This is a genomic window from Bacillus sp. ME78, assembly GCF_903970865.1.
In the GTDB taxonomy this organism is placed as follows: Bacteria; Bacillota; Bacilli; order Bacillales; family Bacillaceae_G; genus Bacillus_A; species Bacillus_A cereus.
Window position 1 is genome coordinate 57672 of record NZ_CAJCKK010000002.1, and the last position, 56006, is coordinate 113677.

Genomic DNA, 56006 nt, shown 5'->3' on the forward strand with positions numbered 1-56006 from the left:
AGAACTAGATCGTATTTATGATGAGCTTGTTAAAGTGAGAACGAAAATCGCAAAATCTTTAGGTTTCAAAACCTTTGTTGAACTTGGATATGCAAGAATGTACCGTACAGATTATAATGCGGAGATGGTGGCTAATTACCGTCAGCAAGTGCTGGATTATATCGTTCCCGTTACAACGGAATTAAGAAAGCGACAACAAGCACGTATCGGTGTAGAGAAGTTAGCTTATTACGACGAAAACTTTGAGTTTGCTACAGGTAACCCAACTCCAAAAGGAGATGCGGATTGGATTGTTGATCATGGAAAGACCATGTATAAAGAGTTATCGGCTGAAACAGATGAATTTTTCAATTTCATGCTAGATAACGATTTATTAGATTTAGTTGCGAAAAAAGGAAAAGCTGGTGGCGGATATTGTACATATATTGAGAATTATAAAGCGCCATTTATTTTCTCAAACTTCAATGGAACATCTGGTGACATTGATGTATTAACACATGAAGCAGGTCATGCTTTCCAAGTATATGAAAGTCGTAAATTTGAAATTCCAGAATATAATTGGCCAACATATGAGGCATGTGAAATCCACTCTATGAGTATGGAATTCTTTACATGGCCATGGATGAAGCTATTCTTTGAAGAAGATGCAGATAAATATTACTTCTCTCACTTAAGTTCAGCACTTCTGTTTTTACCTTATGGTGTATCTGTTGATGAATATCAACATTATGTATATGAAAATCCTGAAGCATCACCTGAAGAGCGTAAGACAGCATGGCGTAACATAGAGAAGAAATATTTACCGCATCGTGATTATGAGGATAATGATTATTTAGAGCGCGGTGGTTTTTGGCAACGTCAAGGGCATATTTATAGCTCACCTTTCTATTATATTGATTACACGCTTGCTCAAATTTGTGCGCTACAATTTTGGAAACGTGCAAGAGATAATAGACAAGAGGCATGGGAAGATTATGTGAATCTGTGCCAACAAGGTGGAAGTAAATCGTTCTTAGAATTAGTAGAAGTTGCAAATTTAACATCACCATTTGCTGAAGGCTGTGTGAAAAGTGTTATTACAGAAATTGAAGCATGGTTACATGCGATTGACGACACAAAATTGTAAAAAACATGCGCTTTTTTTCACATGTTTAACATCGACATAATGGGAAAATGATGAGATAATAAAAGAAAATTCAGAATACTAAAGAGGTGTTTCTAATAAGGAGCACCTCTTTTCACCAACAAAAAGGGGGAAAGAAGTATGCTTCAATCTAATATGGATGTGAGTTTAGAAAGTTTAGTAAGCTCATTACAGTCTACTCGAAGCACGCTATTATCAGAAATTGAAATGTTAAATGATACAGAAGTGAATGTAAAGCCACGCCGTGATAAATGGAGTATTATTCAAATTTTACACCACTTGCATTTAGTTGAACAATCTGTCACGTCTGCCCTTGTATATGCTTTACAAAAAAATGAAAGAAACATGACTCCATTTAAAGACCTCCAACTTACGCTTGATCGCACACATAAACGAGAAGCTCCTCAGCAAATGCAACCAACAGAAACTTTAATGAAAAAACAGCAAGGAATTCAATTACTAGAACATTCACGACAAGAACTATTACATGCGCTTCATAGTGTTATAGATGAAAAAGATCTATTTGAAAATGGATTAAAGCATCCTGTTTTTAATGATCTGAATTTGTATCAATGGGTTCAATTTCTTGATTTGCATGAACAAAGACATCTTACGCAATTAAAAGAGGCGAAACATGCAATTTTGCAGCGCTAAAGTGGAAGAAGTGGGAAACCACTTCTTTTTTGATACGTGCATAGTTTTCTTTCTTATTTTGGAATACTACATGGAGAAAGAAAAGAAGGAGTTGAAAAAATATGTCTAAGAAGAAGCGAGAAGAAGAGCGCGCCTGGAAAGCGCGTAAAGAAAATCAACAACCGCACGGAAAAGTGAAAGCTTTTGCTGAATTAGTTGAAGGAACAGAAAAAACGTGATGATTATTTCATCACGTTTTTTGTATGAGTGGAAAAGTTAATAAAAAGGTTGTACCGATTCCTTTTTCACTTATAATATCAATTTTTCCATTCATAGCTTGAACAACACTGAATACGACCATCATTCCAAGTCCAGTGCCTTTTTCTTTCGTTGAATAGAAAGGCGAGCCAAGACGTTTTACTTGTTCTGAATCCATACCGACTCCTGTATCTTTTATATATAACTGAATATGCTTATGATCAGGAACTAATGTGAAATAAAGATCACCGCCTTTTGGCATAGCCTCAATGCAATTTTTTAAAATATTTAATAAACATTGATTTAGTTTTTGCTTTTCTCCAGCGATAAAAAAAGAAGTGCTTTGCTTTATATAATGAGTACGTACATTTGTTAAATTAGCAAGCGGTGTAATTAACGACAATGCATGTAGTAATTCTTCTTCTAACTGTAATGTTTGTTCTTTTTCAATGCTTGGTTTAGCAAAGGTTAAATAATCTGTAAGAACATGATTTGCTTGTTCAATGCCGTTAATGGCAATGTCGATATATAATTTTCGTTCCTGCTCAGTGCATGTATCTGATTGTAACAGTTGTAAAAACCCTTTTGTTGAAGTTAATGGATTGCGAATTTCATGAGAGATAGACGCTGCCATTTCACCAATTAAATGAAATTTTTCAGCATTTATAAGTTCGTTTTGGAGACGAACTTGAGTTTGTAATATGTGTAGTAAATATAAAATTAGAATCGTACCAAGCATTGAACATAACTCATACACAATAATATGCGGTATATAATCAGTCTTATTTGTAACCTTTGAAAGGAAGAAGGGTATCCAACTAAATCCGTATGTGAGACTGTAGATAATAGCAAGTGTTATTTTTATACGATTAGAAGTTCGATTGAAAAATTTATATGTTAATAGTAGAACAATAAATAGAAGAACAGAACCGATAAGAGATGGGAAAACACCGATCCCACCTAATAATAAGCGATATATGTTTAATACAACTAAGATAGAACCACCAGCAATAGGCCCTCCCGTTAATGTACCGACAATTAATACAATATGGCGCATATCAAATTGAAAACCATTATTTGTTTTTGCTGCAAATGTAATACAGAGTACGGTAGCGAGGCAACAGAGTACAATGAATATAGCTGAATTTAATTTAGGAGAGCGTTTCCCTTTTTGATTCCAAAATAAATGATATACGAGCATTGTAATCAGGATGAATAATATATTTAAAAAGAGATAAATAATAAAGGATTTCAGTGGGATGCCTCCTCTCTTCTTATATTAAATTAATCATACTATAAAATGAAAGAAATGAAATGATAAATAGCGGAAAAATCAGAAATTTTTACGCTAGTATACAATATGTTACAATAAGCTGTGTCAATGAAAGAAGAAATTCCGTGCACCGCGCGGGAGAGGTTCGCGAACTCCCTCTATAAAAAACTATGGAAACAACAATATCCTTAGGTATTGTTTTGTTTTTTTATTGTGACAGTTCAAGAACGTTCTTTCTTCTTATTTATAGTAGAGAAGGAGAATGAGTGAAATGAAAAAAGAAAAAGCAGTTGTTGTTTTTAGTGGAGGACAAGATAGTACGACATGTTTATTTTGGGCAATAGAGCAGTTTGCAGAGGTAGAAGCTGTAACATTTAATTACAATCAACGTCATAAGCTAGAAATTGATTGTGCAGCGGAAATTGCAAAAGAGCTAGGAATAAAGCATACGGTACTAGATATGAGTCTATTAAATCAACTTGCTCCAAATGCGTTAACGAGAACGGATATGGAGATTACACATGAAGAAGGTGAATTGCCATCGACATTTGTAGATGGACGAAATTTACTCTTCCTATCATTTGCTGCTGTATTAGCAAAACAAGTTGGAGCACGTCATATTGTAACAGGTGTATGTGAAACTGATTTCAGTGGTTATCCAGACTGCCGTGACGTGTTTGTGAAATCGTTAAACGTTACTTTAAATTTATCTATGGATTACCCGTTTGTCATTCACACGCCACTTATGTGGATTGATAAAGCTGAAACATGGAAATTATCAGATGAACTTGGAGCATTTGAGTTTGTTCGGGAAAAAACATTAACATGTTATAACGGAATCATTGGTGATGGTTGCGGTGAATGTCCAGCATGTCAACTTCGTAAAGCAGGATTAGATACGTACCTACAGGAACGCGAAGGAGCGAACAACTAATGGATAACTTTTTTGGATTTCGCATCGTAGAGAATTTGCAAAAAATGGACAAGGATATTCAGCGTAAACAACTCAAATACCATAATAAAAGAGTAATGGTCAGCAAGGAATTTACATTTGATGCAGCACACCATTTACACTGTTATGAAGGGAAATGTAAAAACTTACATGGTCACACATATAAAGTTGTATTTGGAATTAGTGGATATGTAAATGAAATAGGTCTTGCAATTGACTTTGGAGATATAAAAGAAATTTGGAAGAATGAAATCGAAATTTATTTAGATCATCGTTATTTAAACGAAACGTTACCTGCAATGAATACGACTGCTGAAAATATGGTCGTTTGGATTTATGAAAAGATGGCAGAAGCACTAACAAAAGAGAATCGAGTGAACGAATATAAAGGAGCTCGCGTTGAATTTGTTCGTCTATTTGAGACGCCGACTAGTTATGCGGAAGTAAGACGGGAGTGGATGCTTGATGAGTAAAATCCCTGTCTTAGAAATATTCGGTCCGACTATTCAAGGTGAAGGAATGGTTGTAGGGCAAAAGACAATGTTTATCCGTACAGCTGGTTGTGATTATAGCTGTGCTTGGTGTGATTCTGCTTTTACGTGGGATGGATCAGCTAAAGATCAAATTAGACAGATGACACCAGAAGATATTTGGGATGAGCTTGTTGCAATTGGAGGAGAAAATTTTTCTCATGTTACGATTTCAGGTGGAAATCCGGCATTACTGAAAAATATTGAGTTTCTTCTTTCAATATTAAAAGAAAATGGAATGCGAACGGCAATTGAAACGCAAGGGAGTAAATGGCAAGATTGGTTACTTCAAATTGATGAGGTAACAATTTCTCCAAAACCACCAAGTTCGACGATGAAAACAGATTTTCAGAAGTTAGATGCTATTATTCAGAAACTAGCAGGAAAAGATATTAGTTTAAAAGTAGTAGTATTCGATGAGCATGATTTTGAATATGCAGTTAAGATGCACGAACGTTATCCAGGTGTACCATTTTTCCTGCAAGTAGGAAACGATGATACAAAAACAGTGGATGATGCGATGCTTATTAAAAAATTATTAGATAAGTATGAGTGGCTGATTGATAAAGCTGTAAATTGTAAAGAGATGAATGATGCAAAAGTATTGCCTCAGCTTCATGCGTTAGTATGGGGAAATAAACGCGGCGTATAACGAGAAGGGATGTTTAAAATGACTGGAAGATTAGATGAAGATTTAAAAGATGTAACATTATTAGGAAATCAAAATACAAAATATTTATTTGAATATAGCCCAGAAATATTAGAGATATTTGATAATAATCATCCAAACCGTGATTATTTTGTAAAATTCAATTGTCCTGAATTTACAAGTTTATGTCCGAAAACAGGACAACCAGATTTTGCAACAATTTATATTAGCTATATTCCAGAGCAAAAAATGGTAGAGAGTAAATCTTTAAAGTTGTATTTATTTAGTTTCCGCAATCATGGTGATTTCCACGAAGATTGCATGAACGTTATTATGAACGATTTAATTAAATTAATGGATCCACGTTACATTGAGGTATGGGGGAAATTCACACCACGTGGTGGCATTTCAATTGATCCATACTGCAACTACGGTCGCCCAGGGACGAAGTATGAACAAATGGCTGACTACCGCATGATGAACCACGATCTATATCCGGAAACAATTGATAATCGTTAATAGAAAGAAAGGGCCTGTATACTATACAGGCCCTTTCTTTCTATTATATTATGCATTTTGATTAATGACAGTATAGTTTTTATGACTTACAACTGTAAGAGGTTCCATATCTAGTTCTCTAAAATTCTTCATAATTGTTATATCAACAATAACAGAGTTTTGATTTACTTTTTGAACACGGCCTTGCATTCCACCTTTAAATTCGATGATATCTCCAGTTTCTGCGATCTGCATAAGCAACTCTCCTTGTTACAGTTTTCCCAAAAAAAGAATAAATTTGGGTTTTTTTTATTTCCTCCTATTTTGAACCATATTTCCTACTTTGTAAATGTTTCCAAAGTAAAAATTCGAAAAATATTCACTTTTTGTAAGAAAATATGTAGAAAATCCATGTTATTTGAAAAAAATAGCAAAAATGCGGGAATCTTTATATCGAGGTATAATGAAAAAGTAGAATAACCTGCTGAAGTGGGAGAAATTAGAGGCGGTAAAATGATGTTTGAATTTGTGGGGAGTGTTATAGCTTTAATTTTATTTTTATTTTCTTATATGCATTTAAAAAAGATTCGTCAATATGATACGAGTACATATTTTGATGGGATGGATGGTATCCATGCTTCGATAACGCATGATAGTGGTGGGGAGATGTAAAGGTATATGACTTTCTTTTCTTGCGTGGTATGATGTTTAGAACTAGTGCATAATAGAGTTCGTAAGTGATGAATGGAGAGTGAAAAGAATGAAGATTTCTTTTATTCGTCATGGTTGTTTAGGTCGTATAAGAGAACCGATGACAATTAATTCATTTCACGAATGGATGAAACAGTATGATTCCGAGTCAATGATACAAAAAGCTAAAATGCCGATAGAAACAATAGAGGCAATTGAAGCAGCGAAATTTGTCTTAACAAGTGATCAAAGGCGTGCTGTACAATCAGCAGCTGAATTAACGGATTCTTTATCTTTTATGCAAAACTCTCTTTTTAGAGAAGCTGAAGTTCCTTCATACTTTTTTGCTCCGAAGTGGTTGAAATGCACAATTAAGGTATGGATGTTCATTGGGCGCACATTATGGATACTTGGCTACCATAAAGATGTTGAGTCTTATAAGGAAGTAAGAGAGAGGGCAAGGCAAGCGGCTTACCTGTTACATCGTTATGCTCTCGTACATGGAAGTATTGCTCTTGTAGGTCATAATTATTTTAATTCGATGATTGGAACGGAGCTGAGGGCAATGGGATGGTCTGGTTCTCCTATTTTGCATAGAAAGCCATGGGGATGTACAACATATACGTTTCACGAGGCGATGGATGGAAATATATTAAATACGAATTTAACATAAAAGCACACGATTTATATAAATCGTGTGCTTTCTTTTTAAGATATAGAAATTTTGACGTTTAATGGTTTTACGAGATGAGCATAAGGTTCGCCTACTAGCATAACAATTTCATCTTTTTTATAACCTAACTTTTCGTATAGTGAATAGGCGCGTGTGTTTTCTAAATTAACAAGTAAAGCGATTTTTTCATGCCCTTTTTCAGTTGCATAGATTTCGGCAGCTTCAATTAATTTAGAACCAATACCTTTTCCACCGTGTGCACTTGAAACTGATAATGTATCAATGTAATACTCATCAAGCTCAGCTTCTTTTTCTAACGTAATCGATTCATCTTTATGTAATTCTCTTAAGTGATGTACAATTGGTGCGTCAAGCTGTGTTGCTTCACTACCGTGATAAGCGACAATAATTCCAACTGCACTCTCGTCTTGTTCATAAATAAAACAGTTTTCGTAGCTCAGACGGTTATTTTCTTTTGAGAACCATGTCTCAAGTCCTAGTAATACTTCTGCTTCAACTGTGCTACCTGTGATTTTTTCAGCAATTTCATGCAGAGCATTATACAATAAAGGAGCTATTGCCATTGCATCTGTCTTTTTTGCTTTCCGAATCATAGTATCCCTCCTAGTTCTATTTGTATATTGTAGCATAGTGGTATGGAACTTTGCATAATTGAATGCCGAAATGTTTGATATAGAGAAGTAGCTATGTTAGTATATGATATTTAGTGGACATATAGTAAAACGATATTGTTTGCGAAATAACGAAAATAAAATCATGGCATAACAACAAGATAAAGTGAAATGTTAATCAGTAAGATTTTTTGTTCATTCCACGACTGATTAGTAGTCAATACCAATCGGACTACCCGCAAATAGCGGGATAATTTTACAGTTGTTGACCTATAGAATATACGATAGAATAAAATATTGCAGAGAGGTGAAATACATGGATAAAGAATTAGCAAATACAATTTTAGATCAGCTGAAAAATGGTGAAATAACGGAGTATGTTGTTACGAAAGATGTATTTTATACGTTCAGAGAAGTTGTTGTAAATAGAGAAGACTTTAAGCATTTCATTGGTAACGCACAGCGAGGCGGGCAAGTGATTTATACATATTCAGAAACGCCACGTTCATAAAGGGGAATTTTGATCAGCAGGGCATCCCTCACTGATTAGTAACCTTCACCAACTGGACGTTTAATGTGGGATAAATAAAAGATAAAGGAGAGGGGAATTATGGGCGATTTTAAACAAGGCATTTTACCACATTGGGATTATATGTGGAAAGATAGAGCCGGCAATAGATTTATGGGAATGGTTATGTATCCAGAGAAACGAAAATGTTCAGCAAAAATGCTTCAGAAAATAAAAAGAGCATATGAAGAAGCGATAGAAATTAAAGTAACTGTACAAGTTCAACATACATATCAGTATGTTGAAGGAATGATTGTATACTTTGATGAAGAGGCTCCTGTATGTACAATGCTTGATAAAGATGAAAATCCACATCACATATTTGTAAAAGATATTTTGCGTATTGAGCACTCTGAATAAACTTTTCATAAATAAATTGAAGTTCCATAATAATAATCTTTTTCTATAATAGTTATCTTTTAGTATGTAACGAGAGACGAAAGTATATGTATAATATATTTAATAAGGTAAATTTGATAAATGTAATCGTTTTTTAGAGCAGATTATCGTTTTATATCTGTTCTTTTTTGCGTGATGCTGGAGAAATATATTTCTTCAGCATCTACCGTTTTATGACAAAATATATTGTTAACTTTTTTAAAAATAAGGTTAAATTCGTTGACAACTTTTTTGAAAAGCACTTTATTGACATGAGTTTTAGAATGTTGTTTCATAGTCATTGTATTGAAAAAAAACGGCTATCATGTCGAAAAGTAAAAGTTAAAAAAAGAAAGAATTTATACATATATCTTGTGTCTTATTTTGAAACGTAATACAATATATAGAGAAATCAAGAACAACATATAGAGAATATAGATTTGAGAGGGAGGGTCGGAAATGTTAGTTGCATATGATTCTATGACAGGAAACGTGAAGCGTTTCATTCACAAATTAAATATGCCGGCCGTTCAAATTGATGAAGATCTAGTAATAGATGAAGACTTTATTCTTATTACGTATACAACAGGTTTTGGCAATATACCAGAACGTGTTTTAGACTTTTTAGAGCGCAATAATGAAAAATTAAAAGGCGTATCTGCAAGCGGCAATCGTAACTGGGGAGACATGTTCGGTGCAAGTGCTGACAAGATTTCTACTAAATATGAAGTGCCTATTGTATCAAAATTTGAGTTATCTGGAACAAATAACGATGTAGAATATTTTAAGGAAAGGGTGCGGGAGATTGCGACACATTGAACTGAATAATGAAATCACGCAAATGCAGGACGGTTTTTATCAGCTTCATAAAGATAAAGAGGCATTAGAAGTCTTTATGGAAGAAGCTAGAGAGAATACCGTTCCTTTTAATAGCGTGGCAGAGCGAATGGAGTATATGAAAGAACATGATTACTATTACAACGTTCTGGACGAGTATAGCTTGGAGGAAGTAGAGGAAGTATATAACATCGCTTATGGTGAAAACTTCGAGTTCCAATCTTATATGGCAGCATCTAAGTTCTACAAAGATTATGCGTTAAAAACGAATGATCAAAAACAATACTTAGAAAGCTATGAAGATCGTGTAGCAATTGTTTCATTATACTTAGGACGCGGTGATGTTTCGAAGGCAAGACAATTCGCAAGCATGATTGTAAAACAAAACTACCAACCAGCGACACCAACCTTTTTAAATGCGGGAAGAAGCAGAAGAGGAGAAATGGTGTCTTGTTTCTTGTTAGAGATGGACGATAGCTTAAATTCAATCGGCTTTAACATTAATACTGCGATGCAATTATCGAAAATCGGCGGGGGAGTAGCTTTAAACTTATCTAAGCTACGCGCACGCGGTGAGCAAATTAAAGGTATCGACAACGCTGCAAGTGGCGTAGTACCTGTTATGAAGTTGCTTGAAGATTCGTTTTCATATGCGAATCAGCTTGGTCAACGAAAAGGTGCCGGTGCAGTATATTTAAACATTTTCCATTGGGATATTATTGAATTCCTTGATACAAAAAAAATAAATGCCGATGAGAAGAGCCGTATTCAGTCTCTATCAATCGGAATTATCGTTCCAAGTAAGTTCTTTGAGCTTGCTGAGAAAAACGAACCTTTCCATGTTTTCGCGCCTTATACGGTTTATAAAGAATATGGCAAGCATTTAGATGATATTGACATTGATGAAATGTACGATGAATTAATGAGCAATCCGAAAGTGAAGAAGAAGCCACTAGATATTAGTGCACGTGATATGCTTATTAAAATCGCTATGATTCAGCTTGAGTCTGGTTACCCATACTTAATGTTTAAATCAAATGCAAATAATCAACATCCATTGAAGGATATTGGAACTGTGAAGATGTCGAACTTATGTACAGAAATCTTCCAGCTTCAAGAAACTTCAGAAATAAATGATTACGGTACAGATGACATTATCCGTCGTGATATTAACTGTAACTTAGGATCGTTAAATATCGTAAACGTAATGGAAAATAAAGAAATTCGTGAAGCAGTTCATGCGGGAATGGAAGCTTTAACAGCTGTTTCTGATATGACGATTATTCCGAATGCACCAACTGTGAAAAAAGCAAATGACGAGCTTCATTCAGTTGGACTTGGAGCAATGAACTTACACGGATATTTAGCAAAAAATAAAATCGCTTATGAAAGTGCAGAAGCGAAAGAATTCGCTCGTACATTCTTTATGATGTTAAATTACTATTCTATTGAGAAAAGTATGGAAATCGCTACAGAAAAAGGCGAGACATTTAAAGACTTCGATAAATCTGATTATGCGAATGGCACATACTTCGAAAAGTATGAAACAACAGATTACAGCCCAGTAACTGAAAAAGTTCAGCAACTATTTGAAGGAATTCATATTCCAACAAAAGAAGATTGGACAAGTTTAAAAGAGCAAGTGCAGAAGAATGGTTTATACAACTCATATCGTCTTGCTATCGCTCCAACACAATCAATCAGTTACGTTCAAAATGCAACTTCAAGCGTAATGCCGATCGTAAGTCAAATCGAATCAAGAACATATGCGAACGCGACAACATATTATCCAATGCCGTATTTATCAAAAGATACGTTCTGGTACTATAAATCTTCTTACGATATAAATCAGTTTAAATTAATTGATTTAATCGCAGAAATTCAAGAACATATTGACCAAGGAATTAGTACAATTCTTTACGTTAATAGTGATATTTCAACACGTGAATTAGCACGTTACTACATCTATGCACATAAAAAAGGCTTAAAGAGTCTGTATTATACGAGAACACGTAAATTAAGCGTAGAAGAGTGTGTGGCTTGTACCGTTTAATATAAAAAGTGAGACATGATGAGCAGGGTTTTCTGAACCCTGCTCATGCTTAGTTATCATATTTAGAGAAGGGGCGATTTAATGCGTGCGGTAAACTGGAACAAAAAAGAAGATGATTTTAGTTTAATGTTTTGGAAGCAAAATATCGCTCAGTTTTGGACAGAAGAAGAAATCGCGGTATCTTCTGACAAAAATACTTGGGCACAATTATCAAAAGAAGAGCAGGTTGCTTATAAGCGTGTATTAGGTGGTTTAACACTGTTAGATACGAAACAAGGCGGCGAAGGGATGCCACTTGTACTTGTTCATCTTGAAAATTTACAAGCAAAAAGTGTATTAGCTTTCATGGGAGCTATGGAAGAAGTACATGCGAAGAGTTACAGTCATATCTTTACGACGTTAGCTACTGAAGAAGAAATTGATGATATTTTTGAATGGGTAGATACTCATCCATTACTTGAGAAAAAGGCTGGTATTATTACTGGTTACTATCGTCGTTTGTTAAAGCCTGAAGTAACGAAAAAAGAGTTATACATGGCAATGGTAGCAAGTGTGTTCTTAGAAAGTTATTTATTCTATAGTGGATTCTTCTATCCGCTTTACTTAGCTGGTCAAGGAAAACTAACAGCAAGTGGTGAGATTATTAACTTGATAATTCGTGATGAGTCAATTCACGGCGTATTCGTCGGTATTTTAGCACAACAAATCTTCGCAGAACTTTCTGCAGAAGAGCAACAAGAAGTGCAAAAAGAAACACAAGAGTTATTAATGGAACTATATGAAATTGAAATGGCCTATACAGAAGAAATTTACACTTCTATCGGTCTTGTAGAAGATGTAAATCGTTTCGTTCGTTACAATGCGAATAAAGGGCTTATGAACTTAGGACTTGAGCCGAAGTTTGAAGAAGAAGAAATTAACCCAATCGTTTTAAATGGTTTACGTACAGATACGAAAAACCATGATTTCTTCTCTGTAAAAGGAAATGGTTACGTAAAAGCAACGAACGTTGAAAAGTTAGCTGACGATGACTTCGTGTTTAACTTTTAATATAGGATTATAAAGAAAAGCTGTCTTATTCATTGATAAGACAGCTTTTCTTTATAATTTTGTTTACATAACACTATTATTTCTATATAGCGATTTATGTTTGGGAAGTTCTATTCGGTTAACGGATAGAACTTTTTGTAATTAAATGGGTATTTACAAACTTTTTGTATCGGTGTATTATTTAACTAGTACACCGATACAAAAGGAGGGAAGAAATGAAAATAGAGTTTTCTCCAAATATACCAATTTACATTCAGGTAATGGAATACATAAAAAAAGAGATCGTAACAGGACATTTATTGCCTGGTGATAAAATTCCCTCTGTCCGTGAATTAGCGAGTGAATTACAAGTGAATCCAAATACGATTCAGCGTACATTTCAAGAGCTAGAACGGGATGGAGTTGTTATAACACGTAGAGGAATGGGACGGTATGTAACGAATGAAGGGGAGAAAATTATGGAGCTGCGAAAAGAGATGGCGAAAGAATTACTTCATTCTTTTATAGATGGAATGGACAATTTAGGTTTTTCAGAAGAAGAAATTCTTACAATTCTTCGTTCTTCATTACATGATAAGAGGGAGGAGAGCCAATGACAGAGCTATTAAAAATAGAAAACTTATGGAAGAGATACGGATTAAAAGCAGTGATCCGTGAATTAAACATAGAGATTACGGAAGGGAAAATCGTTGGGCTTGTTGGAGATAACGGGAGCGGGAAAACGACGTTATTGAAAATGATTGCAGGCTTGCAACACCCTTCTGAAGGTAGTATCACAATAGACGGTAAAAAGGTAGGATTACAGACGAAAGAAATCGTTTCATTCATGTCCGATAAGCCAGTCTTTGATGATTGGATGACTGTAAAAGACGCTTTATTTTTCTACCGGGATTTTTATAAAGACTTCGATATTCAAAAAGCGGTAGATACGATTGCAGAATTTAAAATACCGTTAGAAGAAAAAATTACAGCATTGTCAAAAGGTATGATAGAGAAGCTGCAAATCATTTTAACATTTTCTCGAAAAGCGAAGCTATACGTACTGGATGAGCCATTGGGCGGGATAGATCTTGTTTCTAGAGAACATGTACTTGAGTTAATACTTAAATTTTATCGTGAAGATTGTACGCTACTTATATCGACTCATTTAATAAGAGAAATCGAAAATATATTCGATGAAGTAATCTTTTTGAAAGATGGAGAAATAATATTACATGAAAATGTGGAAGAACTACGATTTCAAAAGGGTAAAGCAGTACATGAGCTGTTTAAGGAGGCCTATGAGAAATGAGTCAGCTTTTTCTTTATCTGTATAATTGTAATAAGAGAAAGATAGCCATTATTTACTTTGGTTTTATTACAGTTTCATTAATTCTTTTATTTAATATGAAAGGAGTTTCAGGAGTTAGAATTTCAGGTAGGCAAGATATAATTATTATTATATTCTTTATCGTACTAGGTATAAATGGATTTGCAATTCTTTTAACAGGTATATCGTCTTTTCGGAAAATGTTAAAAAACTCTATGCTACGTTATACTTCTATTTCAGCAAAAAAGTATATATGTGCAAATATTTTATTCTGTGTACTACTCTTTATGATTTTGCTAGGAATAGGAATCATTTTTCTATACTATTTTTCTTTAAATATTTACAATGGAAAAACTAATTTAGGTATTCAGCAAGCAATACACAGTTTATATAATTATGGAATATTACATCATATGTTATCTATTTTATTATGGGGACTAGATTTTCTTAATATGCTAGTTTCTATTTATTTTATTATAGTAATTGTAAAACTATTAAATGTGAAATCATCGATGAATAAAGTTGCTTGTTTAGTTTTATTCGTCATTTTTACCGCATTTAATGGAGGAATAACGTATATTTTTCAGCAAATAGAAAAGTATGTGTTTGCTATAAATAATATTGGATTTATAGATCAAAATGGTTTTTTAAATACATCATTTTATTCTGGTACAGAGATTACAATTTTAAATCTATTTTTTAATTGTTTATTAACAATTATATTACTAGTAGTTACAGGTCACATAGTCGATAAAAAACTAGAAGTCTAAAGGAGGAATCAGCATTGGGAAACGTAGTAGTAAAGTTAGAGAATGTTCGAAAAAGGATTGGTGGAACGGAAATTATTCGTGGTTTATCATTTGAGGTTCGTGAAGGAGAAGTATACGGATTCCTTGGGCCGAACGGTAGCGGTAAGACGACGACGATCCGTATGATGACAGGTCTTATTTCAATGACAGAGGGCGATATTACAATTTGTGGACATAGTATTCGCTCGGAGCGTGAAAAGGCACTAGAGCAAATTGGAGCGATTGTAGAAAATCCTGAACTATATGATTATATGACAGGAATGCAAAACTTAAAGCATTTTGCGAACATGGCCATTACTCCAATTAGTAAAGAGCGCATTGCTGAGATTGTAAAGCTTGTTGAATTAGAGCATGCGATTCATAAAAAGGTGAAAACATATTCACTTGGTATGAAACAACGTTTAGGAATTGCACAAGCATTACTTCATCAGCCGAAAATCTTAATTTTAGATGAGCCGACAAATGGATTAGATCCAGCTGGTATTCGCCAAATTCGTGATTATTTACAACGTTTAGCGAAAGAAGAGAATATTGCTGTAATCGTATCAAGCCACTTATTGAGTGAAATTGAATTAATGTGTGATCGCGTTGTTATTATTAAACAAGGTGAGTTTGTACAAGAGTACAACTTACATAAAAAAGTGAAACATGATGAGGCAGTCGTTGTAGCGTTTGAAGTAGATGAAGTTCAGAAAGCAAATGAAATCATTAAAGGTAAAGCAAAAGGGAATGTAATTGTAGCATCTGTAACAAAAGACAACATTCCGCAACTTGTAAAAAAACTTGTTCATGCTGATGTGCTTGTATACGGAGTTACTGTTCAAAATAAAACGTTAGAGGATGAGTTCTTAGCGATTACTGGGGAGTGAAAGCGTAATGTTTAAATTAATTCAAAATGAATTTTTAAAGTTGCATGCGAAAAAAGGTATGTATATTTTAATTGGTGTCATTGCGGCACTCGAAATTTTAGGTACTTTAGCAATGTTGAAGTGGGGAAAAGGTGATGAGTTTAAGGGATCATATTTAGATTATGCAAACTCAGAGATTGGCTTAATTGTTTTATTTACAACGATTTTTGGGATTACACTTGCTGCCCGTACTCTTACTGATGAGTTCCAAAAAGGTACAATTAAACAATTGTTAATCCGTCCAAGAAAAAGACTTGCAGTTTTATTTTCTAAATATATTACAGTGTTATTAGCAATGTTATTTATCGTATTAGCTGGTATGCTAAGTGCAATGATTATTGGCGGTATTGTAATGGATGGTAGTAAAACAGAATTAACGTTAGGAATCGTAATGAAGTCCACTTTATATCAACTACTTTCACCATTCTTTTTTGCAACACTTGCATTTTTCCTAGCAAATGTCTTTAGAAAGTCTGTATTACCATTAATTATTACGATGTTCCTATTCTTCTTACAAGGTGCAATTAACATGGTATTAATAATGTTTGCAAAAAGTGTAGCGAAGTTTGTAGTATTCAACCATTTGGATTTAAGAGCTTACGATAGTAATAAATTAATCAATGGTGGAATGGAACCAACATTTACAGAATTTACGTTTACAACTTCATTATTACTTGTAGCTGCATACTTTGTTGTGTTACTTGTAGCATCAAGTGCATTATTCCAAAAACGTGACGTATTATAATAAAAGAAATCCCCGCTTGTAAAAACGGGGATTTTTATTACATAAATTTCACTTGGATTGCAACTTGAAGAACAGCGATATGGTATTTTAAGAGCTATGCTGTTTGAAATGATTTGAGAAAAATAGGAAGGATTTCAACTATATTCATATTATAATTTAGTTATCCTGCTATTTATAGGGAAAGGATTGCCTATAAAGTACTGATTAAAGTTTTATTTTATTTTTACTATCTTTGGGGGTGTTCTATATGCACTATGCATTTTCACGTATAAGGCTACGTAGCTTTTTTGGATGGATGATTATAGGGGTGTTCCTTATAATGATACCATTAGGTCTAGCAAATGTTTCTGAGAATACGATGGAGGTTATTTCACAAATAACTGTATTTTTTGTATTTCCGTTACTTTGGCTATACGTAAAAACAAATAAAAATAATGTTGTATTTAACAGTTTTTTTGATAAGCCAGGGCGTTTATCTTGGGGATTAATTGTATTAGCAACGATAATGGGGATGATTTTTTCAGTTGGCATATCTCAGATTCAATTTTACATATTAGCACATACGTTACCGAATTTCTTAGTTACTATGCTAGAAGACGGAAATGTTATTAATACGAGTAACGTATATATGACGATATTTACTTTCATTTCAGCATGTGTGTTAGCACCTATTATGGAAGAGGTTATTTTTAGGGGATTTTTCTTACAGCGGATGGCTCATAAATGGGGAATTAAAAAAGCTGTAATTATATCTTCAATTATTTTTGGCCTAGGACATTTTGATGTTATTGGTGCGTTCATGTTTGGTGTCGTTATGTGTCTTTTATACATAAAGACAAAAAATATATGGACGAATATAGCTGTGCACGCTCTAAATAATTTGATTGCAACAAGTATGCAATTTTTCGGTGGAGAAGAAAGTGGTACAATCTCAATTACTGAATTACAAGCGCAAAGTAATTTATGGATTGGTATCGGTCTTACAGTTGTTGGATTACTATGGTTAATTCCGTATGTTTGGAAACAATGGCGTACAGTAAAAGAAGTTGGCGTGCCACCAGTACGTTTTATAAATGAGCAAAAAGTAGTGAATTCATCACAAGAAAATGAAGTGTATAGTCAAGTGATCGTAACCGATAGATTGATGGCCATAGAGTTACCAGATGAGGCTGTAAATAAGCTTCGGTTAGAAGAAAATGATTATGTAACAGTAGCTGTAGAAGAAGATAAAATCGTTATAAAGAAAGCACATAATAGATAATTAAAAAGTAGCTCTTAGGAGCTACTTTTTAATTTGTAATAATTTCTACACGAAAATTATTACCATTCTTTACATATTTAATATCTGTAACAGTGCGGACTGTCTTTAAAATCTCCACTTTTTCACCAATTCGCGGGATGGTCGGAACATTGTCCCAAATACCAAGCAAGTCATCTAATTGTGCCGTTTTTTCATAAAACCAGATTTTCAATGTAAAGCCCCTTTCTCGAATTTTATGTATTTTAATACATAATATATTATTTTTATTCTTATTGTAAGGGGTTTTTTTATAATTTATGAATAAAAATAAATTAATCTTCTGGGAAGATATGTTCAATATCAGGAGTAAGAGATACTTCTGATAATACGATATGAGAAACTGTCGTTGCATATGAAGAAACATCATTGATAAATTCTTCAAGTTCAACGAGTGAAGGAACAGAAATTTTTACAATGTAGCATAAGCTTCCTGTTACTCGGTAACAAAAACTTGCAGATGGATAAGACTGAATAAACTGTTGCATACGTGTTGTATCACCATTTTTTAAAGTGATTTCTAAAATACAATCTAAAACTAGTCCTGCTTTTTTATAGTCGATATCGATTGTATATTTTTGAATAACGCCTTCACTTTCAAGTTTACGAACACGTTCTGCAGTAGACGGAGCAGATAAGTTTACTCGTTTCGCCAATTCACGCATAGAAAGGCGACTATCATTATATAATTCATTTAAAATTTTTCGATCAACACGGTCTAGTTGCATTTGTAAATATACCTCCAGTAAAATAATGATTTTTGTAAAGGAAAAATATAAATTAAGATTCATATGAAATGTAAAGTGAACGTTATTTATTTTACAATAAAACAGAAGGAAATAGGAGGGAAAATGATGGAGAGAATTTCATTATCAAATGTAGGAGATACAAAGTTTCAAAAGTTATTAGGGCATAATTCGGATATATTACACTCGTGGAGTAAGTTAGAAGATACACTGTACAATAAAGGAACTCTTTCAGCAGAGTTGAAGGAGCAAGTGAGAAGAACATTAGCGTATGGGAATGAATGTCCGTACTGTATGGCAAAGGGAAGACCTGATGATGTGCAAAAGGCAGAGGAGATTGGTGTAGCCGTTACTTTTGCGCATACATTTGTTCATAACCGAAAAGCAATAGATGATACTATGTTTCACGTATTAAAACAATATTGGACAGAAAAAGAAATTGTAGAGCTTTGCGCCTATGTTTGCTTTATTACTGCGTCACAACAACTTGGTTTTCTATTTCAATTACAGCCAAATTAAGGGGGAAATGATGACAAATCAAATAGCACTTATCATAATCGATGTACAAAAGGCATTTCAATTACCAGATTGGGGCGAGAGAAATAATATTTTTGCTGAAGAAAACATGAGAATTTTGTTAGAAGAATGGAGAAAAAGGGAACGACCAGTTTTTCATATTCAACATGTAAATAAAGAAAATGCTCAGTCAATGTTTTATGAGAGAGCGGAAACGGTAAACTTTAAAGAAGAAGTGCAACCACTACTTGGTGAAGTGGTTATTCAGAAATTCGTTAACAGCGCGTTCATTGGGACAAATTTAGAAGAGCAATTAAGAAAGAACAAATGTAATGCAGTAGTGGTTGTAGGATTAACGACAAATCATTGCGTGGAAACTACGACACGAATGGCAGGGAATTTAGGATTTACAACATATTTAGTGAGTGATGCAACGGCTACTTTTAACCGTATAGGTTTAGATGGTAAAGAGTATAGTGCAGAAGATATTCACAATATGACACTTGTAAATTTACATGAAGAGTTTGCTACGATTGTGACGACAAAAGAAGTGTTAAAATTATTTTAAGAAAATAATTGCGAATTATGTAGAAAAAAATAAGAATATTTCGTATAATCTAAGTACAATCATTTTGAAAATAGGGGTGGCATCATATGGAGCAAATTTCAGTAAAGAAATTAGAAGAGGTACTTGTTGTAGCAGGGGATGATAAACAGAAGCAAAAGGAATTTTATGAATTGCTCTTATCTACTGAGTTTTATGTTGCTGGTTCACTAGAAGCAGAGGACGGGGCAACAGAAGGAATACTTCGTTTGCGTCATTTCCAAGGAGAAGGTAGATGGATCGTTCCGTTCTTTACACAAATGGAATTTGTAAAAGATGTGTTGCCAGAAGGAACGCCCCTTATTACGATACGTGGGAAAGAGTTATTTGGTAGCATTGAGAAAGATGCTACAGCTGTATTAAATGTTGGCACTGATATAAGTAAAACATTTATTCCAGAAGAAATTGCAGATATCGCATCTGGACGAATTTTTAATTATTATAAGTAAAAGTAAAAGGAAAAGCGTAATCGCTTTTCCTTTTACTTTTTAATTTGAATATGAAGTGGTTATACCAGAAGAAATAGAGACTGTTTTATTATTCGTGTTTATTGTCGCTGTAGCTCCAAGTGGAATACCGATGTTTGGACTTATATGTCCAATTGGTAAATCGAATAGGACAGGTATATGATATGGCGCGAAATATTCATATAATATTGTTTGCAATGATTGAGATGGCTTTGAAGGAGTGCAGTCGTGACAACTTGTGAAAATAACGCCCCTGCATTCATTAAACTTTCCAGATAAAAGTAGCTGATTTAACATACGGTCAATGCGGTACGGTTCTTCACCAATGTCTTCAAGTAATAAAAGTGTATTGTCCGTATTTATCTCGTAGGGCGAGCCAATTATACTTGCTAACACAGCTAAATTTCCTCCAACTAACGTACTTGTAACTGTACTGTGGGAGCTAGGTACGATACATTCTGATGCAGATAAAATGGTTGAATACGGATGGAATAGCTGATTAAAAGAGGATAAAGATAGGGAATCAATACCTTTTCCTAGTTCTTCAATCATCGGACCATGAAATGTTATAAGCTTTGCATAACGTGAAACAGCAGTATGTAAAGCTGTAATATCGCTATATCCCCAAAAGATTTTTGGATTCTGCCTAATAACTTCATATTGAATGTGAGGAAGAAGACGAGCACTTCCATAACCACCTCGTGCACAAAAAATTGCCTTCACTTCATTATTTGTAAATGCTTCATGTATATCGTCAAGCCGAACTTGATCACTTCCGGCTAAAAATCCATATTTCTCGTAAACACTCTTCCCGATTATTACGGATAACCCCATCTCTTGTAATACATTCACACCTTTTAATACATTTTCGATTGTAGGTGGACCAGATGGTGCAATAATCATTACTGTATCACCTTGTTTTAATGCATTTGGATAAATCATTAAGCTCAGCCTCCTTCTCTTTCAATATATTCGCTTCATATGAAGTTCAACCCTTGCAAAAGCAGGGGAAAGCTTATCAAATAAAGAAGATATAAGGGAAATAGGAGGGAAAATGATGTTTACAAGTCGAGTAACAGACATATTAAAAATTGAGTATCCCGTTGTTCAAGCCGGTATGGCAGGCGCGATTACGACGCCAGAACTCGTTGCAGCAGTAAGTAATAGCGGAGGATTAGGGACGCTTGGGGCGGGCTATATGAGCCCAGAACAAATTGGTGAAGCGATTTATAGAATAAGAGAACTAACAGATAAGCCTTTCGGTGTTAATTTACTTGTAACGAAAGAGATACAAATAGAAGAAGAGAAGGTAAATGAGGCGAAAATATTACTAAGCGGAGTGAATAGAGAATTAGGTATAGAAGTAGAAGGAACGTTAAAGCTTCCAAAAAGCTATAAGGAACAATTACAAGTGTTATTAGAAGAAAAAGTACCGGTCGTTAGCTTTGCATTTCAAACGTTAGAAAAAGAAGAAATAGATGACTTAAAAAGAAGTGGAATAAAGGTTATCGGAACAGCTACCCATGTGACAGAAGCAAAAGTACTTGCAGAATTAGGGGTAGATATAATTGTCGGTCAAGGCAGCGAGGCAGGGGGGCATAGAGGAACATTTGTCGGGAAAGAACAAGATGCTATGATTGGTACTTTTGCGTTAATACCTCAGTTAGTAGGGGCTGTTCCGCATATCCCAATTGTCGCAGCAGGTGGTGTAATGAACGGACAAGGGCTTGTTGCGGCATTGGCACTAGGAGCAGAAGGTGTTCAAATGGGATCGGCCTTTTTAACAAGTGAAGAGAGTATTACGCACGATGTGTATAAAGAAGCGGTTTTACATAGTACAGATACGAGCACAACGGTAACTCGTGCGTTTTCCGGGAAATATGCACGGGGTATCCGGAATGAATTTATAGAGAGACATGAAGGAAAAGAAGAAGGGCTTCCGATGTATCCAGTGCAAAACGTATTAACTTCTAAAATACGCCAAGAGGCAGCGAAGCAAAATAAGGAAGAATATATGTCACTTTGGGCAGGACAGGCAGCATCGTTGGCACGAATCGAATCAGCTCAGCATGTAGTGGAGCGAGTTATGAAAGAAGCGGAGAATGCAATCGAGCAATTACAAAATATATACAAAAAGACCACTTGAGTAATTCAAGCGGTCTTTTCATTAGTTTGCTTTATAAAATTGTTGGATGGCTTCGTCGATGTAAACCCAGCCTTTCCAACCTAAGTGCATATGATCTTTTAAGAAGTATTTATCGTATTCATGATTTGAGAAGTCGGCAATTGGATAACCAGCTTTTTCGATTTGCTCATGAACTTTCTTATAGTATGCTTCGCGGCGTTCTTTCGGGAATCCAGCGTAGTCGTACCAAGGACCTTTGACAGGAACAGAAATGAAGAGTGGTTTTGCACCAGATTGTTTTAATAAATCAAGTACAATTTGTAAATCTTCATATTCTGGCGATTGGTCATAAGCATCATTTTTTAAGTAACCTTCACGTTGCTTTAATTTTTTCTTAATTTTGCTATTGAAATAATCATCTTCAATACCGTATTCATTAGATCCAGATTCTACTGCACCTGTTTGATCCGCATGTTTACGAGCCTCTTCCCAGTTCATTTGTTTTAATGAAGGATCAAGCTTTTCTTTGTGCGGTTTAATATTAAACATAGCTGTAAATAAATCTTTACGATCTAAAATGTTACGATAAATATAAGCGAAAGGTTTAGCAGCAAGTGCTTTTACTTTATACTTCGTATCATCATAAGCAATGCCTTCAAGCGAAATTTTTAATAAAGTTTCTTTTTTTACAATCTCAAAGTTTAATAAACGCTTTGCAATTTGTTTTTTCATTTCAGGTTTTAAATCATTGTTGAAAATGAAATGGTAACCTTGTTGCTTTGAAAAGTTAGGTGCAAAGTGCGTTTCATCAATACCTTGTGGTACAAACCATTGCGGAGAAAGAACGAATACCATTTTCTTATCTTTCAATTGATCCATTGTAGATGCGAAGTTTAACACATGTACAAGGTCTTGTGTTCCGCCGCGTCCAAGAAGGAATGGCGTAAATCCTTCAGGCTTTACTTTAAAATAATTAGATGGATGGAAAGCATCCATACGTGCGAATTCCGATGAACCGTACATCGGAAGATATTTTGGATCTGCTAACATCTTTTGCTGTAAAATCATACTTTGAATTTTTTCTTCTTTTAAAGAAGTAGCAGCTTGTTCTACTTTTTCATCACTTAAAAGTGGAAGTAGGAAGCGCGTTGGAATAAGTAAGAATACAGCAAAAAGGGCCAATGCTAAAAGCATCGGACCAAATTTTGCTTTGTTCATCGGATTTCTTCCAACTTTTTAATAACCATGTTTGGTGTAGCCCACTCGTCACGGTCAAAATCAGAAATAGAAACTTCAATATCTAAACGCTCTTGGAATTCAACTAATAAAGATACTACAGCGAAAGAATCAAGGATACCTTCTTCAAATAATTGAACATCTAAGTTTTCTTTCACAATATCGTTTTCACATACTTCTTCTAAAATATCTAATACTTGCTCTTTGAATTCTGCCATTTTTAAAATCTCCTTTATATCCGAAATATATTATATGTGCAACTTCTTAATGGAATAAGAAGGGTGCATTAAAAGTATCTGTTAAGGTGTCCAGAGAAAATTAGGAAACCGAAACATACAACGTGGAACGTAATTACAATCGCAAGGATGCGTGTAAATTTATTGTTTGGCCAAAACTTATGCTTTTTGTTTTTTCGTTCGAAAATATCAAATAAAATAAACAGTGCGGCATGATATAGACCATAAATAATATACTGCGCAACAGCGCTTCCTTGGATATGCCAAATTCCCATAATGAAAAAGTTTAAAAATGCACCGATATACGAAATTGTGTAACGGTTCTTAATTAACTTTTTCTTCGTTGCAAAAAAGACGAAACGCATGTAAATAAAATCACGGAACCAGAATGATAAACTCATGTGCCAGCGGTTCCAGAAGTCTTTAATATTACGACTAAGGAATGGCTTATTAAAGTTTTCTGGCGTTTTAATTCCCATCATATAACTTACACCAATTACAAAAGAGCTATAACCAGCAAAATCAAAGAATAGATATAAGCTATAGCTATACATGTAAATCATATTTGAAAAGATTGTATCGTGTTGAGCGAATGCTGGATCCATACAATATTGCTTTATTAAGTAAGCAATAATAAATTTATACAAGAAACCTTGGAAAATACGATTTAGTCCTGTATATAGTAAATTTTGATATTCTTCAGCGCTAGGTGGCTTTTGAATATCTTTTTGGAATCTTCGGTAACGATCGATAGGTCCTGTTGAAATCGCAGGGAAGAATAAAACGAATTCCCAGAAGTTAAAGAAAGAAAGCTCTTTAATTAAACCATCGCGAACTTCAAATACCATTTGAACTGCTCTGAATGTTACGTAAGATATACCTAGAAAAACAACAAGTTTTAACTCAGGTAATAACGATGCAAATGGTGCGATTTTTGCCAAAATAAGAGGCAAAATCGATAAAATAACAGCTATGCAAAATGTGAATGTACTATTATTTTGTTTTCTTAAAATTAAATAGCCTTTAATAAGGACATATTGCCAAATAATAAATGCAGCTAACATCATTGCTTGCTTCGGTTTATCCGAGAAGATAATAGCAATCATGACTAATGTTAAAACGGCATTATATTTACGCAACATTTTACCTTTTAATCCAGCTATGATAGTAGGTATTAATAAAATGCCCACTATAGCGAAAAAATAAAATGATCCATATGCGGTCATGCTGTAACCTCACTCAATAATTTTTTGCGATCTACCTTTCCATTTGGTGTCATTGGAATAGAAGATTGATACATGAATTTACGTGGAATCATGTAGTTTGGTAATCGCTCATTGAGTTCTTTTTTGATTGCAGATGTTAATTTGAATTCTTTTTCAAACGAATGCTCCCCAGGAACAACAACCGCTAATAAATAATCGTATTTCTCACCTTTTTTAATTGGAACGATAACTGCTCCTTCTACGTAAGAACACGCACGAAGGTGATGCTCAATTTCTTCTAATTCCATTCGATAACCATGCAGCTTAATTTGGAAATCAAGACGACCATTATAGAATAGAAGACCATTTTCAACATAGCCAGCATCGCCTGTTTTATAGGCACGCTCACCGTCAATCATAGTAAATGCTTTTTCTGTTAATTCAGGGCTTCCTAAATATCCAACGCTTACGCTTGGACCGACAATTACGATTTCACCTTTTTCACCATCAGGTGCAATCGTGCCATCTTCTTTCATAATAAGAAGGCGACAGTCTGATTTACAATAGCCAACTGGAAGTGATTTGTATTGATCAAGCACTTCTTCTGTCACGTGAATACCTGTTACAGCGACAGTAGCTTCTGTTGGACCATACGTATTCATAATTGTTGCTTTCGGGAAACGCTCAATTAATTTTCTAGCTACTTCATTTGGTAACACTTCACCGCAGAATAAGAATGTTTTCATGTTCGGTAGCATATTCTCAGAGAAAGATGCTTCCATTAAACACATTTCAGCGAAAGAAGGTGTGGAAGTCCATACTTGAATATCCGATTGCTCTAAAGAAGCAAACAAGTCTTTTGGACGCGCAATCATATCTTTATCGATTGCCCAAAGTGTACCACCTGTTACTAATGATGGGTAAATATCCATTACAGATAAATCGAATGAGAAAGGTGCTTGGTTTAAGAATACTTGCCCTGTTTGTAAGTTGAAATCTTCTACAGCCCATTTTGTAAAGCTAACAAGGCAGTTATAAGTAATCTGAACCCCTTTCGGATTACCTGTGCTTCCTGATGTGTAAATAATGTAGAAGTTCTCATCACCTTTTACCGCATGTTCAGGATTTGGAGTGTTCCCTTTATGAGTAAAGAAAATATCTTTTAAGTTGTCTTCACTTACGATGCGAACTGGTAAATCAGTTACAGTTACTGCTGTTGCCGATAAAAGTAATTTCGCACCAGAATTTTCAGCAATACGTTGTACACGATCAGCTGGGATAGATAAATCTACAGGAATGTAAGCATGTCCAGCTTTTACACATCCTAAAAAGTTAATAATCATTTCAGGTTGCATATGGCCATACACCATAATTGGTGAACGATCGTCTGGATACTCAGAAGAAATCCAATGTGCTAACGCATCAGAATCTTCCTTTAATTGTTTGTACGTAATTTTCGCATCTCGCCAAACAAAAGCGGTTTGATCAGGCGTTTCTGCAGCCCACTTTTCAATTTGTTCTAATAACTTCATAACGTTCCCACCCTAGAATTCATTGTAAATAAATGTACTTGTGTTTGTATCATGGAATCCATACAACCAAAGTAATGCAAATAAAATTGCAAGATAATAAACCGTCTTTGCAACCCATTGTGTGAGTGGTCGAGACCATATCTCTTTTAATCTTTCCATGTCTTTCCCTCTCTTAATGAAATAATAGCTCTTTGTAGGTATCATGTCCTACATTATTGTGAAAAAAACAAAATCCCACATTTTAGGTAAAAATAAGTCAAAAGGCTCTTTTCTGATATTAGCACTAAATACTAAAAAAGAAAATCCCTAACTTAGCAATTATATTACATTCAGCATGAATTTGTAATGGGTTTGACATGTAAATAGAAAGTGGATTGTGTGAATACATAAAAGTGGACTATAAGAATACGTAAAAATGCAGTATTTGTTTTTATTAATCATTTAAGACGGAGTAAAATTTTAAATTTCTAGTTCTTTTGAAAAGGAGGAAATTATCATGAATAGAGTGTGGAAGAGTCTAATTTCGGAAGAAAATATCGTGAAATGGAGAAGGCATTTTCATAAGTATCCGGAATTATCATTTCATGAAAAAGAAACTTCGCAATTTATATATGATACATTATGCTCATTTTCTTCTTTTGAAGTAACGAGACCGACGAAGTATAGTGTACTAGCAATCAAAAGGGGTGTGAAGCAAGGGAAAGTAATTGCGATTCGAGCTGATATAGATGCTTTGCCAATTCAAGAGGAGACAAGTAAATCTTATACATCTGTGAATAAAGGAATGATGCATGCATGTGGGCACGATGCTCACGCAGCTATATTATTAAGTACTGCAGAGGTGCTTAATAATATGAAGGAAGAGTTTGTAGGAGAAATTCGTCTATTCTTTCAGCATGCAGAAGAAGTATACCCTGGTGGTGGACAAGAAATGGTTGAGGCGGGTGTTATGGACGGTGTTGATTATGTAATAGGTTTACATGTTATGTCTGGCTTGGAAAGCGGGAATGTAGGAATTGTATATGGACCGATGATGGCAGCACCAGACGTATTTACAGTTGAGATCCAAGGCAAAGGAGGGCATGCGGCGCGGCCAGAAGAAACGATTGATCCTATCGCTATCGGAGCGCAGATTATTACAAATCTACAACATATCGTATCTAGAAATACAAGTGCTTTCATGCAAAGAGTCGTTTCAGTTACGCAGTTTCATGGGGGAGTGGCTGACAATATTATTCCTAGTACAGCAACTTTAATGGGAACTGTTCGTTCATTTAATCAAGCATTGAGGGTGGAAGCAGAAGGGAAAATCGAAAAAATTGTGAAAGGAATTACAGAAGCACATGGAGGATCGTATACATATACGTATCGATATGGATATGATCCGGTTATTAATGATGAATATATTACGAAAATAGTAGAAGAAAGTGCACTACATTTGTTTGGGAATGAGCATGTTGTGAAGCTTGAACCTTCTATGGGTGGGGAAGATTTTTCAGCATATTTAAGAAAAGCACCCGGTTGTTTCATTAAATTAGGAACAGGTAATGAAAATATATATACTTGTTATCCACATCACCATCCGAAATTTGACGTGGATGAATCAGCATTAATTTGTGGAGTGGAGCTATTTTTAGAGACGACTATAAGATTACTAAAATCATAGAAAAACAAAAAAAGGCAACTGCGCTCTATCGCAGTTGCTTTTATTTCTTTCCGTCAGAGAGGGCTGAGAAAGAACTATGCTCATTTATAGTATATGAATAGCTAACGGACAAGCTTGTACATTTTAATCATTTTTTTAAAAATAGTTGTTGACATTGATAATCAATGTCAATTAATCTAAATATAGTTGAAATTGATAATTATTATCAATAGGATGGATGCGACATGTTAATGAGAAAAAAATTTCACCTTCTACGGAGGGGATTAAAAGATAAAAATAAAGATGTTGATCAGCATATGGAATGGCAACGAAATGTAATTCGGTCTGAATATGTAGATGAGAAGAAGAGCATTCAAACAGAAAAAGAGATACAAAGTAAAGGGAGAGGTTCAGTTGAGTAAGTTAGTAATGATTTTTGCAAGTATGAGTGGAAATACAGAGGAAATGGCTGACCATATTGCCGGCGTAATTCGTGAAACAGAAAATGAAATTGAAGTTATTGATATTATGGATTCACCAGAAGCTTCTATATTGGAACAGTATGATGGAATTATTTTAGGTGCATACACATGGGGAGATGGTGATCTTCCTGATGATTTCTTAGATTTTTATGATGCAATGGATTCTATTGATTTAACTGGGAAAAAAGCGGCAGTATTCGGATCATGTGATTCGGCTTATCCGAAATACGGAGTGGCGGTTGACATTTTAATAGAAAAGCTACAAGAGCGCGGGGCAGCAGTTGTGTTAGAAGGACTAAAAGTAGAATTAACGCCAGAAGATGAAGATGTAGAAAAATGTTTACAGTTTGGAGCTGAATTTGTAAAACACCTTTCTTAATGGCAGAAGGGAGCTGAAGAGCAAGTGCATGAGAAAATCTCAATCAAAACGATGACAGATTATCATTTGTATGATTTTATGCGGTGTCCGCATAAATTTTATTTTCGTCATATAAAAAGAAGAGAACCTTCTTCATTTGAATGGCAACAAATAGTGCAAATGATTGTGAATCAAATTATTAACGAGTATTACACGCTACCTGCGGGTCAACAAACGAAAATTGTACTTTTAATATTAATAGAAAAGTATTGGAAAAAAGTAAGGATTAATATGTTTGCTTCGAAGACGGAGTACTATATTGTATTAGCGAAGCTAACGGATCACTTATTACAGTTTGTTGAAAGGGATGATAGTCAGACACCACCATTGTTTTTATACGAGAAGTTTCAAACATATATGGAAGAGTTAGGTGTCCACATGTCATTGACATTTGAAGTTGGTGAGTGGAATGCTGAGTCGTTTGTAATTAAAAAGTATGTTGTCGATGCGGATGAGGAAATGCTTGCTCTTTGTCAGAAGCTAATGACAGTATTCAGTTATAAAGCTTTCGGCGTTCTTCCAGGAAAAATTGAAGTTATTAATTTAATAGAAGGAACTAAGTATGAGTACATTCCGAAACAGGAAGATATTATAACTGGAATGGCTGAGTTATCTAGAATGAAAGAAATGTTACAGCAACCTGAGCATTATACAGAGCGTCATTTTCGTTCTGAGTGTATAAGTTGTGCGTTTCGTAGTGAATGCCAAGGGGAAGAAGTAAAGAAAGAAGCGAAACAGAAGAAAAATATAGTTCATTAAAGGATGCAACTTTGCATCCTTTTTTGTTATTGACATGAAAAGCTTTTCATCATTTACGGTATATTTGTAGCAGATTTTAATAAAGTGAAACTTTAATCAGTGGGGGTCAATCGGGCTACCCGCAAATAGCGGGATAAAGGGAGGAATAATCAATGAAAGATGAAACGAAAGTATTTCAATGGTTAAAAGAACAAAATGCTCCTTTTGAAATTCAACTGCAAATTTTACAGGCATTTCAATTGTATAAAGTTATTGTTGAAATGGATAAAAAGTTAATGATGTATGAGGAGAGAGTATATAGGGAGAGAATGTAATCTCATCCCTGTAATATCGTTTTTAGTTGTTCTGTACTTGTAATGAATTCGAGTTCATTCTCTGATTCAAAGTTATAAATAATATTATGTAGTAAAGGACTATATTGATAAAAGGTAGTAATGCGGTGAATGAGTAATGGATCATGATGAGAAATAAGTGTACTGTACTGTTCATATACAGATGTAGTAAACTCATGTCCGAAATCATAATATAGTCCTGCAAAATCAAAAGCAGGATCGCCAATTTGCGCATCACCAAAATCGATAACACCTGAAATGCGTTTGTTCTGCTTGTTAAATAAAATGTGATGATGTGTAAAATCAGCGTGAATGATTGTATTTTGAAATTTAGATGTAGCTAGACAGGCAAAGAAATTCTCGAATAAACGATTTAAGGCTGATTTCTGGAACGAAGTAAGATTGTTAGTAACATACTGATTTAATTTAGTTTGTAGCTCTTTCCAGTAGGTAAGTGTTTTTTCAATAGGGAATCCTAACGCTGTAACACTTTTTAGAGGAATACTATGTAGAGCAGCAAGGAAAGTAGCTAATTGTGTAATAATTGCTTGCAGCTCTGTATCCTCCAGCGTGGCAACTATTTCTGTTTTTAATGGTTCACCATGAATGAGAGTATAGTAACTACAAATAGGAACCTCATCAGATTCATTTTTATAAATTAGGTGATATTGTGGAACTTCGATTTCTTGTAGTGATTGAGTGAGAATTGTGCATAGTTCTTTTTCTAACGGAATTCGCATTGCAAATTCCTGTTTTCGCGGGAAACGAAACAGTAGCTCATCATTTACTATAATTGCTACATTATCCCAACCTTCTTCATTTTGTTTATATGAATGTATAGAAAGATTAGGCAAAGCTTCTTTTATATAATGTTTGTAAGAGTCCATAATTGTTCCTCGTTTCTGAGTTAAGTTATTCTACTTTATAATATCAGAATTTTCTTTCTATATGTTAAAATATAGCTATCATTATGAAGAAGGGCGGGGGTATTACGAAAAAAAGACTGTTAATCATTTCTCTATGTATCGCTTTTGTATTGTTTTGGTCATATGAAGAGGAGGTTTTTGCTACCTTTAAACCGATTGATCAGTACGGATTAAATAAGGAGTTAAAGAATAAAAGTATAGAAAATTTAACTCATAATGAAATGAAAAAGGTAGGAGAGCATTTTGTGACTGAACAACTATCAGTGTTTGAGTTTAATGATAAAGAAGATGTGAAACGAAAAGGTGAAGAAATATTTTTAAATAGAGGGTATGAACAATTAATGGGAAATTATTATCCAAATCGTTTTCAAGAGTTAGAGTATAAATTTACAAACGAGGAGATACGTGAAGAGAAAGATGAGAGTTTTCTCTATCAAGCTGTAGCGTACGTTGCGGGTACTGAAAATGGTAAGAGAAGCGAAATGAAATTGAATTATGAAGTGAAAATTGTAAAGGTTAATAATATATTTATGGTGCTAGAACAAAAGCAGCGCGTACAATAAAGGAAATTCATTGCTCAATAGATCATTTTGGGGTGTACTACTTAATGCGGAATAAAAAGGCCCTCAAGGAATCAAGGACCTTTAAAGATTTTCATTTTGTTGACCAAGTTCTTTTTGAGCAATATATAAATTTCCTTGCTCCACTTGTTTAAGTGTATGAACAGAATCGCCTGCATATCCTTTTTGTGTTTTAACAGTTCTTTTGGAACGATTGGAATTTTGTTTCTTCATATAATAGGCCACCTTTCATCAAAAATAAACGAAAATGATAAGTATGAGTAATACAGCAGCGAAAATGGTAATGCCCATTAAAAACGAAGTGTTTTTATATTTAGGTGGCTTATGTACATCTTGCCGATATCCAGGTGAAATTTCAGGGGCAAATTCTTCATCGAATGATTGCTTTTTTTCTTTGTCGTCCATATGTACCCACCTTTCTTTTTCATTATATTATACGTTACAAGAAAAAATATGCATAAAGAAAACAGCCGCTTTATTATTAGCGGCTGTTTTGTGTTGTATATTTTCGTTGTACTTGAAAGAGACGGATAAGGAGGAAGGCAGCGCCAAATGCTAGACCGATAATAAGACCGATCCAATAACCTTTTGCGGCCCATTCTGTATATGTTGCTAATATGTAACCTAGTGGTAGACCTATTATCCAATAAGCAATTAAAGTCATAATTAGAGCAACATTTACATCTTTATAACCACGCAGAGCTCCTTGTACAGGGGTTGCAATTGCATCTGAAATTTGAAATAAAATCGCAAAGATAAGAAATTCTTTTGCTAAATGATGAACTTTTGCATCTGTCGTATAAATAGAAGCAATTTGATTATCAAAGAAGTAGAGAAGAATTGAATATAATAAAGCAAAGGCAAGGGCTAATCCAATTCCAATCAGTCCGTATTGTTTTGCATTATCGTAACGTTTTGCTCCAACTTCGAATCCGACTGCAATAGTCATTGCCATTGCTAAACTGAGCGGAGTCATATATAACAAGGAAGCAAAGTTCATAGCTGCTTGGTGAGCTGCAATAGTTGTCGTACTAAAATTACTCATCATGAGCGTTACCGCAGCGAAAATACTCGTTTCAAAAAAGATAGCAAATCCGATAGGAACGCCAAGCTTTAAGAATGCTGTCCAACTAGAAAGAGAAGGGCGATATAATTGTTTGAAAATGTTGAAAGAGGCAAAAGGCTCTTTCGTCTGAATAATAATGACTGTAATAATTAAAATGCACCAATATGTTGCAGTGGAAGCAATTGCTGCTCCGACACCACCAAGCTTTGGGAAACCGAAGTTACCAAAAATTAATAGGTAATTTAATATTACGTTAATTGGTAATGATAGTAATGTAATAATCATCGTTGTTCGAGTTTTTCCTAATGCATCAATAAATCCACGTAAAACAGTGTAAGTGAATAAAGGTATAATTCCTATTGCGATAATACTTAAAAATTGAGCTGCAATTCGTTCCACAGGTTCTTCTAAGCGCATGCCGTTTAAAATAGGTGAAACGACGAAGAAACCGATGAGGATAACAACGAAGCTAGCACAAATTGCTAAATAAACTGCTTGTATGACAACGTGGGGAACGTCCTTTTTTTTCTTGGATCCGACGAGCTGTGCAACAATGGGAGTAGTAGCCATTAAAATTCCTGTTAATCCCGTACTAACTGGAAGCCATATACTTGTTCCAATTGCAACACCTGCTAAATCAGTTGGACTTGCATGTCCTGACATTGTTGTATCAAAAAAACTCATCGCAAATAATGACATTTGCGTTACGAAAATCGGAAAAAATAGTAATACAAATTGCTTTAACTTTTGTGAAAATGAAGTAGTTTCTTTCATAAAATCCCCTTTCCATATAAAAAAACAAACTCTTACTATCATACAATTTAATCAAAGATTAGAAAAGAAATACGCGCCTACAACATATGAAACCAATAAAAAAAGGATGCACTTTGAAAAGGGATAAGGTATTATGATAAGGTGTGAAAAAATTACATATTATTTGTTATTAAGGAGGCACTACTTGTGGCTGATTGGTTAATTGGTTTAATCATGGGTGCTGTTGAAGGGTTAACAGAGTTTCTACCAGTATCATCAACAGGACATATGATTTTAACAGGACATTTAATTGGATTTGACGATGAGAGAGCGAAAGTTTTTGAAGTTGTTATCCAATTGGGATCGATTTTAGCAGTTGTTGTTATATTTTGGAAGCGTCTATGGTCGTTAGTTGGAATAGGTAAAGTAACAGACGGACCATCGTTAAATTTATTACATATTATTATCGGGATGATTCCTGCCGGGATACTTGGCGTATTATTCCATAGCACTATTAAAGAGGTTTTATTTGGTCCAGGACCAGTTGTTATTAGCTTAGTAGCCGGTGGTATTTTAATGATTGTTGCTGAGAAGTTTTCAAAACCAAGTACAGCAAGAACGTTAGATGAAATCACATATAAACAGGCATTTACAATTGGAATGTTTCAATGTTTAGCTCTTTGGCCAGGATTCTCTCGTTCTGGTTCTACAATCAGTGGTGGTTTATTAGCTCGCGTGTCGCATACAGCGGCAGCTGAATATACGTTCATTTTAGCGGTACCGATGATGGTAGCTGCAAGTGGATTAGATTTAATTAAAAGCTGGGATGTATTAAGCTCAGCAGATATAACGCTATTTGTAACAGGATTTGTAACTGCATTCGTTGTTGCGATGCTTGCAATTGTTTCATTCTTGAAATTATTATCTCGTGTGAAACTAACACCGTTCGCTTATTATCGTTTCATTTTAGCTGCGGTATTCTATTTCTTCATTATGTAATAAAAAAACCTGCCGAGCTCGGCAGGTTTTTTTATTTTACTATTTTTTCCACCATATTTTCCATTACATGCTCCCAAAGAGAAGTATCATCAGCTAATGTAGCACGGAAATTAGCATACATTTCTTTTTGTTTTTCTTCGAATGTTGGATCTTCTTTTTCAGGTAATGTAGCGCGCATTGAAGTTACTAATTCTTGTACTTTTGGAGCGCGTGGTCCAAAGACGGCTTGTTCATTTCCATCTTTATCAATGAAAATAAAGATTGGAATCGCACGTGCTGTTCCATTTGTTAAATATTGATCCATTAATTCTAAGTTTTCGTCGCGAATTAATAAACTCATTTCAATATTTGCAACTTCAGAAATTCGTTTCATAACAGGTACGCATAAAAGAGCATCGCCACACCAATCAGCAGTTAATACGATAACACGCCAGCCGTCATTTTGACGTTCTTCTAATACAGGAAGTAATTCATTTGGAATTAAAAAGTTATTGTAAATGTGTAGTAGCTCGTATTGGTTTACTTGCATTTCATTCACATATGTATCAAAGGACATACCTTTATCAGCCCATTGTTGTAAGTTCATAATTAACACCTCTTTAGTAAGATTTGCTTTCATTGTACCAATTTTTATATAGAAAAGCTTGTATTCTTACTCTTTCTCGTCACTTAATAATTTATTTAAGAGGAAAAAGAATAGTACGACACATAATTCAGCTATGTTGGACATTTGTACGCTTTCTATCCAATCATCAGCAGTATGAATGACGAACCAATCTAGTGTAATTTCAATGAATGAGAAAAGAGTAATAGAAATCCAATTTGGCATGTTTTGTGTCAGTGGATATAGCAGCGCTTTGAAGAAACTGAAGATGAAAAATGTAATACTGTCTAAGAAAGTGATTAATAAAAAAAAGAGAAGTAACGCAGTACGTGAACTATACTCGATACCTGTAATTTGAAAGATTCCTACATATACAAAAAATATAAATGCAAAAATTATAATGAGAAAAAGAGCAATAATACTAATGATAATCGTTTTATCTTTTAGGCTGAGATTTGAGAATTTCTCCTCCTCATGCATTAAAATACCCCCTTTTTCTGGAAGTTAACTTCATTTTATCATGAAATACATATTAAAAAACTACGAATTATGGGAAAATAAGGTGACAAAAAGTAAGATTTCATGTAAAATTATTAATAAGGTTTTTATTTAACTAAATGAAATAAAAGGAGCTGTCAAAGTTGTCTCAAAATCGAGAGCAATTAATGGAAGAACTATCGACAAATGTGTTTGCTATGTTTCGCACATTGCGTAATGATATCGGAAAAATATTCGGTGGTTACATACCGTGGAATGAATTCATCGTCCTGAGAATATTAAATCGTACGAATAAAGAAATGGTATCGCGTGTAGCAAATGAATTAAATGTGTCGAATAGTCATATTACAGCTGTTACAGAAAAATTAATTAATAAAGGTTTTGTAACTCGTTCACGTTCTACATCAGATCGCCGAGTTGTGTATTTAGAGATTACAGAACAAGGGAAAGATTTAGTTGCGAAAATGGAAGACGCGAAAAAACAATATTTACAAGAAAGATTCTCTACACTTTCAGAAGATGAAATGAATGTAATGATTTCGATTTCCAAAAAACTTATTTAAGTGATTATAAACAAGAAAACGCTTACGTGATGAAAGAGAAGATCTTCCTTATATATGGAAGGTCTTCTTTCGTGTGTAATAGATGTTAAAAAATAAAATGTGTATGAAAAAAGATAGAGCGCCATACTACTAATACAAGGAAGGGAGGGAGAAATATGACGAATCGTAACGGTAGTAAAGGGAGCGGTAATCAAGGATCACCAAAGTCTGGCCAGTTTAATCAGGAATTTAGCACTGAATTTGAAACTGGTAATGATAATAAAGGGAAAGAATATCGTTCTAAAAAAGGGAGTAAATCAAAAAAGGAGTGATCTGCCTCACTCCTTTTTTGATTTACGATGCTGCCGATTGATCAGTATTATATTTTTCTTCTGATTTTGCGACAATCATTGCGCAAATAGCATCCCCAGAAATGTTTACAGCTGTTCTAGACATATCTAGAATACGGTCAATACCGATAATTAAAGCGATACCTTCTACTGGTAGATTTACTTGATTTAAAACCATTGTAAGCATTACAAGTCCAACACCTGGTACACCAGCAGTACCGATACTAGCTAGTACAGCGGTTAATACGACCATAGCTAATTGCGGTAATGTAAGTTCAACTCCGTATACTTGAGCGATAAATACAGTTGCTACCCCTTGCATAATGGCAGTACCATCCATATTAATAGTTGCCCCTAGTGGTTGTACAAATGAGCTTATCGCTTTTGGAACGCCAAGCTTATCTTGTGCTGTTTTCATTGCAAATGGAAGCGATGCATTAGAGCTAGATGTACTAAATCCAATTGCCATTACTGGTCCGAAATGTTTAAAGAAACGAACAATACTTTCTTTTGCTAATACCTTTAATAAGCCACCATATACAAAGACCCCGTGAATAATGAGTACTAACATAACGACAATCATATACTTGAACATCGCAGCGACGCCTGCAAGCCCCATTTTACCAACGGATGAAGCGAGCAAACCGAATGTTCCAATTGGGGCTAATTTCATAACGAGATTAACGAGATACATCATTAATTCGTTGCCCTGTTCAAGTAATGAATGGATACCTTGAACTCGTTTTCCTAAAATAGCTATACCGAGTCCAATCAATACGGCAAAGGCAATGATTTGTAACATGTTTCCGTCAGCCATCGCTTTTGCTGGGTTATCTGGTACGATATTTAGCAATGTGTCGACGAAAGATGTTTCAGTTTTTGCACCTTCATACTTAAGACCTTCTGTTTTAAAATTACCGCCAGCTCCTGGTTTTATAATAAGTGCAAATGTAACCGCTATAGAGATGGCAACCGCAGTTGTTACGAGAAAGAATGAAATTGATTTTAAACCGATTCTTCCAAGTTGTTTCGGATCTCCAAGGCCGGCAGCACCAAGTACGATAGAAATGAATACAACAGGAACAACTAGCATTTTAATAAGTCGAATAAACAATTGACCAATTGGGTTGAACACATATTGATTTAGTGGCTCAAAGATAGATGGAGCGGCTAAATTTAGAGTGAGTCCAACAACTAGACCTAGAAATAATGCGATTAAGATTGCTTTTGTTTGTTTCAATAAAATCCCCCCTTTTGTTTTTGCGAAATTCCTTCCTAAAGTAATTATACCGAAAAAATACCTAATTTGACAATATTTTCTGAATTTTTAGGTTTTTATTTAAGTACAGATAGATTGATTTTGTGTTTGGAAAATAAAATAGACCATCACATAGGATGGTCAAGGGAAGGGGACAATTTATGTCAATTTAATTAGGGATGGAAGTTGCTATAAGACACTGGGGAATGTCTTATAAATTAGGGAGGAACAACTTCGATACATATACTATAAAAGATAGGTGTGACTCTCATGTGAACATAGGGTGAAAGAGAGAGGGAGTTTTAAATAAAAGATAGAAAGACAAAAAAATAAGACCATCATTTATAAGATGGTCAAGGAAGGGGACAATTTATGTCAATTTAATTAGGGATGGAAGCTGTTCAAAGACACTGGGGAATGTCTTATAAATTAGGGAGGAACAACTTCGATACATATACTATAAAAGGTAGATGTGACCTCTGTGTGAACATAGAGTGAAAGAGAGAGGAAGTTTTAAATAAAAGATAGAAAGACAAAAAAATAAGACCATCACATAAGATGGTCAAGGGAAGGGGACAATTTATGTCAATTTAATTAGGGATGGAAGCTATTCAAAGACACTGGGGAATGTCTTATAAATTAGGGAGGAACAGCTTCGATATATATACTATAAAAGGTGGATGTGACCTCTGTGTGAACATAGAGTGAAAGAGAGAGGAAGTTTTAAATAAAAGATAGAAAGACAAAAAAATAAGACCATCACATATAAGATGGTCAAGGGAAGGGGACAATTTATGTCAATTTAATTAGGGATGGAAGCTATTCAAAGACACTGGGGAATGTCTTATAAATTAGGGAGGAACAGCTTCGATACATATACTATAAAAGGTGAATGTGACCTCTATGTGAACATAGAGTGAAAGATATGGGGATTTGAAAAATAGTACATATGAAATTGTTATTGCTAGCAATATTGAGTTAGGACATATAGTTTTCCAGCATAAAAGAAAAAAGAAGTCTGAATATAAATAAAAGTTGTAATCTATGAAAAAAAGGATTATGCTCAACTATATTATAAGAATATAAGGTTTGTCCCAATTCTTTAAGGGCTTTTAAAAAGCTTTTTATTTATGAGGGGAAAGCTTCACTTTAATAAGGGAGTTAGTGATATGGAAGTAACAAAAAAACAAGGGCTGTATAATCGTCTTATACGATTAAACCCACCACAAATATTAGCGTTAGGTTTTTTCTGCTTAATTGTGGTTGGCGGTTTGTTATTAAAGTTACCATTCGCAACGAAAGCACATATTAGTTGGGTAGATGCTTTCTTTACAGCAACGTCAGCAGCGACCGTAACTGGTTTGGGAGTAGTGGATACAGCAAGTACATTTACGATGTTTGGCGAAATTGTTATTATGTTTTTAATTCAAACAGGTGGTCTAGGTCTTATGACAATTGCCATTTTAATTGTTTGGGTATTAGGCAAAAAAATCGGATTACGCCATCGTTTATTAATTGGAGAAGCGTTTAATCAAACAAATATAGGTGGTCTTGTAAAATTAGTAAAGCGTGTCTTTATATTTTCGATTTGTATTGAGCTTATTGGGGTCATCTTTTTATCGTTTCGCTTTATTCCAGAGTTTGGTTTTGGAAAAGGTTTATACTATAGTATTTTTCATGTAATTGCATCTTATAATAATGCAGGCTTTGCTTTATGGCCAGATAATTTAACAAGATATGTAGGAGATCCCATTATTAATATTGGGATTTGCTCTTTAATTGTAATAGGTGGACTCGGTTTTACCGTATTAATTGATATATGGTATAGTCGCAGTTTTCGAAAATTATCACTTCACTCAAAAATAATGATTATTGGAACAGTAGTGCTAAATGTTATAGCAATGATTGTAATTTTTGTATTGGAATATAATAATGTGAAGACGTTAGGGAATTTATCTTTAAATGAAAAACTATGGGCTTCCTTCTTTCAAGGTATTACCCCGCGGACAGCTGGATTTAATACGGTTGACTATGGAGGTATGGAAGAATCATCTATATTATTTACGATGATTTTAATGTTTATTGGTGCAGGAAGTGTATCAACAGGTGGAGGAATTAAATTAACAACGTTTGTTATCTTAATTACATCTGTCCTTTCTTTCTTTAGAAAAAAGGAGGAAATTGTTTTATTTCAGCGTACAATTAAAATGTCGACAGTAACGAGGGCCTTAGCGATTGCTGTTGCCAGTCAAATACTTATTTTTGCAGCGGTATTTATATTAATGCTTACAGAAAACTTCAGCTTTATTCAATTATTATTTGAGACAATATCAGCGTTTGGTACAGTCGGATTAACGATGGGAATTACTGCAAAGCTATCGGCATTCGGAAAATGTATTATTATGTTTGTTATGTTCTGCGGATTAATTGGACCATTAACACTTGTGTTCTCTTTAGCGCGACCAGCAAAACAAAAAATAAAATATCCATCGGAAGATGTGTTTACAGGATAAGGTATCCCGCGTTAAGCGAGATACCTTTTTCTTTTTTAGAAAAGGGAGAACAATAAACCAATAAGTGCTACTCGGAATAAAATTGCAATAAGTGCAGCAATCCCACCGACAACTGCAGCGATACCGCCAGTTACAGTAGCTCCGCGATTATAAGCGTAAATACCGAGTAAAACAGAAACAAGACCAAATAGTGTTGGGAATGTAAATAGCGATAAGATAGATAGCGCAAGAGCGATAAAACCAGCAGTTGATCCAGCAGCGGACGATTTTACAACATCTTTATCGTCTTTATCATCGTAATCATAATCAATGCGTTGTGGTGCAACCTCAGCGGCATACTCTTCTTTATAGTCACTATAATCACTATCTATTCTATCTCTTCTTTTATAATCATCAAATTTCTCAGTCAAAGTCATGGCTCCTTTCATAACAAGGTTCAATAGTAGTATGTATCTCTTTTTCTTTTTTATCCCGCATTAACGGGCAGTAATATCTATTAAAAGGAGGAAAATGTTTTCTTGAAATAGGAAAAGTTAGTATGACTTCCTCTATTTTGGAAAGTATAAAAAGGAATAATGAGGAAAGGGTGCAATACATAATGGAACATCCAATTGAAAATTTAATGAAAACGGCAATGACAAATTTAAAAGAGATGGTAGATGTAAATACAATTGTTGGGAGCCCAGTTTCAACAGCTGACGGAAATGTTGTATTAACAGTATCTCAAGTGGCTTTTGGTTTTGGAGCTGGTGGAAGTGATTTTAAAGGGGGTTTCATTACTGAAAAACATAACGGTGGGCAAAATCAGCATAAAGAGAACAAGCAAGGGCATCCATTTGGAGGAGGAAGCGGGGCTGGGGTTTCTATTAGTCCAGTAGCTTTTTTAGTAGTTGGTTCTAATGGGGTGCAAGTATTACATCTCAACAGCAGTACACATTTAATTGAAAAGGCTTTAAATACTGTACCAAGCACTGTAGATAAATTTGTGAATGGTCGTCAAAAGTGAACTTGCATTTTTTAGGAATTATGATATATTAGAAAAAGTGCGCTTTAGGATGATCGGAATAATTGAAATGTAAATATATATGATGTGTGGAATAAGGGAGAGGAATTTATGATTAATATCAAAAACTTAGTAGTTGGCTTATTTATGTTAGTAAGCGGCTTTGTTGTATATGTAATAAAAGAAAAAGCTCCATTCTAAAACAGACAAACCGTTAATGTCTGTTTTTAATTTGCGGAAAAATATTGACAAGCTATTGTATTGGTGTTAGAATTTTAATTCGTGTCTCGGTTACAGCTAGTGTAAAGTAAATATCTCTTATGAATGCAATACGAAAAGTTTGCGAAAGATCGGGTAATTTTATCAACAACTTTTGTGAACAAACCCTATAAATTGTATTTGTAAGCTATATATGTATACTAGTGAATCAAGGAGCGGTCAGTGGAACCGTAATGATGAGAGAGAGGTAGGGCTTTCATCCAGTATATGTTACTTTCCCGTTAGGTGAATATAAAAAAGAGGACTCCTTTTAAAAGGAGTCCTCTTTCATTTTTTAAGTGCGACTTTCAACTTGTTGACAAATTTCATCCGTTGTTAAACCGTGAGCTGTAATGACTGATCCTTTAATTGATGCATCTGCAATGCCCATCACATTAGAATCTTGCCCAGTTACAACGCAACAATCACACCCTTGTGCATCCTGTTCTGAGTTAAGTGTAACAACTTCATGACCTTGTTGCTGAAGAGCTTGTTGAACGTCTGTTAATGAGTTTTCAACGCCAATTCTAGCCATAATTCTCACCTCCTACCATCTAATTGCTAGTATGCTCAAGTTCACTGCATTTATGAAAAGACGGTAGGAAGTAAATCTTTGTTTAGTCGTTATATACGCCAGTAAGCATTTGACTAACGAATTGATCGTTTAATGTATCTTGGGCAGAAGAAGTATTTGAATGGATGTCGATTGAAGCAATAAAATGATTATGTTCTTGCGTATTTGGTTCTACCTCTACGTAATTATCGAATTTACAAAAACCTTTCGTATCCATTAGATCAAATAATTGCAGCATTTCTACTACCTCTTGTCTCGTTCCTTTAATTTGTACACACGCCATATTTATTTCCTCCTTCATTTTGACAAATTGTTTTTTAAAAATAGGATTATGATTACGAAATGAAAAATATGAATGTTATTTTTAGACAGCGCTATTTTTGTTATTTCCCCCCTTTTTCAGCAAAAGTCGTTATATATTCCCGGATTTATAAAATCGGACGTCCGTTTATTGAATACAATAGATTCGTATCAATTGATGAAAATCCTTCTTTTAAACAAATATTTTTTTAGTGGAAATTGGCGAAAAAAATTTTTTGACTTTTTGTAAACGTTAACAATGTTGTTAAATCAATATAAGTAAAGAAGTACGTACGATTAAAAATTATAAATTTTCTAAAAATTAACTTGATTTATTTAGAAAGGAGAGTAAACTAGGAAACAATAAAAAATTCATAGAACATAGGAGGCGCTTCTAGTGAATGAGCAATGGATTTTCTTAAATGGAGAATTTGTTCCAAAAGATGAGGCAAAAGTTTCAGTATATGATCATGGCTATTTATATGGCGATGGAGTGTTTGAAGGAATTAGAGTTTATAGCGGTAATGTTTTCCGTTTGAGAGAGCATCTTGTCCGGTTGTATGAATCAGCAAAATCAATCCTTTTAGAAATTCCATATTCATTAGATGAAGTAACAAATATTGTTGTTGAGACGATTCGACAAAATAAATTATCTAATGGATACATTCGCCTTGTTGTATCAAGAGGAGCAGGAAATCTTGGATTGGATCCCGATTCATGTAAGAAGCCGAATGTAGTAGTAATTGCAGAACAATTATCTTTATTCCCACAAGAATATTATGAGAAAGGGATTCCAGTTGTAACAGTTGCAACGCGCCGAAATCGTCCCGATGTTTTATCCCCTCAAGTAAAATCTTTAAATTACTTAAACAATATTTTAGTTCGTATTGAAGCGAAATTAGCTGGAGTACAAGAAGCACTTATGTTAAATGATCAAGGATATGTAGCTGAAGGCTCAGGAGATAACGTGTTTATTGTTAAAGGAAATAAATTAATTACACCACCAAGTTCTGCTGGAGCGTTAGAAGGTATTACACGAAACGCCATTTTAGAAATCGGCGAAAAACTTGGATATGACGTAAGAGAAGAGTTATTTACAAGACATGATGTATATGTAGCTGATGAAGTGTTTTTAACAGGAACAGCTGCTGAAGTTATTGCTGTTACGACAGTAGATGGTAGAACGATTGGCTTAGGGCAAACAGGTCCACATACGAACCGTTTATTAGAAGAGTTTCGTAAGTTAGTTGTAGAAGATGGAGAGAAAATTTACGAAGAAAATAAAGTTGGATAACAACTTTTTTAACATAAGAAAGCGTTGATAGGGAGGAGTAGTTGATTGTGAAGCCTCACAGAGAGTCGGTGGTTGCTGAAAACCGATGGTTCACGTCGACGAACATCGCCCTTGAGTGCTAAGCTAAAGCATTTGTCTAGGCTTAGACGGTAGCTCCGTTATTAGCTAGATCCATTTATGGATCACTGAGGCAAGAGTATTCTTGCAAAGAAGGGTGGTACCGCGAAATCTTTCGTCCCTTCAGCACATAGCTGGAGTGTGGACGTAGGATTTTTTTATTGTATAAAAGTTTGAAAAAGGGGGCTTATAAGAACAATGTCTTCAAAAACGGAAGAGAAACTGGCAACTGGTGCACAGCTATTGTTAGAAGCGCTAGAAAAGGAAGGCGTAAAAGTGATTTTCGGTTATCCGGGTGGTGCCGTTTTACCTCTCTATGATGCACTGTATGATTGTGAAATTCCTCATATTTTAACAAGGCATGAGCAAGGAGCAATTCACGCTGCTGAAGGGTATGCCAGAATTACAGGGAACCCAGGGGTTGTAATTGCAACGAGTGGACCAGGTGCTACAAATGTAATTACGGGTCTAGCGGATGCGATGATTGATTCATTGCCACTTGTTGTATTTACAGGCCAAGTAGCAACAACGTTAATTGGGAGCGATGCTTTTCAAGAGGCGGATATTATGGGACTTACGATGCCAGTGACAAAACATAACTATCAAGTGCGAAAGGCCTCAGATTTACCTCGAATTATTAAAGAAGCATTTCATATTGCTAAAACAGGAAGACCAGGACCAGTCGTTATTGACCTTCCGAAAGATATGGTAGTCGAGAAAGGTGAGCGATGTAGCAATGTACAAATGGATTTACCAGGATATAACCCTAATTATGAACCGAATCTACTTCAAATAAACAAATTACTACAAGCAATTGAAACCGCAAAAAAACCGTTAATTTTAGCTGGAGCAGGTATACTGCATGCGAAAGCTTCGAAAGAATTGACAAGTTTTGCCCGTAAATATGAAATCCCTGTTGTGCATACGTTACTTGGACTTGGTGGTTTTCCGCCAGATGATGGGCTATTTCTAGGGATGGGGGGAATGCACGGTTCTTACACAGCCAATATGGCGTTATATGAATGCGACTTACTCATTAATATAGGTGCGAGATTTGACGATCGTCTTACTGGGAATTTAGCTTTTTTTGCTAAAGGGGCGACTGTTGCACATATCGATATTGATCCAGCAGAAATCGGGAAAAATGTGCCAACAGAGATTCCTATTGTTGCAAGTGCTAAGCGGGCGTTAGAAGTATTGCTTCAATCAGAAGGAAAGAAAGAAAATCATCATGAATGGCTCTCTTTATTAAAGAGTAGAAAAGAAAAGTACCCATTCTCTTATAAACGAAATTCTGAAAGTATTAAACCTCAATACGCGATTGATATGCTATATGAAATCACGAAAGGAGAAGCGATTGTAACAACAGACGTTGGGCAACATCAAATGTGGGCAGCACAATACTATCCGTTGAAAAATCCAGATAAATGGGTAACTTCTGGCGGATTAGGAACGATGGGGTTCGGATTTCCAGCAGCAATCGGTGCGCAAATTGCAAAGCCTGAAGAATTAGTTATTGCAATTGTTGGTGATGCTGGGTTTCAAATGACTCTGCAAGAATTAAGTGTATTAAAAGAACACGCTTTACCCGTTAAAGTATTTATTTTAAATAATGAAGCTTTAGGAATGGTAAGACAATGGCAAGATGAATTTTACAATCAAAGATATTCACATTCTTTATTGCCATGCCAACCAGATTTCGTCGCTCTTGCGAATGCGTATGGTATAAAAGGTGTTCGTATTGACGATCCACTTCTTGCAAAGAAGCAAATCCAGCATGCGATCGAATTACAAGAGCCAGTCGTAATCGATTGTCGTGTACTTCAATCAGAGAAGGTTATGCCGATGGTTGCACCAGGAAAAGGTGTTCACCAAATGGAGGGAGTGGAAAAAGGGTGAAGAGAATTGTTACAGCGACAGTTCGAAATCAAAGTGGTGTGTTAAACAGAATTACAGGGGTTATGACACGAAGACATTTTAATATTGAAAGTATTTCAGTAGGTCATACAGAATCATCAGATATATCGCGAATGACGATTGTTGTACACGTTGAAAGTGAACAGCAAGTTGAGCAGTTAATTAAACAACTTCATAAGCAAATCGATGTTCTGAAAGTATCAGATATTACAGAAGAAGCAATGATTGCTAGAGAGCTTGCTCTTATTAAAGTAGCAACTTCTGTAGCGAGGGCAGAATTATATAGTTTAATTGAACCATTTCGAGCCGCTGTAATAGATGTTGGGAAGGATTCCATAGTTGTGCAAGTAACAGGTACGCAAGATAAAGTAGAAGCGTTAATTGAATTACTTCGTCCATACGGTTTAAAAGAAATTGCTAGAACAGGTGTAACAGCATTTACACGTAGTATGAAAAAACAAGATAAGCAAGTTATGTTAATTCAATAATCATTTAAATATAGGGGGAAATGAAAATGGCAAAAGTTTATTATGAGAAAGATGTAACAGTAAATGTATTAAAGGAAAAGAAAGTAGCAATCATCGGATATGGCTCGCAAGGTCATGCGCATGCGCAAAATTTACGTGATAACGGATTTGATGTAGTAATAGGTTTAAGAAAAGGTAAGTCTTGGGATAAAGCGAATGAAGATGGGTTTTCTGTATATACAGTAGCAGAAGCAGCGGAAAAAGCTGATGTAGTAATGATTCTATTACCTGATGAATTACAACCAGAAGTATATGAAGCTGAAATTGCACCAAATTTACAGGCTGGAAACTCTCTCGTGTTCGCACATGGATTTAATGTTCACTTTGATCAAGTAAAACCACCAGCTAATGTAGATGTATTTCTAGTAGCGCCAAAAGGACCGGGGCATCTCGTACGCCGTACGTTCGCCGAGGGAGGGGCTGTTCCTGCATTATTTGCAGTATATCAAGATGCAACAGGAGTTGCGACTGAAAAAGCACTTTCTTATGCTGACGGAATTGGAGCAACGAGAGCTGGTGTATTAGAAACGACGTTTAAAGAAGAAACAGAAACAGATTTATTTGGAGAGCAAGCTGTACTCTGCGGCGGAGTAACTGCACTTGTAAAAGCAGGATTTGAAACGTTAGTTGATGCGGGATACCAGCCTGAACTTGCATATTTTGAATGTTTACATGAACTGAAGCTAATCGTTGACCTTATGTATGAAGGTGGACTTGAAAATATGAGATATTCAGTTTCAGATACAGCGCAGTGGGGAGACTTCGTATCAGGACCACGCGTTGTTACTGAAGATACGAAGAAAGCGATGGGGGCAGTATTAGCAGAAATTCAAGATGGTACATTTGCAAGAGGCTGGATTGCAGAGCATAAAGCAGGAAGACCAAATTTCCACGCGACAAATGAGAAAGAGAATGAACATGAAATCGAAGTAGTAGGACGTAAATTACGTGAAATGATGCCTTTCGTACAGCCGCGAGTAAAGGTAGGGATTAAATAATATGAAGCAGATTTTGTTCATGGATACAACGCTTCGTGATGGCGAACAATCACCAGGAGTAAATTTAAATGAACAAGAGAAGTTACAAATTGCTAGGCAATTAGAGAGGCTTGGTATTCATGTAATGGAAGCTGGATTCGCGGCAGCTTCCGAAGGTGACTTCCAATCGGTAAAACGCATCGCGAATACAATTCAAAATGCTACGGTTATGAGTTTAGCTAGAGCGAAAGAAAGTGACATTCGAAGAGCATATGAAGCTGTGAAAGGTGCTGTATCTCCTCGTCTACACGTATTTCTAGCTACGAGTGATATTCATATGAAATATAAACTTTGTATGTCAAAAGAAGATGTGTTAAATAGTATTCATCGTTCGGTTACGCTTGGAAAATCATTATTTCCGACAGTACAATTTTCTGCAGAAGATGCGACAAGAACATCGAGAGCATTTTTAGCTGAAGCAGTAGAAACTGCGATTCGCGCAGGAGCGAATGTAATTAATATTCCGGATACAGTTGGATATACGAATCCGGAAGAATATTATTCTCTTTTTAGATACTTACAAGAATCCGTTCCATCATATGAAAAAGCGATTTTTTCTTGTCATTGTCACGACGATCTTGGTATGGCAGTAGCAAATTCGTTAGCTGCGGTTGAAGGCGGAGCATTGCAAGTAGAAGGAACGATTAATGGCATTGGAGAAAGAGCAGGGAATGCAGCGTTAGAAGAAGTTGCGGTTGCTCTTCATATTAGAAAAGATTTTTATAAAGCAGAACCTTCGATGACTTTAAAAGAGATTAAGGCAACGAGTACATTAGTAAGCAGGTTAACGGGTATGGTTGTACCGAAAAATAAAGCAATCGTTGGAGCGAATGCATTTGCTCATGAATCAGGCATCCACCAAGATGGGGTTCTAAAAGAAGTAACAACTTATGAAATTATCGAACCAGCGCTTATAGGAGAATCTCAAAATCTCTTTGTACTTGGGAAACATTCTGGCCGTCATGCGTTTACGGAAAAAATGAAAGAGCTTGGTTATGAATTTACAAATGAAGAGCGGGATGCGGCATTCGAAGCATTTAAAAAATTGGCGGATCGTAAAAAGGAAATTACTGAGGAAGATTTACGCGCAATTATGCTTGGTGAAGCAGCATTTGCAGCCCAGCAATATAACATTACGCAATTACAAGTGCATTTCGTATCAAATAGTACACAATGCGCAACAGTTGTGCTGAAGGATGAGGAAGGAAATGTATATGAAGATGCAGCCACTGGTTCTGGTAGTATTGAAGCGATATACAATGCGATTCAAAGAATTTTAGGATTAGAATGTGAATTGGCAGATTATCGCATACAATCTATTACACAAGGTCAAGATGCACTTGCTCACGTTCATGTTGAATTAAAAGAAGGTAGTCACCAAATATCAGGTTTTGGAGTTGCGCAAGACGTATTGGAAGCGTCGGCGAGAGCTTATGTCCATGCAGCAGGGAAATTAAAATCTCTTATAGCGCTTGTGAAATAAATATTTGATAGGTGAGAGAAGCTTTCCTCACCTATCAAATAAAAAGTTCTGAAAATTCAGTTAAAAGGAGTGTTAAAAATGGAAAAACGTATCGTTTGTTTAGCTGGTGATGGTGTTGGTCCAGAAGTTATGGAAAGTGCGAAGGAAGTATTGCATATGGTAGAAAGGCTATATGGACATCATTTTCATTTGCAAGATGAGTACTTTGGTGGTGTTGCTATCGATTTAACTGGGCAACCATTACCACAGCGAACACTTGCCGCCTGTTTAGCGAGTGATGCGGTTTTACTTGGAGCAGTAGGTGGACCAAGGTGGGATAGTGCGAAAGAAAGGCCTGAGAAAGGATTATTAGCATTAAGAAAAGGACTCGGTGTATTTGCGAATGTTCGCCCTGTAACGGTAGAAAGTGCAACTGCACATTTATCACCATTAAAAAATGCTGATGAAATTGATTTCGTTGTCGTTCGTGAATTAACAGGCGGAATTTATTTTTCTTATCCGAAAGAGCGAACGGAAGAAGTGGCGACAGATACACTTACGTATCATCGACATGAAATTGAACGTATCGTTTCGTATGCCTTTCAATTAGCAAATAAGCGGAAGAAAAAAGTAACATCTATTGATAAAGCGAATGTTTTAGAGTCTAGTAAACTATGGAGAAATGTGACAGAAGAAGTAGCACTTCGCTACCCAAATGTGGAAGTAGAACACATTTTAGTAGATGCAGCGGCTATGGAATTAATTCGGAATCCAGGAAGATTTGACGTTATTGTAACGGAAAATTTATTTGGTGATATTTTAAGTGATGAGGCTTCAGTATTAGCTGGATCATTAGGAATGCTTCCATCAGCAAGTCACGCTGAAAAGGGGCCTTCATTATACGAGCCTATTCACGGATCAGCACCGGATATTGCGGGGAAAAATAAGGCGAATCCAATTGCGATGATGCGTTCTGTTGCAATGATGCTTGGGCAATCGTTCGGATTAACGAGAGAAGGATGTGCAATTGAAGAAGCAGTTTCTGCAGTCCTTAAATCTGGAAAATGTACAGCAGATATCGGGGGGACTGAAACGACAACTTCATTTACAAAGGCAGTTATTCAAGAAATGGAAGAGCAAGCGTTAGTAGGGAGAGGAAGATAATGGGGAAAAGGTTACTAGATAAGCTTTGGGAAAGACATGTAGTTGCGACAAATGAAAATGGATTGGATTTATTATATATCGATCTACATCTTGTTCATGAAGTAACGTCACCGCAAGCCTTTGAAGGCTTGCGGCTTACAAATCGAACAGTCCGCAGACCAGATTTAACATTTGCAACGATGGATCATAATATTCCAACGAAAGATGTTTGGAATATTACCGACCGCATTGCGAAGCAGCAACTAGATACACTTCGGGAAAACTGTAAACAATTTCAGGTGCCATTAGCGGATATCGGAGATGAAGAGCAAGGGATCGTTCATGTTATAGGACCAGAACTTGGACTCACACAGCCAGGAAAAACGATTGTTTGTGGTGATAGTCATACAGCAACACACGGTGCTTTTGGCGCACTAGCGTTTGGTATTGGTACGAGTGAAGTGGAACATGTATTGGCCACGCAAACGTTATGGCAACGAAAGCCGAAAGCGATGGGCATTGAGTTAAAAGGAAAGTTACCGCAAGGTGTTTATGCGAAAGATATTATTTTACACCTTCTTTCAAAGTACGGATTAGCAGTTGGAACAGGTTACGTAATGGAATTTTATGGAGAGACCATTCATGCTATGGATATGGAAGAGAGGATGACGCTTTGCAATATGGCAATTGAAGGGGGAGCAAAGGCTGGCATTATTGCACCAGATGAAAAAACGGTTGCTTACGTAAAAGGGCGTAAATATGCGCCGAAAGACTATGAATCTATTAAGGAAAAATGGTCAGAACTTTATACAGATTTAGATGCAGCTTATGATTTACATATTCTGGTAGATGTTACGGGTTTAGCGCCGTACGTTACGTGGGGAACAAATCCTAGTATGGGTGTTCGGATTGATGAGAAATTGCCAGAAAAGCATGATGCAAATGACGAAAGAGCGTTTTCTTATATGGGGTTGAGTCCCGGACAAAGTACGTATGACATTCCAGTTCAACACGTTTTCATTGGATCTTGTACAAATTCTAGGCTTTCTGATTTAGAAATTGCTGCATCTGTCGTGAAAGGTAAAAAAGTAAAAGAAGGTGTGCGAGCACTTGTTGTACCTGGATCTCAAAGGGTAAGAGAAGCAGCGATGCATAAAGGATTACATCGCATATTTGAAGAAGCTGGATTTGAATGGAGAGAGCCCGGATGCTCAATGTGTCTAGGTATGAATCCAGATCAAGTGCCTGAAGGAGAACATTGTGCCTCTACGTCAAATCGCAATTTTGAAGGAAGACAAGGAAAGGGAGCACGAACGCATTTAGTTAGCCCGGCAATGGCGGCAGCGGCTGCGTTACATGGTCATTTTGTTGATATTAGAAAGGAGAGTTATGATGGAGCCATTTCGTATTCATAAAGGTACTGCCGCAGTACTGATGAATGATAACATTGATACAGATCAAATTATTCCGAAGCAATATTTAAAGAGAATTGAAAGAACTGGGTTTGGGAAGTTTTTATTTGATGAGTGGCGATATGATAATAATCGCCAAGAAAACCCTAATTTCCCGCTTAATGCGCAAGAAAGAAAAGGAGCCAGCATATTAATTACAGGTGATAATTTTGGATGTGGCTCGTCTAGAGAACATGCTCCATGGGCGCTTGCTGATTATGGTTTCCGCGTTATTATCGCTGGAGGATTTGCCGATATCTTTTATATGAATTGTATGAAGAATGGCATGTTACCGATTGTAATGGACAAAGATATGCGTGAACAACTTGCAAAAACAGATGCGAGGGAACAAATCACAGTTGATTTAGAAAATGAAATAATTATAACGAATATGCACAGATTCCATTTTACAATCGAGAAAATGTGGAAAGAGAAGTTATTGAATGGTTTAGATGAAATTAGTATTACAATGCAATATGAACAAGAAATAAAAGAGTATGAAAGAAAAGTGGCTTTACATTAAAAAAAGTGACGGAATATTAAAAATGTATTTACATTCAAAATTAACTGTTATATACTATGTGAAAATCAGAGGAGAAAGGGAGTAAGTATTATGAATACAATAAAATCTATTACAATGCTTACACAACTACATCATCATACATGAAACCCTTGAACCTAGCGTGAAAACGTGTAGGTACAAGGGTTATTCCCGTTGTACCTACACTCTACAGAAGAGCCTTGTAGGTATTTTGTCTACAAGGCTCTTTTTATTTTCGGCTTAGGTGAATGAAATAGGCATACATTAGAAGGGGAAAGGTGTGAAAATTTAGATGACAAAATGGAAACGGGCGAACCCGAATGGAACGAGAGATTATTTATTCGAAGAATGTACGTTAATTGAAGAAGTGGAGCAAAAATTAAGGCTTACTTTTTTAGAGAGAGGTTATGAGGAAATAAGAACACCTACAATTGAATTTTATGATGTTTTTGCATTTCAAAATAGACCGATAGATGAAGAGAAGATGTATAAATTTTTTGATGAAAAGGGAAGGATTATCGTTTTACGTCCAGATATGACAATTCCTTTAGCAAGAGTGATTGGAACACAGAGATGGGATACGCCACTTAAAGTGACGTATAGCGGGAATGTATTTCGAGCGAATGAATCCCATTCTGGAAAATATAATGAAATCGTACAAAGTGGTATTGAAGTTATCGGGATTGATAATGTAAGAGCTGAAATTGAATGTGTAATAAGTGTCATTCAAGCACTTCAAAAGTTGAATGTGCAATCTTTTACAATTGAGATTGGGCAAGTACAGTTATATAAATGTATTGTAAAAAAGCTCTCCATCCATGATGAAGAAGAAAGAGTACTTAGAACGTATGTAGAAAGTAAAAATTATGCTGCCCTCTCAAATTTTATCGGAGAAAAGAAATTAGATCGATGCGATGAGACAGTAAGATTACTTGAGAAATTACCAAGGCTATTTGGAAATTTAGAAGTTATTGAGGAGGCAGAAAAGCTTGCTTCAAGTAATGAAATGAAAATGGCAATTGCAAGAGTAAAAGAAATGTATGAAACAATTGAAACGTTAGGATATGGTTCTTACATATCAATTGATTTGGGCATGATTCAACACTTAGATTACTATACGGGTGTTATTTTCAAAGGATATATATATGAAATTGGAGAAGAAATCGTTAGTGGCGGAAGATACGATGAGCTAATTGGGAATTTTGGAGAAATGCTGCCAGCTGTTGGACTCGCGGTACAAGTAAATCAAATTGTGAAGGCGCTGCAAGAGCAGCAAGAACCATATGAACGAAATCAAATTGATATTGTGATTCATTATGAGTTAAATAGATTAGCGGAAGCAGAAAGGTTACGAAATTTACTTCGAAAGGATGGGAAAAATGCTTGGTTATCTCTATTCTCTAATTTAAGCGATACCTTTCAATTTGCAAGAAAAAATAAAATAGGAACGGTCGTTGAGGCAAAGAATGAATATTTAGTGGAATATGTATGGAATGAGAAATGGGTAGTCCAGAAAGAAGGAGAGGCTTCATGCGTAACATTCAAATTGCGTTAACGAAAGGAAGGTTAGAAAAACATGTCATTCCACTTTTTGAGCAGATTGGAATTGATTGTTCCGATCTCAAAAATAAAGGTCGGAAGCTTGTATTTCAAAGTAAAAATACAAATGTTTCATTTATTTTAGTAAAAGCGGTTGATGTTGCTACTTATGTAGAACATGGGGTAGCTGATATTGGGATCGTTGGAAAAGATATTTTAATGGAAAACGAGAAAGATATTTATGAAATGCTGGATTTAGGAGTGGGGATTTGTAAGTTTTGTGTTGCTTCTATTCCTACGTATAATCCGAAGAGTTACCGGAAGAAAAGAATTGCTACGAAATACCCGAATATTACTTCTACTTATTTTCATGATAAGGGAGAGGATGTAGAAATTATTAAAATAGAAGGTTCTGTAGAAATCGCTCCTCTTCTTGGATTGGCAGATGCGATTGTAGATATTGTTGAAACAGGAAAAACATTACAAGAGAATGGACTTATTGTATTTGAGGAAATGCACTCTATATCGGCTCGGATGATTGTAAATAAGGCAGCCTTAAAAACTAAAAAAGACGAAATATTCAGTATTATAAATATGATGGAGCAAGAAATCTTATCAGGGAAATAGGAGGACTTAAAATGAAAATCATTTATGAAGACTTTAAGGAGGCATTATCTAAAGTAAAAGTGCTAAGAGAAAACGCTAATATAATAGAAGAAACTGTTCAAAGAAGTGTAAGAGAAATCATTAGAAATGTAAGGGAAGGGAAAGATGAAGCTTTATCTTTCTATACAAAAAAGTTTGATGATGTAGAGATGAAAGATTTTCGTGTAAGTGAAGAAGAAATACAGCAAGCGAGTATGTTTGTAGAGAATTCATTTTTAGAAGCTTTAAAAGAGGCGAAGAAAAACATTGTTTCGTATCACGAAAAGCAAAAGAAGCACTCAATATTCGATTGTGAAAGTAAAGGCATAATTAGAGGGCAACTCATTCGGCCGTTAGAAAATGTAGGTGTATATGTACCGGGTGGGACAGCCTCATATCCTTCTTCAGTATTAATGAATGTATTGCCGGCGAAACTCGCAGGTGTGAAAAAGATTGTAATGGTAACACCGCCGAGGAAAGGAGGAATTGATCCGCATATATTAGCTGCTGCAAATCTTGCGGGAGTAGATGAAATTTATACGATAGGTGGCGCGCAAGCAATTGCTGCTTTAGCATACGGGACGGAATCGATTCCGAAAGTGGATAAAATAGTTGGACCGGGAAATTTGTATGTCGCTCTAGCGAAGCGAGAAGTATACGGAATAGTAAATATCGATATGATTGCTGGTCCATCAGAAATTGTAGTTGTCGCGGATGAAACAGGTAATGCAAAATATATCGCAGCGGATTTATTATCGCAAGCAGAGCATGATGAGAGAGCAACGGCGATTTGTATTACAACGAATATGGAACTAGCTAAAGAAGTAGAAAAAGAGATAGAAAGACAGTTAGAAATGTTACCAAGAAGTGAAATTGCACGTGAATCAATAAATAGAAATGGAGCCATCTTTATCGTTCCTTCTTTAGAGGAGGCACTAAAGTTATCAAATGAAATTGCTCCAGAACATTTAGAGTTACATATAAAAGAACCGATGAATGCTCTAGATTATGTGAAACATGCAGGTTCTATTTTCCTTGGGTCATATGCACCTGAACCGCTCGGGGATTATTTAGCGGGACCGAATCATGTATTACCAACGAGCGGAACGGCAAGATTTTTTTCTCCGTTATCAGTCGATGATTTCGTGAAAAAATCAAGTTTTATTTCTTATACGGAGGAAGCATTAAAAAATGTACAGCATCACATTGTAGAGCTTGCAAATAAAGAAGGGTTACATGCACATGCGAGAGCAATCCAAATAAGGTTTGAGGAGGAAAAATAATGCGTCAGTCCAGTCAAGTACGTGAGACGACAGAAACAAAAATTAAATTAAATTTGCAGCTTGATGAAAGTACAAATGTATCTATTCAAACAGGGGTTGGTTTTTTCGATCATATGCTTACTTTATTTGCTAAACATGGAAGATTTGGATTGCAAGTTGAAGCAGAAGGGGATGCATTTGTCGATGCACATCACACCGTTGAAGATGTTGGAATTGTACTCGGAAATTGCTTGAAAGAAGCATTGCAAAACAAAGAGGGAATTAATCGTTACGGTTCTGCGTATGTACCGATGGATGAATCTTTAGGATTTGTCGCAATTGATATAAGTGGACGCTCATATTGTGTATTTCAAGGGGAATTAACAAATCCGAAGCTTGGGGATTTTGATACAGAATTGACGGAAGAATTTTTTAGAGCAGTTGCACATGCTGCCAATATTACATTACATGCGCGCGTTCTATACGGAAGTAATACGCATCACAAAATTGAAGCATTATTTAAAGCTTTTGGTAGAGCGCTTAGAGAAGCGGTCGAAAAAAATGCCAACATTACTGGTGTAAATTCAACGAAAGGGATGTTGTAATTGATTGCCATTATAGATTATGGAATGGGGAATATTCGCAGTGTAGAGCAAG

70 protein-coding genes, 1 riboswitch and 1 other annotated feature (2 of these 72 cut by a window edge) are annotated in these 56006 nt (G+C 35.3%); of the genes, 49 read left to right on the plus strand and 21 right to left on the minus strand.

The genetic code is table 11. The features are described from left to right. From H6481_RS03890 to H6481_RS28700, 3 genes are all read left to right on the plus strand, one after another. Positions 1-1126 carry the 3' portion of a M3 family oligoendopeptidase gene (locus H6481_RS03890; RefSeq protein WP_000008582.1) on the plus strand. 569 nt of this gene lie to the left of the window's left edge, so the window shows 1126 of its 1695 coding nt (coding positions 570-1695); its start codon lies off the left edge, out of view; the stop codon is at positions 1124-1126. Between the two features lie 138 nt (positions 1127-1264). Next, positions 1265-1798 (plus strand): DinB family protein, encoded by a 534-nt coding sequence (locus H6481_RS03895; protein ID WP_000941977.1) that lies wholly within the window; start codon positions 1265-1267, stop codon positions 1796-1798. A gap of 101 nt (positions 1799-1899) precedes the next feature. Beyond that, complete coding sequence (locus H6481_RS28700; protein WP_000038355.1) at positions 1900-2016, plus strand: DUF6254 family protein; 117 nt, start codon at positions 1900-1902, stop codon at positions 2014-2016. Positions 2017-2027: 11 nt separating this feature from the next. Here H6481_RS28700 and kinB read toward each other — a convergent pair whose 3' ends face one another. Continuing rightward, complete coding sequence (gene kinB / locus H6481_RS03900) at positions 2028-3236, minus strand: sporulation sensor histidine kinase KinB (protein ID WP_000964151.1); 1209 nt, start codon at positions 3234-3236, stop codon at positions 2028-2030. A 206-nt stretch (positions 3237-3442) separates the two neighbouring features. Then, positions 3443-3486: riboswitch (PreQ1 riboswitch) on the plus strand. Positions 3487-3579: 93 nt separating this feature from the next. On the opposite strand from kinB, the gene queC reads away from it, so the two are divergent. From queC to queF, 4 genes are read left to right on the plus strand one after another with little or no spacing between them, the layout of a single operon-like run. Then, positions 3580-4242 (plus strand): 7-cyano-7-deazaguanine synthase QueC, encoded by a 663-nt coding sequence (gene queC, locus H6481_RS03905; RefSeq protein WP_000711595.1) that lies wholly within the window; start codon positions 3580-3582, stop codon positions 4240-4242. Further along, positions 4242-4733 carry a 6-carboxytetrahydropterin synthase QueD gene (gene queD / locus H6481_RS03910; protein WP_000368414.1) on the plus strand — a complete coding sequence of 164 codons (492 nt, stop codon included), beginning with the start codon at positions 4242-4244 and terminating at the stop codon, positions 4731-4733. The genes queC and queD overlap by 1 nt, the downstream gene beginning before the upstream one ends. Continuing rightward, on the plus strand, positions 4726-5442 hold the full coding sequence (gene queE / locus H6481_RS03915) for a 7-carboxy-7-deazaguanine synthase QueE (RefSeq protein WP_182811056.1): 717 nt from the start codon (positions 4726-4728) through the stop codon (positions 5440-5442). The genes queD and queE overlap by 8 nt, the downstream gene beginning before the upstream one ends. Before the next feature lie 18 nt (positions 5443-5460). Then, positions 5461-5958, plus strand: a complete 498-nt coding sequence (gene queF, locus H6481_RS03920; protein WP_182811058.1) for a preQ(1) synthase — start codon at positions 5461-5463, stop codon at positions 5956-5958. Between the two features lie 48 nt (positions 5959-6006). Here queF and H6481_RS03925 read toward each other — a convergent pair whose 3' ends face one another. Continuing rightward, complete coding sequence (locus H6481_RS03925; protein ID WP_001165082.1) at positions 6007-6192, minus strand: DUF2187 family protein; 186 nt, start codon at positions 6190-6192, stop codon at positions 6007-6009. Positions 6193-6453: 261 nt separating this feature from the next. On the opposite strand from H6481_RS03925, the gene H6481_RS03930 reads away from it, so the two are divergent. After that, a complete protein-coding gene (locus H6481_RS03930; RefSeq protein WP_000461432.1) occupies positions 6454-6609 on the plus strand; it encodes a hypothetical protein in 156 nt (51 codons plus the stop codon). 88 nt (positions 6610-6697) lie between these two features. Next, the gene (locus H6481_RS03935) at positions 6698-7300 is read left to right on the plus strand and encodes a hypothetical protein (RefSeq protein WP_000703093.1); all 603 of its coding nucleotides are present in this window, start codon (positions 6698-6700) and stop codon (positions 7298-7300) included. 35 nt (positions 7301-7335) lie between these two features. Here H6481_RS03935 and H6481_RS03940 read toward each other — a convergent pair whose 3' ends face one another. Beyond that, positions 7336-7914 (minus strand): GNAT family N-acetyltransferase, encoded by a 579-nt coding sequence (locus H6481_RS03940; protein ID WP_000619547.1) that lies wholly within the window; start codon positions 7912-7914, stop codon positions 7336-7338. A gap of 334 nt (positions 7915-8248) precedes the next feature. On the opposite strand from H6481_RS03940, the gene H6481_RS03945 reads away from it, so the two are divergent. The 11 genes from H6481_RS03945 (at position 8249) to H6481_RS03995 (ending at position 17850) form a co-directional block, all read left to right on the plus strand. Continuing rightward, positions 8249-8443 carry a hypothetical protein gene (locus H6481_RS03945; protein WP_000356686.1) on the plus strand — a complete coding sequence of 65 codons (195 nt, stop codon included), beginning with the start codon at positions 8249-8251 and terminating at the stop codon, positions 8441-8443. Between the two features lie 99 nt (positions 8444-8542). Further along, entirely contained in the window at positions 8543-8860 is a 318-nt protein-coding gene (locus tag H6481_RS03950) for a hypothetical protein (protein ID WP_000502199.1), read from the plus strand. Between the two features lie 477 nt (positions 8861-9337). Continuing rightward, complete coding sequence (gene nrdI / locus H6481_RS03955) at positions 9338-9697, plus strand: class Ib ribonucleoside-diphosphate reductase assembly flavoprotein NrdI (protein ID WP_182811060.1); 360 nt, start codon at positions 9338-9340, stop codon at positions 9695-9697. Beyond that, positions 9684-11768, plus strand: coding sequence for a class 1b ribonucleoside-diphosphate reductase subunit alpha (nrdE, locus tag H6481_RS03960; protein WP_001215838.1), 2085 nt, complete (start codon positions 9684-9686; stop codon positions 11766-11768). The genes nrdI and nrdE overlap by 14 nt, the downstream gene beginning before the upstream one ends. An 81-nt stretch (positions 11769-11849) precedes the next feature. Then, on the plus strand, positions 11850-12818 hold the full coding sequence (gene nrdF, locus H6481_RS03965) for a class 1b ribonucleoside-diphosphate reductase subunit beta (RefSeq protein WP_001203020.1): 969 nt from the start codon (positions 11850-11852) through the stop codon (positions 12816-12818). A 215-nt stretch (positions 12819-13033) separates the two neighbouring features. After that, positions 13034-13414, plus strand: a complete 381-nt coding sequence (locus H6481_RS03970; protein WP_078993550.1) for a GntR family transcriptional regulator — start codon at positions 13034-13036, stop codon at positions 13412-13414. Continuing rightward, positions 13411-14109 carry an ABC transporter ATP-binding protein gene (locus tag H6481_RS03975; RefSeq protein WP_000137746.1) on the plus strand — a complete coding sequence of 233 codons (699 nt, stop codon included), beginning with the start codon at positions 13411-13413 and terminating at the stop codon, positions 14107-14109. Before H6481_RS03970 ends, H6481_RS03975 begins: the two co-directional genes overlap by 4 nt. Beyond that, complete coding sequence (locus H6481_RS03980) at positions 14106-14897, plus strand: ABC transporter permease (RefSeq protein ID WP_182811062.1); 792 nt, start codon at positions 14106-14108, stop codon at positions 14895-14897. Before H6481_RS03975 ends, H6481_RS03980 begins: the two co-directional genes overlap by 4 nt. A gap of 14 nt (positions 14898-14911) precedes the next feature. Then, the gene (locus H6481_RS03985) at positions 14912-15805 is read left to right on the plus strand and encodes an ABC transporter ATP-binding protein (RefSeq protein WP_182811064.1); all 894 of its coding nucleotides are present in this window, start codon (positions 14912-14914) and stop codon (positions 15803-15805) included. Positions 15806-15812: 7 nt separating this feature from the next. Next, the gene (locus H6481_RS03990; protein ID WP_182811066.1) at positions 15813-16589 is read left to right on the plus strand and encodes an ABC transporter permease; all 777 of its coding nucleotides are present in this window, start codon (positions 15813-15815) and stop codon (positions 16587-16589) included. 247 nt (positions 16590-16836) lie between these two features. Beyond that, positions 16837-17850: a CPBP family intramembrane glutamic endopeptidase gene (locus H6481_RS03995; protein WP_000558812.1), complete on the plus strand. Its 1014-nt coding sequence runs from the start codon at positions 16837-16839 to the stop codon at positions 17848-17850. Positions 17851-17878: 28 nt separating this feature from the next. Here H6481_RS03995 and H6481_RS04000 read toward each other — a convergent pair whose 3' ends face one another. Both H6481_RS04000 and H6481_RS04005 read right to left on the minus strand, forming a co-directional pair. After that, entirely contained in the window at positions 17879-18061 is a 183-nt protein-coding gene (locus H6481_RS04000; RefSeq protein ID WP_000707107.1) for a DUF3913 family protein, read from the minus strand. Between the two features lie 100 nt (positions 18062-18161). Continuing rightward, positions 18162-18614 carry an Lrp/AsnC family transcriptional regulator gene (locus tag H6481_RS04005; protein ID WP_001175498.1) on the minus strand — a complete coding sequence of 151 codons (453 nt, stop codon included), beginning with the start codon at positions 18612-18614 and terminating at the stop codon, positions 18162-18164. Between the two features lie 123 nt (positions 18615-18737). Here H6481_RS04005 and H6481_RS04010 point away from each other — a divergent pair, with 123 nt between their 5' ends. From H6481_RS04010 to H6481_RS04020, 3 genes are all read left to right on the plus strand, one after another. Next, positions 18738-19151: a carboxymuconolactone decarboxylase family protein gene (locus H6481_RS04010; protein ID WP_012593181.1), complete on the plus strand. Its 414-nt coding sequence runs from the start codon at positions 18738-18740 to the stop codon at positions 19149-19151. A 10-nt stretch (positions 19152-19161) separates the two neighbouring features. Then, on the plus strand, positions 19162-19716 hold the full coding sequence (locus H6481_RS04015; RefSeq protein WP_000184429.1) for a cysteine hydrolase family protein: 555 nt from the start codon (positions 19162-19164) through the stop codon (positions 19714-19716). A gap of 86 nt (positions 19717-19802) precedes the next feature. Continuing rightward, positions 19803-20201: an SseB family protein gene (locus H6481_RS04020; protein WP_000435265.1), complete on the plus strand. Its 399-nt coding sequence runs from the start codon at positions 19803-19805 to the stop codon at positions 20199-20201. Between the two features lie 39 nt (positions 20202-20240). Here H6481_RS04020 and H6481_RS04025 read toward each other — a convergent pair whose 3' ends face one another. Further along, complete coding sequence (locus H6481_RS04025) at positions 20241-21161, minus strand: LD-carboxypeptidase (RefSeq protein WP_098834518.1); 921 nt, start codon at positions 21159-21161, stop codon at positions 20241-20243. Between the two features lie 115 nt (positions 21162-21276). Between H6481_RS04025 and H6481_RS04030 the strand changes: the two genes are divergently transcribed. After that, a complete protein-coding gene (locus tag H6481_RS04030) occupies positions 21277-22365 on the plus strand; it encodes a nitronate monooxygenase family protein (protein ID WP_000495274.1) in 1089 nt (362 codons plus the stop codon). A 21-nt stretch (positions 22366-22386) separates the two neighbouring features. Here H6481_RS04030 and dltD read toward each other — a convergent pair whose 3' ends face one another. From dltD to H6481_RS04055, 5 genes are all read right to left on the minus strand, one after another. Beyond that, positions 22387-23562, minus strand: coding sequence for a D-alanyl-lipoteichoic acid biosynthesis protein DltD (gene dltD / locus H6481_RS04035; protein WP_001030272.1), 1176 nt, complete (start codon positions 23560-23562; stop codon positions 22387-22389). Next, complete coding sequence (gene dltC, locus H6481_RS04040) at positions 23559-23798, minus strand: D-alanine--poly(phosphoribitol) ligase subunit DltC (protein ID WP_000807310.1); 240 nt, start codon at positions 23796-23798, stop codon at positions 23559-23561. Before dltC ends, dltD begins: the two co-directional genes overlap by 4 nt. Before the next feature lie 68 nt (positions 23799-23866). Then, on the minus strand, positions 23867-25042 hold the full coding sequence (gene dltB / locus H6481_RS04045) for a D-alanyl-lipoteichoic acid biosynthesis protein DltB (protein ID WP_078993554.1): 1176 nt from the start codon (positions 25040-25042) through the stop codon (positions 23867-23869). Then, positions 25039-26553, minus strand: coding sequence for a D-alanine--poly(phosphoribitol) ligase subunit DltA (gene dltA, locus H6481_RS04050; RefSeq protein WP_000770502.1), 1515 nt, complete (start codon positions 26551-26553; stop codon positions 25039-25041). The genes dltB and dltA overlap by 4 nt, the downstream gene beginning before the upstream one ends. Before the next feature lie 12 nt (positions 26554-26565). Beyond that, positions 26566-26712: a teichoic acid D-Ala incorporation-associated protein DltX gene (locus H6481_RS04055; RefSeq protein ID WP_000440293.1), complete on the minus strand. Its 147-nt coding sequence runs from the start codon at positions 26710-26712 to the stop codon at positions 26566-26568. 337 nt (positions 26713-27049) lie between these two features. Between H6481_RS04055 and H6481_RS04060 the strand changes: the two genes are divergently transcribed. The 5 genes from H6481_RS04060 (at position 27050) to H6481_RS04080 (ending at position 30171) form a co-directional block, all read left to right on the plus strand. Next, complete coding sequence (locus H6481_RS04060; protein WP_071730713.1) at positions 27050-28219, plus strand: amidohydrolase; 1170 nt, start codon at positions 27050-27052, stop codon at positions 28217-28219. A gap of 224 nt (positions 28220-28443) precedes the next feature. Continuing rightward, positions 28444-28620: a hypothetical protein gene (locus H6481_RS04065; RefSeq protein WP_000929009.1), complete on the plus strand. Its 177-nt coding sequence runs from the start codon at positions 28444-28446 to the stop codon at positions 28618-28620. After that, positions 28613-29059 carry a flavodoxin gene (locus tag H6481_RS04070; RefSeq protein WP_000041153.1) on the plus strand — a complete coding sequence of 149 codons (447 nt, stop codon included), beginning with the start codon at positions 28613-28615 and terminating at the stop codon, positions 29057-29059. The genes H6481_RS04065 and H6481_RS04070 overlap by 8 nt, the downstream gene beginning before the upstream one ends. A gap of 24 nt (positions 29060-29083) precedes the next feature. Next, positions 29084-29857 carry a hypothetical protein gene (locus H6481_RS04075; RefSeq protein WP_000544586.1) on the plus strand — a complete coding sequence of 258 codons (774 nt, stop codon included), beginning with the start codon at positions 29084-29086 and terminating at the stop codon, positions 29855-29857. A 152-nt stretch (positions 29858-30009) separates the two neighbouring features. Continuing rightward, a complete protein-coding gene (locus H6481_RS04080; protein WP_000651086.1) occupies positions 30010-30171 on the plus strand; it encodes a hypothetical protein in 162 nt (53 codons plus the stop codon). A 2-nt stretch (positions 30172-30173) separates the two neighbouring features. Here H6481_RS04080 and H6481_RS04085 read toward each other — a convergent pair whose 3' ends face one another. Continuing rightward, on the minus strand, positions 30174-31076 hold the full coding sequence (locus H6481_RS04085; RefSeq protein ID WP_182811068.1) for an aminoglycoside phosphotransferase family protein: 903 nt from the start codon (positions 31074-31076) through the stop codon (positions 30174-30176). A gap of 83 nt (positions 31077-31159) precedes the next feature. Here H6481_RS04085 and H6481_RS04090 point away from each other — a divergent pair, with 83 nt between their 5' ends. Then, on the plus strand, positions 31160-31678 hold the full coding sequence (locus H6481_RS04090) for a biotin transporter BioY (protein WP_182811070.1): 519 nt from the start codon (positions 31160-31162) through the stop codon (positions 31676-31678). Positions 31679-31759: 81 nt separating this feature from the next. Here the strand turns inward: H6481_RS04090 and H6481_RS04095 are convergent, their stop codons facing one another. From H6481_RS04095 to H6481_RS04105, 3 genes are all read right to left on the minus strand, one after another. Next, entirely contained in the window at positions 31760-31909 is a 150-nt protein-coding gene (locus tag H6481_RS04095; RefSeq protein ID WP_000744623.1) for a hypothetical protein, read from the minus strand. A gap of 18 nt (positions 31910-31927) precedes the next feature. Then, the gene (locus H6481_RS04100; RefSeq protein WP_000341062.1) at positions 31928-32101 is read right to left on the minus strand and encodes a hypothetical protein; all 174 of its coding nucleotides are present in this window, start codon (positions 32099-32101) and stop codon (positions 31928-31930) included. 76 nt (positions 32102-32177) lie between these two features. After that, complete coding sequence (locus H6481_RS04105) at positions 32178-33536, minus strand: MATE family efflux transporter (RefSeq protein ID WP_000665559.1); 1359 nt, start codon at positions 33534-33536, stop codon at positions 32178-32180. A 186-nt stretch (positions 33537-33722) separates the two neighbouring features. On the opposite strand from H6481_RS04105, the gene uppP reads away from it, so the two are divergent. Further along, positions 33723-34514, plus strand: a complete 792-nt coding sequence (uppP, locus tag H6481_RS04110) for a bacitracin resistance undecaprenyl-diphosphatase (RefSeq protein WP_000796253.1) — start codon at positions 33723-33725, stop codon at positions 34512-34514. A 31-nt stretch (positions 34515-34545) separates the two neighbouring features. On the opposite strand, the gene H6481_RS04115 is transcribed toward uppP, so the two are convergent. Together H6481_RS04115 and H6481_RS04120 are read right to left on the minus strand one after the other, a co-directional pair. Next, positions 34546-35133: a thioredoxin family protein gene (locus tag H6481_RS04115; protein WP_002040836.1), complete on the minus strand. Its 588-nt coding sequence runs from the start codon at positions 35131-35133 to the stop codon at positions 34546-34548. Positions 35134-35166: 33 nt separating this feature from the next. After that, the gene (locus H6481_RS04120) at positions 35167-35598 is read right to left on the minus strand and encodes a YrvL family regulatory protein (RefSeq protein WP_000544072.1); all 432 of its coding nucleotides are present in this window, start codon (positions 35596-35598) and stop codon (positions 35167-35169) included. 161 nt (positions 35599-35759) lie between these two features. Between H6481_RS04120 and H6481_RS04125 the strand changes: the two genes are divergently transcribed. Both H6481_RS04125 and H6481_RS04130 read left to right on the plus strand, forming a co-directional pair. After that, a complete protein-coding gene (locus tag H6481_RS04125) occupies positions 35760-36179 on the plus strand; it encodes a MarR family transcriptional regulator (protein ID WP_000081434.1) in 420 nt (139 codons plus the stop codon). Positions 36180-36334: 155 nt separating this feature from the next. Further along, a complete protein-coding gene (locus H6481_RS04130) occupies positions 36335-36490 on the plus strand; it encodes a hypothetical protein (protein WP_000184928.1) in 156 nt (51 codons plus the stop codon). A 22-nt stretch (positions 36491-36512) separates the two neighbouring features. Here the strand turns inward: H6481_RS04130 and H6481_RS04135 are convergent, their stop codons facing one another. Continuing rightward, positions 36513-37748: a dicarboxylate/amino acid:cation symporter gene (locus H6481_RS04135; RefSeq protein ID WP_000814809.1), complete on the minus strand. Its 1236-nt coding sequence runs from the start codon at positions 37746-37748 to the stop codon at positions 36513-36515. Between the two features lie 1187 nt (positions 37749-38935). Here H6481_RS04135 and H6481_RS04140 point away from each other — a divergent pair. Continuing rightward, complete coding sequence (locus tag H6481_RS04140) at positions 38936-40279, plus strand: TrkH family potassium uptake protein (RefSeq protein WP_000454115.1); 1344 nt, start codon at positions 38936-38938, stop codon at positions 40277-40279. A gap of 35 nt (positions 40280-40314) precedes the next feature. On the opposite strand, the gene H6481_RS04145 is transcribed toward H6481_RS04140, so the two are convergent. Continuing rightward, positions 40315-40689, minus strand: coding sequence for a hypothetical protein (locus H6481_RS04145; RefSeq protein ID WP_000136546.1), 375 nt, complete (start codon positions 40687-40689; stop codon positions 40315-40317). Positions 40690-40817: 128 nt separating this feature from the next. Here H6481_RS04145 and ytfJ point away from each other — a divergent pair, with 128 nt between their 5' ends. After that, the gene (gene ytfJ / locus H6481_RS04150) at positions 40818-41285 is read left to right on the plus strand and encodes a GerW family sporulation protein (RefSeq protein ID WP_002093915.1); all 468 of its coding nucleotides are present in this window, start codon (positions 40818-40820) and stop codon (positions 41283-41285) included. A 108-nt stretch (positions 41286-41393) separates the two neighbouring features. Beyond that, entirely contained in the window at positions 41394-41483 is a 90-nt protein-coding gene (locus H6481_RS04155) for a hypothetical protein (RefSeq protein ID WP_000608227.1), read from the plus strand. Between the two features lie 352 nt (positions 41484-41835). Here H6481_RS04155 and H6481_RS04160 read toward each other — a convergent pair whose 3' ends face one another. Beyond that, positions 41836-42075 carry a YkuS family protein gene (locus tag H6481_RS04160; protein ID WP_000101021.1) on the minus strand — a complete coding sequence of 80 codons (240 nt, stop codon included), beginning with the start codon at positions 42073-42075 and terminating at the stop codon, positions 41836-41838. An 82-nt stretch (positions 42076-42157) separates the two neighbouring features. Then, complete coding sequence (locus H6481_RS04165) at positions 42158-42397, minus strand: DUF3911 family protein (RefSeq protein WP_000752514.1); 240 nt, start codon at positions 42395-42397, stop codon at positions 42158-42160. Between the two features lie 414 nt (positions 42398-42811). On the opposite strand from H6481_RS04165, the gene ilvE reads away from it, so the two are divergent. The 13 genes from ilvE to hisH all read left to right on the plus strand — a co-directional run. Continuing rightward, positions 42812-43708: a branched-chain-amino-acid transaminase gene (ilvE, locus tag H6481_RS04170; RefSeq protein WP_001005486.1), complete on the plus strand. Its 897-nt coding sequence runs from the start codon at positions 42812-42814 to the stop codon at positions 43706-43708. 15 nt (positions 43709-43723) lie between these two features. Continuing rightward, positions 43724-43951: a binding site (T-box leader), on the plus strand. Positions 43952-44023: 72 nt separating this feature from the next. Then, the gene (gene ilvB, locus H6481_RS04175) at positions 44024-45724 is read left to right on the plus strand and encodes an acetolactate synthase large subunit (RefSeq protein ID WP_064531909.1); all 1701 of its coding nucleotides are present in this window, start codon (positions 44024-44026) and stop codon (positions 45722-45724) included. After that, complete coding sequence (gene ilvN, locus H6481_RS04180; RefSeq protein WP_000822952.1) at positions 45721-46230, plus strand: acetolactate synthase small subunit; 510 nt, start codon at positions 45721-45723, stop codon at positions 46228-46230. Before ilvB ends, ilvN begins: the two co-directional genes overlap by 4 nt. Before the next feature lie 26 nt (positions 46231-46256). Then, positions 46257-47267, plus strand: coding sequence for a ketol-acid reductoisomerase (gene ilvC / locus H6481_RS04185; protein ID WP_182811072.1), 1011 nt, complete (start codon positions 46257-46259; stop codon positions 47265-47267). Position 47268: 1 nt separating this feature from the next. Next, positions 47269-48789 carry a 2-isopropylmalate synthase gene (gene leuA / locus H6481_RS04190; RefSeq protein WP_042972357.1) on the plus strand — a complete coding sequence of 507 codons (1521 nt, stop codon included), beginning with the start codon at positions 47269-47271 and terminating at the stop codon, positions 48787-48789. A 78-nt stretch (positions 48790-48867) separates the two neighbouring features. Next, the gene (gene leuB, locus H6481_RS04195; protein ID WP_053564917.1) at positions 48868-49932 is read left to right on the plus strand and encodes a 3-isopropylmalate dehydrogenase; all 1065 of its coding nucleotides are present in this window, start codon (positions 48868-48870) and stop codon (positions 49930-49932) included. Then, positions 49932-51326 carry a 3-isopropylmalate dehydratase large subunit gene (leuC, locus tag H6481_RS04200; RefSeq protein WP_182811074.1) on the plus strand — a complete coding sequence of 465 codons (1395 nt, stop codon included), beginning with the start codon at positions 49932-49934 and terminating at the stop codon, positions 51324-51326. Before leuB ends, leuC begins: the two co-directional genes overlap by 1 nt. Further along, positions 51304-51885 carry a 3-isopropylmalate dehydratase small subunit gene (gene leuD / locus H6481_RS04205; RefSeq protein ID WP_000433187.1) on the plus strand — a complete coding sequence of 194 codons (582 nt, stop codon included), beginning with the start codon at positions 51304-51306 and terminating at the stop codon, positions 51883-51885. Before leuC ends, leuD begins: the two co-directional genes overlap by 23 nt. Before the next feature lie 310 nt (positions 51886-52195). After that, entirely contained in the window at positions 52196-53458 is a 1263-nt protein-coding gene (locus tag H6481_RS04210) for an ATP phosphoribosyltransferase regulatory subunit (RefSeq protein WP_182811076.1), read from the plus strand. Beyond that, the gene (gene hisG / locus H6481_RS04215) at positions 53434-54069 is read left to right on the plus strand and encodes an ATP phosphoribosyltransferase (protein WP_182811078.1); all 636 of its coding nucleotides are present in this window, start codon (positions 53434-53436) and stop codon (positions 54067-54069) included. Before H6481_RS04210 ends, hisG begins: the two co-directional genes overlap by 25 nt. A gap of 11 nt (positions 54070-54080) precedes the next feature. Continuing rightward, a complete protein-coding gene (gene hisD, locus H6481_RS04220) occupies positions 54081-55370 on the plus strand; it encodes a histidinol dehydrogenase (protein ID WP_089170683.1) in 1290 nt (429 codons plus the stop codon). After that, a complete protein-coding gene (gene hisB / locus H6481_RS04225; RefSeq protein ID WP_182811080.1) occupies positions 55370-55954 on the plus strand; it encodes an imidazoleglycerol-phosphate dehydratase HisB in 585 nt (194 codons plus the stop codon). The genes hisD and hisB overlap by 1 nt, the downstream gene beginning before the upstream one ends. After that, positions 55955-56006, plus strand: partial view of an imidazole glycerol phosphate synthase subunit HisH gene (hisH, locus tag H6481_RS04230; protein ID WP_182811082.1) — the 5' end (the start) only. Its footprint extends 578 nt past the window's final position; the window shows 52 of its 630 coding nt (coding positions 1-52); its start codon is at positions 55955-55957; its stop codon lies beyond the right edge, outside the window.

What these genes read in the sequence shown, in the direction of transcription:
- H6481_RS03935 (WP_000703093.1), top strand. Translation starts at nt 6,698, where the DNA reads ATGAAGATTTCTTTTATTCGTCATGGTTGTTTAGGTCGTATAAGAGAA.
- H6481_RS04115 (WP_002040836.1), bottom strand. Translation starts at nt 35,133, where the DNA reads ATGAAAGCAAATCTTACTAAAGAGGTGTTAATTATGAACTTACAACAA.
- H6481_RS04105 (WP_000665559.1), bottom strand. Translation starts at nt 33,536, where the DNA reads ATGAAAGAAACTACTTCATTTTCACAAAAGTTAAAGCAATTTGTATTA.
- H6481_RS04055 (WP_000440293.1), bottom strand. Translation starts at nt 26,712, where the DNA reads ATGGAAAGATTAAAAGAGATATGGTCTCGACCACTCACACAATGGGTT.
- H6481_RS28700 (WP_000038355.1), top strand. Translation starts at nt 1,900, where the DNA reads ATGTCTAAGAAGAAGCGAGAAGAAGAGCGCGCCTGGAAAGCGCGTAAA.
- leuB (WP_053564917.1), top strand. Translation starts at nt 48,868, where the DNA reads ATGGAAAAACGTATCGTTTGTTTAGCTGGTGATGGTGTTGGTCCAGAA.
- H6481_RS04155 (WP_000608227.1), top strand. Translation starts at nt 41,394, where the DNA reads ATGATTAATATCAAAAACTTAGTAGTTGGCTTATTTATGTTAGTAAGC.
- H6481_RS04140 (WP_000454115.1), top strand. Translation starts at nt 38,936, where the DNA reads ATGGAAGTAACAAAAAAACAAGGGCTGTATAATCGTCTTATACGATTA.
- queD (WP_000368414.1), top strand. Translation starts at nt 4,242, where the DNA reads ATGGATAACTTTTTTGGATTTCGCATCGTAGAGAATTTGCAAAAAATG.
- H6481_RS03940 (WP_000619547.1), bottom strand. Translation starts at nt 7,914, where the DNA reads ATGATTCGGAAAGCAAAAAAGACAGATGCAATGGCAATAGCTCCTTTA.
- H6481_RS04005 (WP_001175498.1), bottom strand. Translation starts at nt 18,614, where the DNA reads ATGCAACTAGACCGTGTTGATCGAAAAATTTTAAATGAATTATATAAT.
- H6481_RS04060 (WP_071730713.1), top strand. Translation starts at nt 27,050, where the DNA reads ATGAATAGAGTGTGGAAGAGTCTAATTTCGGAAGAAAATATCGTGAAA.
- H6481_RS04015 (WP_000184429.1), top strand. Translation starts at nt 19,162, where the DNA reads ATGACAAATCAAATAGCACTTATCATAATCGATGTACAAAAGGCATTT.
- H6481_RS04030 (WP_000495274.1), top strand. Translation starts at nt 21,277, where the DNA reads ATGTTTACAAGTCGAGTAACAGACATATTAAAAATTGAGTATCCCGTT.
- queC (WP_000711595.1), top strand. Translation starts at nt 3,580, where the DNA reads ATGAAAAAAGAAAAAGCAGTTGTTGTTTTTAGTGGAGGACAAGATAGT.
- H6481_RS04065 (WP_000929009.1), top strand. Translation starts at nt 28,444, where the DNA reads ATGTTAATGAGAAAAAAATTTCACCTTCTACGGAGGGGATTAAAAGAT.
- H6481_RS04120 (WP_000544072.1), bottom strand. Translation starts at nt 35,598, where the DNA reads ATGCATGAGGAGGAGAAATTCTCAAATCTCAGCCTAAAAGATAAAACG.
- H6481_RS03980 (WP_182811062.1), top strand. Translation starts at nt 14,106, where the DNA reads ATGAGTCAGCTTTTTCTTTATCTGTATAATTGTAATAAGAGAAAGATA.
- H6481_RS04085 (WP_182811068.1), bottom strand. Translation starts at nt 31,076, where the DNA reads ATGGACTCTTACAAACATTATATAAAAGAAGCTTTGCCTAATCTTTCT.
- H6481_RS04080 (WP_000651086.1), top strand. Translation starts at nt 30,010, where the DNA reads ATGAAAGATGAAACGAAAGTATTTCAATGGTTAAAAGAACAAAATGCT.
- queE (WP_182811056.1), top strand. Translation starts at nt 4,726, where the DNA reads ATGAGTAAAATCCCTGTCTTAGAAATATTCGGTCCGACTATTCAAGGT.
- hisD (WP_089170683.1), top strand. Translation starts at nt 54,081, where the DNA reads ATGAAAATCATTTATGAAGACTTTAAGGAGGCATTATCTAAAGTAAAA.
- H6481_RS04095 (WP_000744623.1), bottom strand. Translation starts at nt 31,909, where the DNA reads ATGAAGAAACAAAATTCCAATCGTTCCAAAAGAACTGTTAAAACACAA.
- hisG (WP_182811078.1), top strand. Translation starts at nt 53,434, where the DNA reads ATGCGTAACATTCAAATTGCGTTAACGAAAGGAAGGTTAGAAAAACAT.
- H6481_RS04160 (WP_000101021.1), bottom strand. Translation starts at nt 42,075, where the DNA reads ATGGCTAGAATTGGCGTTGAAAACTCATTAACAGACGTTCAACAAGCT.
- queF (WP_182811058.1), top strand. Translation starts at nt 5,461, where the DNA reads ATGACTGGAAGATTAGATGAAGATTTAAAAGATGTAACATTATTAGGA.
- H6481_RS03895 (WP_000941977.1), top strand. Translation starts at nt 1,265, where the DNA reads ATGCTTCAATCTAATATGGATGTGAGTTTAGAAAGTTTAGTAAGCTCA.
- ytfJ (WP_002093915.1), top strand. Translation starts at nt 40,818, where the DNA reads ATGACTTCCTCTATTTTGGAAAGTATAAAAAGGAATAATGAGGAAAGG.
- leuC (WP_182811074.1), top strand. Translation starts at nt 49,932, where the DNA reads ATGGGGAAAAGGTTACTAGATAAGCTTTGGGAAAGACATGTAGTTGCG.
- leuD (WP_000433187.1), top strand. Translation starts at nt 51,304, where the DNA reads ATGGAGCCATTTCGTATTCATAAAGGTACTGCCGCAGTACTGATGAAT.
- hisB (WP_182811080.1), top strand. Translation starts at nt 55,370, where the DNA reads ATGCGTCAGTCCAGTCAAGTACGTGAGACGACAGAAACAAAAATTAAA.
- dltB (WP_078993554.1), bottom strand. Translation starts at nt 25,042, where the DNA reads ATGACCGCATATGGATCATTTTATTTTTTCGCTATAGTGGGCATTTTA.
- dltC (WP_000807310.1), bottom strand. Translation starts at nt 23,798, where the DNA reads ATGGCAGAATTCAAAGAGCAAGTATTAGATATTTTAGAAGAAGTATGT.
- H6481_RS03930 (WP_000461432.1), top strand. Translation starts at nt 6,454, where the DNA reads ATGTTTGAATTTGTGGGGAGTGTTATAGCTTTAATTTTATTTTTATTT.
- H6481_RS03975 (WP_000137746.1), top strand. Translation starts at nt 13,411, where the DNA reads ATGACAGAGCTATTAAAAATAGAAAACTTATGGAAGAGATACGGATTA.
- H6481_RS04165 (WP_000752514.1), bottom strand. Translation starts at nt 42,397, where the DNA reads ATGGCGTGTGTACAAATTAAAGGAACGAGACAAGAGGTAGTAGAAATG.
- H6481_RS04210 (WP_182811076.1), top strand. Translation starts at nt 52,196, where the DNA reads ATGACAAAATGGAAACGGGCGAACCCGAATGGAACGAGAGATTATTTA.
- ilvB (WP_064531909.1), top strand. Translation starts at nt 44,024, where the DNA reads ATGTCTTCAAAAACGGAAGAGAAACTGGCAACTGGTGCACAGCTATTG.
- H6481_RS03925 (WP_001165082.1), bottom strand. Translation starts at nt 6,192, where the DNA reads ATGCAGATCGCAGAAACTGGAGATATCATCGAATTTAAAGGTGGAATG.
- dltD (WP_001030272.1), bottom strand. Translation starts at nt 23,562, where the DNA reads ATGAACAAAGCAAAATTTGGTCCGATGCTTTTAGCATTGGCCCTTTTT.
- H6481_RS04020 (WP_000435265.1), top strand. Translation starts at nt 19,803, where the DNA reads ATGGAGCAAATTTCAGTAAAGAAATTAGAAGAGGTACTTGTTGTAGCA.
- H6481_RS04090 (WP_182811070.1), top strand. Translation starts at nt 31,160, where the DNA reads ATGAAGAAGGGCGGGGGTATTACGAAAAAAAGACTGTTAATCATTTCT.
- H6481_RS03945 (WP_000356686.1), top strand. Translation starts at nt 8,249, where the DNA reads ATGGATAAAGAATTAGCAAATACAATTTTAGATCAGCTGAAAAATGGT.
- H6481_RS03950 (WP_000502199.1), top strand. Translation starts at nt 8,543, where the DNA reads ATGGGCGATTTTAAACAAGGCATTTTACCACATTGGGATTATATGTGG.
- nrdI (WP_182811060.1), top strand. Translation starts at nt 9,338, where the DNA reads ATGTTAGTTGCATATGATTCTATGACAGGAAACGTGAAGCGTTTCATT.
- H6481_RS03990 (WP_182811066.1), top strand. Translation starts at nt 15,813, where the DNA reads ATGTTTAAATTAATTCAAAATGAATTTTTAAAGTTGCATGCGAAAAAA.
- kinB (WP_000964151.1), bottom strand. Translation starts at nt 3,236, where the DNA reads ATGCTCGTATATCATTTATTTTGGAATCAAAAAGGGAAACGCTCTCCT.
- H6481_RS04010 (WP_012593181.1), top strand. Translation starts at nt 18,738, where the DNA reads ATGATGGAGAGAATTTCATTATCAAATGTAGGAGATACAAAGTTTCAA.
- dltA (WP_000770502.1), bottom strand. Translation starts at nt 26,553, where the DNA reads ATGAAGTTATTAGAACAAATTGAAAAGTGGGCTGCAGAAACGCCTGAT.
- nrdF (WP_001203020.1), top strand. Translation starts at nt 11,850, where the DNA reads ATGCGTGCGGTAAACTGGAACAAAAAAGAAGATGATTTTAGTTTAATG.
- H6481_RS03995 (WP_000558812.1), top strand. Translation starts at nt 16,837, where the DNA reads ATGCACTATGCATTTTCACGTATAAGGCTACGTAGCTTTTTTGGATGG.
- H6481_RS04025 (WP_098834518.1), bottom strand. Translation starts at nt 21,161, where the DNA reads ATGATTTATCCAAATGCATTAAAACAAGGTGATACAGTAATGATTATT.
- H6481_RS04130 (WP_000184928.1), top strand. Translation starts at nt 36,335, where the DNA reads ATGACGAATCGTAACGGTAGTAAAGGGAGCGGTAATCAAGGATCACCA.
- H6481_RS03970 (WP_078993550.1), top strand. Translation starts at nt 13,034, where the DNA reads ATGAAAATAGAGTTTTCTCCAAATATACCAATTTACATTCAGGTAATG.
- leuA (WP_042972357.1), top strand. Translation starts at nt 47,269, where the DNA reads ATGAAGCAGATTTTGTTCATGGATACAACGCTTCGTGATGGCGAACAA.
- H6481_RS04100 (WP_000341062.1), bottom strand. Translation starts at nt 32,101, where the DNA reads ATGGACGACAAAGAAAAAAAGCAATCATTCGATGAAGAATTTGCCCCT.
- ilvC (WP_182811072.1), top strand. Translation starts at nt 46,257, where the DNA reads ATGGCAAAAGTTTATTATGAGAAAGATGTAACAGTAAATGTATTAAAG.